This is a genomic window from Rothia sp. HMSC065C12 (assembly GCF_001812085.1).
Classification (GTDB): Bacteria; Actinomycetota; Actinomycetes; order Actinomycetales; family Micrococcaceae; genus Rothia; species Rothia mucilaginosa.
In genome coordinates, this window is the sequence record NZ_KV807678.1 from 35070 (window position 1) to 75993 (window position 40924).

The window sequence follows — 40924 nt, forward strand, 5'->3', positions numbered from 1 at the left end:
AGCTGTACGTGCCCGAGCGCACCGGCGGCAAGCTCTTCGTCGTGGACACCAAGACCTTCAAGGTTGAGAAGACCATCCAGACTCAGGGTGAGGATTCCACCGTTGAGGTTCGCCCCTCCGACGTTGCTGTGGACCACTCGCTGAATGAGATTTACGTTTCTTCTCAGGGTGTGAAGGGCGTCAACTCCGGTATCTCCGTGTACGACCTGACCACCGGCGAATTCAAGAAGTTCGTCAAGTTCGGCACTCAGGCGCTCGCTCTGGAGCACGATGAGGACCGCGACCTGGTGTACGTAACCGACTTCGGTACCGGCAAGGTGGCTGTCTTCGACGGCCGTGCTGACGAGGTCATCGGCGAGGTTGAGATGAACGGCGCAGCCGCGAACGACGTGACCCTGCTCAAGGACGGCTCCGTACTGGTTGTTGACAAGAAGGACCGCGACGAGAAGGTGACCCTGCCCTACGTGCTCAACGGCACCACCGGCGAAATCACCACCGCCAGCGAGTACACCACCCTGCCCACCAAGGATCGCCAGGGTAACGACGTTCCCGCATCGGTTCAGCAGCTGAAGGCTAACTCGATTCTGAAGTTCAAGGTTGGCGTGAAGGACACCGACGCGAGCGCAGCTCCGGTGGGTATCACCCCGACTTCGCTGGATTTCGCGGGTTACCCGACGGTGACCGGTGTGAAGGCTGAGGAATCGAAGCCGGCTGACCCGAAGGCTGAGGACAAGAAGGCTGAGGACAAGAAGGCAGAAGATAAGAAGTCTGAGGACGCTAAGTCCGAGGATAAGAAGTCTGACGCTAAGTCCGAGAACACCGCAGAGGCTAAGGACCAGACCTCCAAGGATCAGGCATCTCAGTCTGATTCGAAGTCTGACTCTAAGACCGGTGCACAGGACTCCAAGTCTGCTCCGGATGCTGTGAAGGCTGATAAGTCCGGTTCGGCTGTGAAGAATGGCGGTTCCGATTCTTCCCTCGGTGGTTCCTCGGTAGCTAAGAGCGACGCAGGCTCCTCGCAGGCTGGCTCTTCGCGTGGCGCTTTGGCGAACACCGGTGCTAATGCTGTGATGCCGCTGGTTGCTTTCGCTTCTGTGGCTCTGATTGCGGGTGCTGCTCTGGTGATGCGCCGCCGCAAGGCATAAGCGTAGCGTTTAGTTTTCGGGCGTAAATGCTCGATGTAACGCGTGAGAAGGCGGGTATTTTCTCTTTCGGATTCTTCGAATCTGGGGGAGGGGTACCCGCCTTTTGTGTGCCCGCTTGGGGTTATTCTGGGTAACTTATACAGTAAATATTTATATATGTGCACACGCTTGTAAAAATATAGGTTTTGAATGTCGAGAAAATGTGTAACCCGTGGTGAATATCGCAGATGCACCTCACCTAAACTTTTACATTAATGTGTAAATATAAAAGCATCACAATACCCCCTGGCAACCAGGGTTTTTGCCCGCAAGAGCAAGGAAAAACCCTGAAATCGCCTCAACCTTCACGTGATACTGAAGGTGAATTTGGGGGTCGCTCATAAAAACACAAAACACACCCACGTCGCTGCTTGTATTTTCCTGGGAAAACACTGAGGATTAGAAGGTAGGTAAATTTATGCGTTACCTGCATTTCTGCTTTTCGTGCCGTCGAATATGTCACCGCATATTCACGGGTGTCTCGTTAGCATTCGCATGCGGCATGTGAGCACTTCCGTTACACATTTGAAGGACACACATTGAACCTCACTCCCTCCTCGGGTAAAGCACTGAAGGGGCTCGCTGTTGGCTCCCTGGCGCTCGCAATCTCCGGCGCAGCCATGATCCCTGCCTCCTTCGCAGCACCGAATACCGCACATCAGACCGCTTCCTCCAGCGCCTCGGTTCCTTCCACCGCATCGCTGAGCCGCGTTGTTGACACCTCCGCGTCCGTCGCGCAGATTACCCAGGGTCTGCCCGGCCAGTACCAGGTTGCATACTCTAAGGCGACCAACAAGATTTGGATGGTCGGCGTGGGCGCCCGCGGCGACCTCGCCTCCACCATTGCTCGTGTCAACGCAGACACTCTTCAGATTGAAGAAGTGGCGGCGCTTCCCTTCGAGCTGGATAAGAACGGCGAATTTGGCTACATTTCCGCGTATGGCATCACTGTTGATGACGTGTCCGGTACCGTGTGGGTTACTAACACCACCGACAACTCCCTGTCTGTGTTCGACCAGAGCACCATGGAGCAGATTTGGACTAACCACGGTATCTCCGAGAGTGACCCGAACTGGATTGAGCACCCCCGCTCTGTGCTGGTGGATCACAACTCCGGTAAGGTGTTCGTGACCGGCCGCTACTATGTGTCCGCAATCGACATGAAGACCTTCGAGGTCACCAAGTTGCAGCTGGAAGGTGCCCCCAACGGTGGTACCCGCTACATCGGCATGAACATGACCGTTGACGGCGACAAGCTGTACGTGCCCGAGCGCACCGGCGGCAAGGTCTTCGTGATCAACACTCATACGTTCAAGACCGAGCAGGTTATTCAGACCCGCGGCGAGAACTCCTCCGTTGAGGTTCGCCCCTCTGACGTCACTATTGACCACTCCGAGAACGAAATTTACGTCTCCTCGCAGGGTGTGGATGGCGTGAACTCCGGTATCTCCGTCTACGATCTGACCACCGGTGCGTTCAAGAAGTTCGTCAAGTTCGGCACCCAGGCGCTGTCCATGGAGAACGACGAGGGTCGCGACCTGGTGTACGTGACCGATTTCGGTACCGGCAAGATCGCTATCTTTGACGCTAAGACCGACCGCGTAATCGGTGAGGTTGAGATGAACGGCGGTAAGGCTAACGACCTGACCGTCACCGAGGACGGCTCCGTCATCGCAGTGGACAAGCAGGATATCGCTAACACCACCGCGGCTGTGCCCTACGTGCTGAACTCGAAGACCGGCGACGGCACCATGACCGACACCTACACCTCCAAGGCGACCGTGGATCGTAACGGCAAGGCTGTTCCTTCCTCGCAGCAGAAGCTGGTTCCGAACTCCATCGTGAAGTTCTACGCCGAGGTTTCCGAGGGTGAGTTCACCTCCACCGCGACCATTAACCCCGCTAAGGTTCCCTTCCAGGGCTACCCGAAGCAGGCTACCGCAGTGCTGATTGACCCCACCCTGAACTTCGCTGAGGGCACCGTCGACATTACCCGCCCCTACACCTTCCACGTCTCCGGCTACGACTTTGAGAAGCCCCCGGCAGAAGGTATTCGCCTGTTCCTCGTCAAGGAAGGCGAATGGTCGATGGGTTACGACAAACTGACCGATAGCGAACTGGCAAACATTCAGAAGGTCTCCACTGTCGTTCCTGCGAGCGCGTTTGTCTACAACGCACGCACCGGCAAGTACTCCTTCGAGGCAACTCTGCGTGTTCCGGCGAACACCATGCAGTACAGCCAGGGCTACATGCTCGGTACCGTCACCGCTGGTTCTGATGTGGCTACCAACCGCAATTACGATTCGGCTGTTTCGCTGATTGTTAACGATGCGAAGGATGCCGGTAATGCAGATAATCGCGACGAGGCTGACGAGCCGGCATTCCCGACCAATGCTTCGGCATCGCCTTCCGCATCTGCTGCAGTAGAAAAGAAGCCGGCAGCTGAGCAGCCTAAGGGCGAACAGTCGAAGGGTGAGCAGTCGAAGGCTGAGGAAGCTAACGACCAGCTGGGAACCACCGCGAAGACCGCGCCGCTGAAGAACTCTTCTTCGGTGAAGTCTGAGGGTCAGTCTAAGGGCTCCGGTTCGGATTCTCAGGTGAGCGCTTCGGCGACCAAGTCTGCGCCTCAGAGCAAGGGCTCGCTGGCTAAGACCGGTGCTCAGAATGTTCTGAGCCTGGCTGCTGTTGGTGCGTTTGCGCTGATTGCTGGCGCCGCTGTGATGGTGCTTCGCCGCCGTAAGGCATAGTTTCTTGCTCTAGTTTGAGCGGATGCGCCCCGTACACTGTGCGGGGCGCATTTTTGTGCCCTGATACTGTCGTGCTTGATTGAGCTGGAGGTAGGCGCGGCGGGTGCTTGAGGCAGCCTGCTTGAGGTAGTCGGGGGAATGCCTGGTGTAGCTGGAAAAGAGTCTGTGCCGGGGGTCTTGCACTAAGTGTAAAATATGTGATTCAATTCACCACTTTTCGATTTGGTTGTTTCTGGGAACCTCTGTATAGTTATATGTGTTGCCAGGGAGACCTGGTAAAAGAGATGTAAATCTCATGGCCCCATCGTATAGCGGCCTAGTACTCCGCCCTCTCACGGCGGCAACACCGGTTCAAATCCGGTTGGGGTCACACTAGGAAATAAACCCTCAGTCTTCTGGCTGAGGGTTTATTTGTTTATCGGGCAAAACTGAGCCCAGATTCTATGGTGCCGCCGTGAGCCTCTCACGGCGCCGCTCCTTACGTCGCGGCACTCCGGGGCATGATGGATTTCCTCGCACGCTCGGCATCATGCCCCGCCACTTCTTACGGCGTGGCATTCGGACGCATAATGAAATCCCTCGCGCGCTCGGCATTATGCGCCCTCATCACCGTACCCATCCGGTTGGGGTCACACTAGGAAAAAGCCTTGATTTTTCGGAATCAAGGCTTTTTTGTTTATATCTGTCTTTATTCAAGAAAGAATAAAAGCGAAAAGCCACATGTGTTTCGAAAAGCAACCATAATGGTGGCTTCTCGAAACACATGTGGCTTCTCAGCGGTATAAAGGGGATCTGAATCTACTGTGCCGATGCCTCAGCAGAAGCAGTGGTAGCCTCCGCAGAGGCAGAACCCTCAGCCGAAGCGCTCGGGCTCAGCGACGGAACCGGCGAAGCAGAAGCAGTACCCGGAGCGCGACGCACCATACGCCAAGTGCCGTCCTGGTAATGCGCCACAATCTGACCAGCCACCGGCTTACCGGGGTACTTGAACACCTCAGTCAGAGGCTGCACACGATCATTGGTCTTGCTGTACACGCCAGCACCCTCAGCACCATCAATCACCATATCGGTTGCCCAAGTGTAGTAGCCGGTGCGGGTATCCTTGGTCGGGCGGTCAGCAGTCAACGACAGAACCATCGGACGCTCCGAACCAATAACCCAGCCGGTCTCCGAAGCGTACATGCTCTGGAAGAACTCAGCCACAGTCGAGTAATCGCCGGTGTGGTCAATGTTCGTGAAGCGTGCACCGTCACCGGTCAGCAGCAGGTAGTTCAGGGTAGCCTGCCAGTACGCAATGAACGCGTGCAGACCCTCAACACTGTTCTCACGCAGCTTCGCCGGCTCCACGGGAATCGCGACGTTCACTGCCTTGTGCTCCTTGGTGCCGGGCTCAAAAGTGCCGGTGGAGGAGTAGTCGGCAAGAACGACCTCACCCTTCATGCTGGGGCCGGGTTCAATGGTGGTGGTTGCCTCCGCGGTGGGGGAGACGGATGCGGTAGCGCTCGCGGATGCCGAAGACTCGGGTGCGGATGCGCTCGCGGTTGCTGAAGATTCGGAGGACTTTGAGGAACATGCGGCAAGAAGTGCAGCGGTGCCCAGGCCCAGTGCGGTCAGGGCGGTGCGGCGGGTATACATGGTAGACATGGGGCTCTTTCTGAGGTGAATAAAGTATGTGCCGGTATTGAACTAATTCCAGAATATCGCAGGGGAGCGGCCAGCCCAATGTTGTGTGCGCCTTCAATGCCGTAAAAGCGGCGGTAGATGACGAAAAACACGGGGCACAGAGATTTTCGCACGACTACGATATGACCGGGGTTCTAAATGGAGGTGCCGGAGCTGCTCGCGCTTGAGCTGGGTGAGCTCGTTGTAAGTTTGGCTGGTTCATTCCGAACCGTCCAGGCACCATCCTGATACTCCAAGATAAAGAAGAACTCATAATCACCGGGGCCGCTACTCAATGAGGCCATGGTGAGTTCCCTGCCATCTGTGTAGTGAATCTTTGCTTCCTTGTTATACCGGCCAACACCCAGCCAGCGGTACTGTTGTTCGTCAACCTTCTGCGGAGCGTCCTCGGTCAGCTCTGCTGAGAACGGCGCATCAGTACCGTACACCCAGCCAGTGTTCTTCTCATAAAATTCGACGAAAGGTTCGGCCTTGTAGATATCATTTCGGTTTATATCCACAGCCTTAAACGGCTCAATGTCGCCGGTAATCATAAGGTAATTGAAAGAAGCCAACCAGTAGTTTATGGCAGCGTACATGCCCTCCGTCGTTTTGGCTTTCATCTCTGCAGGAGGGGCAGGCTTGGGTGGATTCTCCGCCTTTTTCGAGCTGGTTGCGGGAATGTAGGTGCCGCGTGATTCGTAGCCGTTGAACTTCAAGTCGCCCTTGTAGGAGCGCTGTGTATCGGGCGTGCTCTGGTTGCTGAGCGGGCGAATATCGCTTGCGCAGGCGGTCAAGGAGGCGAGCGCGGCGGTGGCGGCGATGCCAAGGGCGGCGCGTCGGGTCACGAAGGTAGACATAAGGTACCCTTCAATAGATTATCGGTGTATCTATTTCAGAGTACCTTAGTGTATTTGGATATGTTTATGATTTCTTGGGGATCAAACCTGGGAAAATGCTACAAAAACTGCGTTAGCTAACGAAAAGTGCTGTTTGTTAGGTGTACGTGGTGTCGGTGTCTATGCCACTGCATCCTAAACGTTGAGGCCAGAATTGCTTCCGCCCGAGGAGTCGGGGGTAGCTGTCGAAGAGCTTTTCGTCTCAATGGTGACCATCCACGTATTGTTCCGATAATTCAACACAAAAGTGACCTCATCATTAGCAGAGCTGCCGCTCGTATCTGCAATGTGAATATCCCTGTCCTCCGGTACGTAATGGAGAACGGCGGCCTTATGGTTACGGCCAATACCCTTCCAACGGTACTGCTCATCGTCAACCTTCTGTGGAGTCTCATCGATCAGCTCAGCCAAGAGCGGCGTATCGGTGCCGTACATCCACCCCTCATCCTTCGCGTACAAGTCTACGTATATCTTCATCTTCTGTACGTAGATACCGTCTAGGTCCACGTCCTTGAACGGGGCAGCGTCGCCGGTAACCGTCAGATAGTTCAGGGCTGCGAGCCAGTAGCCCAGCGCCGCATACATGCCCGAGATCGTCTTCGACTTTATGTTCTCAGGAGGAACGGGCATGGGCGGGTTCTCCGCCTTCTTCGTGGTGCTTGCGGGGCGGTAGGTTCCGGTGGACTTGTAGCTATTGAACTTCAACTCGCCCTTGTAGGGGCGCATCGGGTCAACTATGCTCGGGTCCTCCAGCGGGCGAATATCACTTGCGCAGGCAGTCAGGGAAGCGAGCGCGGCAGCGGTAGCAACGCCCAGGGCGGTGCGGCGAGTAACGAAAGTAGGCATGAGAACCCCTAAACGGTTTGTCAGTGTATTTTTAAGCGTACCCGAAGGAACTGACGCATGTTCAAAGTCCGCTCATGAACGCTTAAGGGAACATCGCCACCGCACGTAGGTAAAGAGGAAGCCCCCGCATGCAATCTCAACTGCATACGGGAGCTTCCCTCACTTTTAGAACCAGCCGCTTAGAGGCGGGTTTTAGGCGCTAGCGCTGCTCTTCTCGGAAGAGGATGCATCAGCATCCTCATCACTGAGCATGTACCACGCGCCGTCCTTGTAGTCCGCCGCGAAGTTGGTTGCCTCGCTCTTAGTGGATCCATCGACTAGGGGAGCGGGGTCCTGACCCTCAATGTGGATCTTCGCGTTGGGGTCATAGATGATGCGTCCGAGCCAATCGTAGCGGTTGGGTCCGCCCGCGACCTTCTTCGGGGCGTCGGTCAGAAGCTGAACGGTAACCGGCGCATCCGTGTCGTATACCCAGCCCCTGCCGGAAGAGTAGATGATAACAGCATTGCTGCCCTCGTTCGCATAGTGGGAGTACGGGTCCGCCTTCTTGAGCGGCTCGTAATCGCCCGTCATAAACATGTAATTGAAGCTCGCCAGCCAGTAGCTGAGGAACTGGTACATGCCTTCAACGGTTGCCTCGTTCATCTTCTCCGGAACAACAGGCTTCGGCACGTTCTGTGCCTTCTTTTCAGCCGTGGCAGGAACGTACTCGCCGTTCTTCTCGTACTTGTCGAGCTTCACCGTGCCCTTATACGACTTCTTGCCGGAATCAGCGGCAGACGCTGAAGCGGATGCGCTCGCAGATTCAGAAGCACTTGCCGAAGGCGAAGCCTCACCGGAAGGAGAAGAAGAGCTATCAGCCAGCGGGCGGATATCGCTAGCGCAGGCAGTCAGCGCTACAGCCGCACCGGCACCGGTAGCAGCCGCTAGTGCGGCACGTCGAGAAAGAAAAGTTGCCATGAAAAATCCTTAAGTAGTGCGTAGGGTCATGGGCCTAAGCCATAAATCTTATGCGCCTGTAAGCGAGGTGAATCCCCGCCCCTAAGACGGACTCAGCAAAGATGCTCTAGGCATTCTTAGCGTTAGCCTCATCGGATGCTTTGGTGCTCGGGCTCGCAGAGCCTTGTCCATGTACCTTGGTGGGGTAAGTGAACCACTTGCCGTCCTGATACGACAATTTCAGGTCGGAAAGCTCAGGCTCCATGGAAGTGTTCTGGTACATAGGCCTGTTTCCCTTACCCTCAACATGCATCATCGCCTTAGAGTCCTTGGATAGCGTGATACGCCAGTAGTAGAGGGAGTCGCTACCCGATACCTTCTCAGGTTGCGGGGTCATAATCTCAGCCTGAAGCGCATGCTCCGAACCGTAAAACCACCCCTCATTGGACTCATAAAAAGTCACGTAATCATGGAAAGACTTCACATCCCTGCCGGAGGGGTCAGCCTGCTTCAACGGCTCATCGTCACCGGTGAGCACCAGATAGTTGACGCTGGCAAGCCAAAAACTAAAGGCAGAGTATGCGCCATCAATGGTTTTCTCATGCATATTCGCCGGAGGGAGGGGCTTGGGCACATTCTGCGCCTTGTGCGTCTCATCCGCGGGGACGTACTCGCCCTTCTTCTCATAGTTATCGAACTTTACCGGCCCCAGATAAGACTTCTCAGAAGAACCATCCGCAGAGGATGAGCTAGCAGAAGCGGAGGGGCTAGCAGAGGCGCTAGAATTTGCTGAAGAGGAAGCCTCTCCAGAAGCAGACGGGGAGCTATCAGCCAACGGACGAATATCGCTGGAGCAGGCACTCAGCATCGTAATAGCGCCCGCACCGGCAGCTAGTAGGGCAGCACGCCGAGAAAGGAAAGTCGTCATCAGAAATCCTTAAGTGGTGAGTATCAGAAGGAGCGGAATTTAACTGTTATTGTCCAAGAGCATGCGCCACATGCCCTCTTTGTACTCCATGATGAACTTCGTCGTGCGAGGAATCGTCTTTTCCTCCTCAACGATAGTCGCATCAGGCTCACCCTCAATGTGGTACTTAGCGGCAGGATCATAAGCAACAGTCACAAGCCATTCATAACGGTCCTGCTTATTAGCAACCGGCTGAAGCTCATTCTCCGCAATCTCAATCTTGTACGGCTGATCCGAACCGTAAATCCAACCCAGACCCGACTCGTAGAGCTTAATCATGGTCCTAGAGTTCCTCAAAAAAGCCTTCGCAGGATCCGCCTTCATCAGCGGCTCAACATCGCCGGTCAGAATCAGATAATTCTGGGAAGCAAGCCAATAACCCATCAGAACGTAAGCACCCTCGGGGCTGTTCTCCTTCATCTTCTCCGGGATAAGAGGCTTCGGCACGTTCTGCGCCGGCGCCTCCGCACTCGCCGGAATGTAGGTGCCGCTCCGCTCGTAGTTATTGAACTTAATCGGGCCCACGTATGAGCCGGGCGTGTGATCATCGGTAGGAGAAGGTGACGCCGAGGCGCTCACAGAAGAGGAAGCCGCGCCAGAAGTAGCGCCAGAAGCAGCATTAGAAGCCGAACCAGAGGAACCGCCGGAACCCTGCGACAGCGGACGAATATCAGTAGCGCACGCAGTCAGCGCTGCAAGAATACCGGTCGCACCCACGCCCAGGAGAGTACGTCGAGTGAAGAAGGTAGTCATCGGAAGCCCTTCGTTGGAACCAATACAGAACAGATAAAAACACCATGCGCCAGAGCAGGCGTAGACGCCCTGTAAAGACCTATCAGTACGTCAATGTATACACCTTTAAGGTTACCCGAGAGCCACCAAATAGCCCCGTGACCACTTCGAATGTTCAGAAAATTAAGACCCCACACCCAGCGTTTTACCAGGTGCGGGGTCTTCCATCATGAGAAGTCAGCATGCGAGGGAACCTTCAGCAATACGGCAACTATGCGGCGCTAGACAACTCCCACTTGCCGTCCTTGTAATCCAGTCGGAACCTCGCCACCTTCTTCTTCGACTCATCAGCGCTCGTCGCCTTCTCCGGCTGACCATTGTAATGCCGCATCATCTTGGGATCCATATAGGAATAGCCCTCCCAAATAAAGCGAGTATTATTGCTACCCGGCACCTCACGGGGCGCATCCGTCAGCAGCTCAACAATATACGGAGTTTCCGTACCGTACACCCAACCCAAACCCGACGCATACAGCTTAATCGTGCTGGGATACTTCTCCCAGCCGTAACCATCATGGTAAACGATCTCAATTGGACCAGGGTTACCCGTCATCATGAGGTAATTCAAGCTCGCCAGCCAGAAACTCAAGAAAGCATACGCACCATCAACGCTGTGCTCCTTCATATTCGCCGGAGGAACAGGCTTCGGCATATTCTGAGCCATCTGCGTAGCGCTCGCCGGAACGTACTCACCGGTCTTCTCATAGCTATCAAACTTCATTGGACCCTTATAGGACTTACCCGAAGACGGAAGGCCCGAGGCTACAGAAGCACTCGCAGACGCCGAAGCAGAAGGAGACGCCGATGCGCCAGCAGACGCCGATGCAGACGCAGATTCGGAGGTGGTCGCCGCCTCCGACGGAGAAGCCGAGCCGGTACTGCCAGCCAGCGGGCGAATATCGCTAGCGCACGCAGTCAACGCAGAAAGTGCACCCGCAACAGCAACACCCAGAGCGGTACGTCGAGTGAAGAAAGTAGTCATCGGAAGTCCTTCGTCGGATCCTTCACCCACAAAGCCGTCAGCACGAGGCTCAAACCTGCAGGTAAAGACCATATGTAGTACGTCAATGTATATACGTTAAGCGTACCCGAGGCACTCTCAGCCGACCCCGAACACCCGCAGGGTTTCCCCCTGAGTGTTCCCTGGGTTTTTGGCAAAAGAAACCCCCACCCACGGTGCATGACCGCAGGCGGGGGAGAAGCCTATCTTAAACCGTTAGGCCTGAACCGTTAAGGTGAGGTCTAGACAGAAGAAGAGTTAGAAGAAGAACCGGAAGCCGCCGAAGAAGAGCCCTCATTGCCGGTAAGCATAAACCACTTACCGTCCTTATACTCCACAGCAGCCTTCATCAGCTTGCCGTTCGGGCTAGAAGCCGTCTTAAAAGGTAGGTCAGACTTACCCTCACGATGAATCTTCGCATCTGCGCTGTAGTTCATGTAGCCCGGCCAGTAGTAACGGGTGCCGCTACCGGAAGGCTTCTGCGGTGCACTACTAATCAACTCCATAGTAACCGGGGTGTCCGTACCGTACATCCAGCCCAGATCACTCTCGTACATCAACGTAAATTCCTGCAGGCTCTTCGCATACACATCTGCAGGGTCAGCCTTCTTCATCGGCTCAGCATCACCGGTCATCAGCACATAGTTGAAGCTCGCCAGCCAGTAGCCAATGAACGCATACATGCCATCAACACTCTGTTCGTTCATGTTCGCCGGAACGAGAGGTTTGGGCACATTCTGTGCCTTCTTCTCAGCCGTGGCAGGAACGTACTCACCCTTCTTCTCGAAGTTATCGAACTTCACAAGGCCCTTATAGGACTTGTCAGAAGAGGAAGACGAAGCCGATGCCGAAGCGCTCGCGGATGCGCTTTCGGACGCACTCGCCGAGGCCTCACCGGAGGGGGAACTATCAGCCAGCGGACGGATATCGCTAGCGCACGCAGTCAATGCCGCCAGTACGCCGGCACTGGTAGCACCCAACGCCACGCGACGGCTCACACCAGCAGAGACGGGGGAAGGGCTCATCATTATCAGCCTTTCAAAAGAAGTCAGCAAAGGAAATTGAGTGAATTGACACCTCCATCATACCGGCAAACACGCAGATACCCGGCAGTAGCCGTCATCGAGTGCCGATGACAAAGCAACCTAATACCGCTGCAAAGCAATCTAAATGCCGCAGCAAAGCATCACCGAGTTCCGGCATAAAGAAACCCCCGCCCACGGTGCATTACCGGGGGGGGGGAGAGAGAGAAGCCTATCTTAAGCCGTTAGACCTTACCCATAGGATAGGTGCTTAGACAGAAGAAGAACTCGAAGAAGAATCGGAAGCCGCCGAAGAAGAGCTCTCATCGCCGGTGAGCATAATCCACTTACCGTCCTTGTACTCCACACCAACCTTCGTCAGTTCCCGCGAGCTATCCTCCATAAAGGGTTCATCAGGGCCCTGACCTTCAGCGTGAATCTTCATGTCTGCGCTGTAACTCATGTATCCCAACCAGTCATAGCGAATTCGGCTACCGGAAATTTTCTGCGGTGAATCAGAAAGCAACTCAAGAGTAATAGGAGTATCCGCACCGTAGAGCCAGCCCGCATTATTTTCATAGGCAACCGTCAAATTCCGGTAATTCTCCAGTGCATCCGCAGATTCAACCTTCTGCAGCGGCTCAGTATCGCCGGTCATTAGCAGATAGTTGGAACTCGCCAACCAATAACCAACGAACGCGTAAATACCGTCAACGTTCTGCTCGTTCATGTTCGCCGGAACGAGGGGCTTGGGCACGTTCTGCGCCTTATGAGTGGCGGTCGCCGGAACGTACTCGCCGTTCTTCTCGAAGTTATCAAACTTCACGAGGCCCTTATAATGCTTGCCGGAAGAAGCAGAAGGCGAAGCGCTAGCTGAGGCACTAGCTGAAGCGCTCGCGGATGCACTAGCAGAACCGGAAGTAGAGTTAGACGCCGAGCCATCAGCCAGTGGGCGAATATCGCTAGCACAAGCGGTCAACGCGGCAAGTGCACCAGCGGCGGTCGCACCCAGCGCCACGCGGCGGCTCACACGGGTAGATATGGGGGAAGGGCTCGTCATTATCAGCCTTTCAAAAGAAGTCAACAAAGGAAATAGAGTGAGTTGACACCCATATCATACCGTAAACACGCATATAGATATCAAATGTTACTACTTATATCCTTTTGCGAAGAAAGGTCTAAAAAGCTGCAATTAGCGCACTAGGAAGCCGAAGTGCTCGCAGAACCCGAGCTCTTACCAGCATCCTTATCCTTCTGGGTACTCATAAACCAAGCACCCTCCTTATACTCCACAACAATCCTCATCGCCTGACCCTGAGAATCTTCTGCCCTAGCCAGCGACTTATCGCGGTTATCACCCTCCGTCAGATGCCTCTTCGCATTCTGATCAACCAGGGAACGAGCACGCCAGAAATAACGAATACGGTCGCCCTCAACCTGCGTGGGAGTATCCGTCAACAGGTACACAGACATCGGCTCACTCGTATCGTAAATCCAGCCGCGACCCGTCTCATAGAGCTTAACCATCGGCTCAAGCTCCTTATAGTATTCGCTACTCGGATCCGTCTTCTTCAACGGCTCAATATCACCCGTCAACGCCAAATAATTAAAGCTAGAAATCCAATAGCCAATCAGCGCATAAATACCGTCAATGCTCAGCTCCTGCACCTTCTCCGGCATAATCGGTTTGGGCACATTCTGCGCCTTCTTCTCAGCCGTGGCAGGCACATACTCGCCGTTCTTCTCAAAGTTATCGAACGTGACCTTACCCTGATACGACTTATTCGCAGACGGCAACGTCGACGAAGCAGAGGGGCTCGCGCTCGCTGACTCAGAGGTGGCAGCATCAACCGGCGGATGCACCGTACGCGCACACGCAGACAACACAGCGGCAAGACCAACACCGCCCGCACCCAACACGGCGCGGCGGCTCAAGGCGACGGGCTTAGAAGAGGGGCTAGTCATCAGCAGTCTTTCGGTGAGGTCAACGGATGTGGGGAGTGAGTCGACACCCCCATCATACCGGGCGCACCTTATAGCAACCGTAAAGCACCGGCGAATAACAAATAGTCGGGCGCATATGAAGACACCCCATAGCTGCCACACAACAAAAGACAGCTACGGGGTGAACAACGTAATACGCCTCGGCTGAACCGGGCCCACCGGCTAGCAGAGTAGTTAACGGAGCAGATGCGCAAAATTACGGCGCGCGTGAGCCACCTTCGGGCTTACCACAAACGCACAATAGCCCTGCGCCGGGTTCAACGCGTAATAGTTCTGGTGATATTCCTCAGCCTCATAGAACACGCCCAGGGGCTTAATCTCCGTAACGATGGGGGAGGGGTACAGCTGCTGAGCACGCGCCACCGCACGCTCAAACGCCTCACGCTGCTGCTCATCCGCGTAGAAAAGAACCGAACGGTACTGCGAACCGGTATCCGCGCCCTGACGATCCCAGCTGGTCGGGTCGTGGCTCGTAAAGAAAATATCCAACACCGTATCCAGGTCAATCACCTGCGGGTCAAAGCTGAGCTTCAGCGCCTCCTGATGGCCGGTCGCACCCGAGCACACCGAACGATAATCAGGGTCGGGAGTCTCGCCACCCGTGTAGCCGCAGACGCTCGCCTCAACCCCGCGGAACTGGCGGTATACCGCATCCAGGCACCAGAAACAGCCGCCGGCAAGAACAATATCAGTCATGATTCCTCCTTGAACTGTAAAACCATGCTACCTGAAGAACACTGCAGGGCTGCATAATATTCCTGAGTTACCGCCGCGCCACCTGCCACAATAGAGGTATGACTGAAAAACTAGAAACCCCCACCCTCGCAGAAGTCGTTGACGCCTTCCACACGCTCTTCCCGCCGCAGCTCGCCGCCGGATGGGACGCCTCCGGCCTCGTCGCCGGTCGCGCCGCCGCCAAAGTGAACACCGTGCTCTTCGCAGTAGACGCCCTCACCGCCACCGCCGAAGAAGCTGTAGCCGAAGGCGCGCAGCTACTCATCACCCACCACCCGCTGCTGCTTCGCGGCGCAAAGTTCATCCCCGACAGCGACTACAAGGGCAACGTTCTGCACACCCTCATCGAAGGCGGATGCGGCCTGCTCGGCGCACACACCAACGCAGATGCCGCCGTCGAAGGCGTAAACGAAGCACTCTGTGACGCTATCGGCCTCATCGACCGCGAACCGCTCACCGAAGCGCAGACCCAGGTACTCGACGAGCAGGAACACGCGGTGGGCACCGGCCGCCTCGGCACTCTGCCCGAAGAAATCACCCTCAAGGAGCTTGCAGAACGCCTCGCTGCGGCACTACCCGCAACCGCCGGTGGCCTGCGCATCGCCGGACGCGCCGACCAGCCGATCCGCCGCGTCGCCCTCTGCGGTGGTGCCGGTGACTCCCTCTTCGACGCTGTGCGCGCCACTGACGCGCAGGTGTACATTACCGCCGACCTGCGCCACCACCCCGCCAGCGAATTCCGCGAAACCGCACGAGTTGACGGTAGCAACATCGCCCTGATTGATTGCTCCCATGCAGCTAGCGAATCCCTCTGGCTGCAGTCGGCGGCAAACCGCCTGCGCGCCCTGCTCGCTGAGCGCGGCTTCGCTATCGAAACGAAGCTGTCCGCACTGAACACCGACCCGTGGGACTTCACCGTCTCCACCGGCGTGGCAACCGGTCAGGACGCGCACTCGGCAAGCACCGCCGCAGCCCCCGCATGGGAACTCTAGGGCGAGAATTCTAGGGGAGAGAACTCTAGAAGAATCCGCGCAGATTCCCTCAATGCGTAAGAGCCCGGGCACCCCGTCCGTTGTGACGAGGTGCCCGGGCTAGAACCGGCTCGGTCTACTTAGTTAGCAATGCGATACAGGCCGGTAGTGGTAGGGTGCATAACACGATGCCAGTAATAGAACGTTATCCAGTCCAATTCAATGCGGGTCACAGCATGATTCGGTTCAAACATGCCGGTCTCGGGAGTAATAACATTCTGCTGGGTAGCCCACAGAATCTCACGGTAGAACGCGGAATCCGGCGTAACATCCGGGAAGGACGAAACACCCGATACTTCCGGTGAACCAGACGCACGGTAAATCATTGCGGCAACGGTTGCATTCGTGAGACCGTCCTCCGCGTGGAACTTTCCGTCAGGTCCGCCGAAAGTAACGCCCTTTTCACGAGCCCAAATGTAGGCGGCGTAGTTCGGATTGTCCGTCTTCACATCCGGCCACGGAGAGACTTCAGGAAGGTCCACCTTGGGGCTGCCCTTCATCTCATAAAGGGCGGAAGCCAGCTCACCGCGGGTGGCAGGCTGCTTCTGTTCCTCGTCGTTCAGCGATGTCGAAAAGTACATACGTTCCTCTACGGGTACGTAAGCATTCGTGAACCGCTGGACACCCTCAAACTTCAAATCCTGGTGCGCCAAAAGAACGCCGCGGTGCTCCGGGGCAAAACCCACCATCGGCGTGATGAGAGTCTTATCCGTCTTGCTGGGGTAACCGTAGTCGCTCCACGCCTCAATGACGTACTGCTTGGACGGATCCAGCGTGTTCGCGGGAATCTTGAGATTGACGAAAGCGAAGCCTCCCTCCAGGCCCGTCTCGTATTCATCATCACCGTGGGCGTAACGCTTCATCTCGCTCATAACCAGGACGGGGGAACCCGTGCCCTTCTCGCGAATGACGTACATCATGCCCTCAACGCCGGGGATGTCAGTCCCTACGAAGCCCTGACCCTGAATCAGCAGCTCCTGATCCTTCGTGGTGTCCTTCAAAGCGTCGTATTTCAACTTAGGTGCGAAGGTGTCGAAGTGATAATCATTGGTGCTCAGACCGTGATGCGTCACAACGTTCTTGCGAGCCCAGATATCCTGAACGGTCGACTGCGGCTGGCCCTCGGGCTCGGCGAGGATGCCAACCTCGTAACGCACCTTGTCCAGAGTCATATCCGGGAAATACTCCGTGAGAGTGTAGTAACTCGGCAAAGTATTAGCCTCAACATTCAGAGGGGCGACAAAGGTGCCGTCATCGTCAATGGTGAAGTCCTTGCCCTCTTCAAACCGCAGAAGAGTGTCGGTAATCTGCAGAGCGTTATAGGGGACGTTCTCCTCGGGCGCGATGTAGATGACAACCTTGCCGTGCTGCTCCCGCCACTCCTTGGTGAAGCCGGTGCCCAGAACCGTAATTTTACTGTCCTCACCGGTGTACAGGCCGTCGCCCTCTTGCTTGAAGACGTCACGGCCGTCCTGGTAGTAGTAATCCTCATAGACAACGGTGAAAGACGGCTCATCCGCGACATCCTGAGTTGCAGGGGCGGGGGTATTGGCAGTCGGTGCGTTAGCAACGGGCGCGTTTGCGGTGGGCGCTGCGTCCTGGGCTAACGCCGGGGTCAGCGGCAGGACCATCACGCCCGCCAGTGCGAGTGCGCTACAATTCCGAGCCGCGCGGAGGAATGAAGACTTAGAGTTCGGAAGTGAGGACATAAGACATCCTTAAAGTTGTTTCTCGCAGGGCTCTGCGGGCTCAGCAGTGGGTAGGGAGCTCACCGTTGAATCCGCACACACCCTATGAGAAAAGTGGTTGAAAGCCCCGTCGGTTTCGGGGATATTCTCACCCTATCAAAGCGTTGAACGATTGTCAGGAAACACTCAAGGAGTACTTTAAGGTTTCGAGAAATCTCACACAGCGGTAGCTGTTAAAAGCTGAACCCCGTGCTCCCGAACAGAAAACCATTCGGGAGCACGGGGAACCAGAGAGTTATCCGACGCGCCGCACGCGCCCTCAAGGTAAAACCCGAGGGGATGCGGGCGGTCTAAACGACCTTACTTAGCGCGAGCCTGGAACGCCTCAATCAGAGTCTCCAACTCACCATGAGTCACCATGTACTGAGCATCGAAAGCGCCGTTAGCGTTCAGCACCACCTTGTTCTGCTGAGCCCACAGAATCTCACGGTAGAACGCCGAACCGGGAGCCACATCACTGTACGGGGAGTCGCCCTTAACCGCAGGCGAACCAGCCGCACGGTAGGTGAACGCCGCAACGGTAGCGTTCGAAATGCCTGCATCAGCATGGAACTTGCCGTCCGACCAGCCGAAGGTAATACCCTTCTGACGAGCCCACACGTACGCGGGGAAGTTCGGGTCGGTGGTCTTCACATCCGGCCAGGGAGAAGTTTCAGGCAGCTTCACCTCGGGGGTGCCCGCCTGAATGTACAGGGCAGCTGCGAGCTCACCGCGGGTAGCGAGGGTCTCCAGCTTCTCGTCGGAAGGATCAGGGTTCTGGTTATCGTCCTCATTGGGGTCCTGAGCGTTGGGCAGGTTAGCATCCCTATAACCGTTCGTGCCGTTCAGGTCCAGGTCCTGCCATGCGAGTAGGGTACCGCGGCCCTTGGTGGACCTGCCCACGACCGGTGCGATCAGCTTGCCGTTATTGCCGTAACCGTCATTAGCCCAGACCTCAATCACGTACTTCTTCGAAGCATTCAGAGTGTTTGCCGGAAGATTCACGGTACCGTTCAGGTTGCCATCACGGTACGCCGAAGACTGGGTGGGGTGGTCAAACTCGATAATGTCGCTGGTTGCCAGAACCGGGGTGTTCGAGCCCTTCTCACGAACCACGAGCTGAACGCCCCTAACGGAGTGAATATCGCCGTTAAACCCCTGGCCACCAACGTTCAGATCCTGTGATTTTGCGGGGTCAGTCACAGCGTTGTAACCCAGGCGCGGTGCGAACGGCGCCGGCTTCTCGCCCATAGTATTCAGCACCTGGGTGCTCACCACGTTCTTGCTGGTCCACAGCTCCTGAGCGGTCAGCGGCTTCTGATCCTTCTGTTCAGCAACCACGCGAATTTCGTAGAGGACATCGTACTTGGTGCCGCCGGTCGGGTCGTGGAAGTTGTCATCATCGATGAAGTAGTAGGCAGCAAGCTTGTACGCCTCAACCTTCAGGTCAGCCTCAAAAGTGCCGTCATCGGCAATGGTGAAGTCCTGACCCTCCACGAAGCGCAGCATCTTCGAAGTCGGAATCTCGTAGCCAGAGGGCGCGTAGTTCGCGGGGGCAATATACAGCGCCACGGTGCCGTGCTGAGCACGCCACTCCTTGGTGTAACCCGCACCCTTCACATGAACGGTACCGCCCTCAGTCGTGACGAGGACGGGGTTCACACCGTCGTACTTGTAACCGTCAGGGATGGAAACCTCAAGGGTCGGGGTAGCCGCAGCGTCCTGGTCGGCTACCTGCGGGGTAGCGGCAGCAACAGCGGCATCAGCGGCAGGAGCTGCATTCTGAGCCAGTGCCGGGGCCAACGGCAGAACCATAGCACCAGCCAACGCCAGCGCGCTGCAACCCTGAGCGGCGCGGAGGAAAGAATATTTAGAATTCGGAAGCGAGGACATAAGACATCCTTAAAGTTGTTTCTCGCAGGGCTCTGCGGGCTCAACGGCGGGTAGGGAATTCGCCGTTGAATCTGCACACACCCTATGAGAAAAGTGGTTGAAAGCCCCGTCGGTTGCGGGGACATTTTCACCCTATCAAACCCTCAGGTAGATGTCAGAGAACACTCAAGGGAAGCTTGAAAGTTTTGAGGCGTTTCACAGGTTAATCAGCCGGTAAAAGCTGAACCCCGTGCACCCGGTGAGAAGAAGACTCTCAGGATGCACGGGGTTATGACTCAGACTAGAACCAGCCCACCATAGTCAGTGCGGTTCTGAAAAATGAACATCATCTGCTCCAGCTCACCACGATTTACCATCGTGGTCGCCTCAAAAATACCCCTCTGCGGGTTAATGACACCATGCTGAGCAGACCACAAAATCTCACGGTAGAAGGCGGAACTCGGATTCACATCCGTAAACGAAGAAACACCGGAAACAGCTGGGGAACCTGCTGCACGGTAGGTGAACGCCGCAACAGTAGCGCGTGAAATACCTGCATCCGCATGGAACTTACCATCAGACCAGCCGAAGCTGATGCCCTTCTCACGAACCCAAATGTACGCAGCGTAGTTCGGGTCGTCTGTCTTTACATCCGGCCACGGGGAGACTGCAGGGAGGTTCACCTTGGGGGCGCCAGCTTGAAGGTACAGTGCCGCAGCTAGCTCACCGCGAGTAGCGCGCTGCTGCTGTTCCTCATCGCTAAGCTTTGAGAAGAGGTGCTTATACTTGGGCTTGGGTAAAGATACATTCGTGAATTCCTTAAGACCTTCAAACTTCAGGTCCTGACGGCCCATAAGGACACCGCGGTGCTCCGGCGCTAAACCCACCAGCGGTGTAATCAGAGTCTTATCCGTCTGGCTGACATAGCCATAGTCGCTCCATGCTTCAAGGACGTACTGCTTAGACGGATCCAGAGTGTTCGCGGGAATTTTGATGGTTTTGTAAACAGCATTTCCCCACAGCTGAAGTGTGCCATTGCCACGATCGTAGTAGCGCTCCATCTCGCTCATGAGCAGGACGGGGGTGCCGGTGCCCTTCTCTCGAATCGTGTACATGACACCCTCACGGCCGGGGAGTTCATTCGCGCTGAAACCCTCACCCTCAATCATCACCTCCTGATCTTTCGCGGTGTCCTTCAGGGCATCGTACCTCCAATGGGTCCCGATAATTTTAGGATGGCGACGGGCATATATCGGCTGGTGGATAGCTACATTCTTACGAGCCCAAATATCCTCAATGGTCGGCCACGGCTGATCCTCGCCCACGGTAAGGATGCCAATCTCATAACGCACCTCTTCCCAGCGGAAATTCGGGGCATCATAACGGATGGGGTCGTAGAAAGTAGCCAAGTCGCCATATTTGATAGTCAGGGTGGCCTCAAAAGTGCCGTCATCGGCAATAGGGAAACGCCAACCTTCTTTAAAGAAAAGCACCGACGTTGAAGGCTCAGTGTTGCCGGGACGATCTTTTGTGGCGGCAATGTAAAGGACTGCCTTGCCGTGCTGCTCACGCCATTCCTTGGTGAGGCCGGTGCCCCTCACCGTAATTTCGTTGTACTTATCGGTGTACAAAGCCGCACCCTCCCCATAATCAATGGTGAAAGACGGGCCATCCGTGACGTCCTGAGAAACCGGGGAAGCGGTATTGGCAACCGGCGCGTTAGCGACAGAATTGTTAGTGACCGGTACTGTATCCTGAGCTAGCACCGGAGTCATCGGCAGAACCATCGCGCCAGCCAACATGAGCGCGCAACAACCCTGCGTTGCACGGCGGAATGAAGACTTAGAACTCGGAAGTGAGGACATAAAGCATCCTTAGGGTACGTCCCATTGGATGTTTGCAATTCCTGCAGGATGATTTCCGGCCGATTCTTCACCGTCGAAGTTGCGCTGACCCAATAAGAAATTCGTTGATTATCCCCGTCGGTTTTGGGGGTAGCCTCAGCATATCAAACCCTTAATGAGAAGTCGTGAGAAATCTCAAGGAATAGTTGAAAGTTTTGAATTCTGTGCCGCAATGATTCCGCGAGCACCCAAAAATAGGTGCAGAAAAAAGCAGAGAAAACGGGCATAGAAAACCCCGTGTTCCCGAATAGAAAAACCATTCGGGAACACGGGGTATTCAGCTTAGAACTAGTCCGTCTTACATAGCGCGGTTCTACCCTGCACCGTTCTACTTGGCGCGGTTCTGGAAGTTGAACAGCATCTGCTCCAATTGACCACGATTCACCAGATCCGTCGCATTAAAAGAGCCGAAATCCGGATTAATGACATACTGCTGAGTGGACCACAGAATCTCACGGTAGAACGCAGAACCCGGCTTCACATCGGTAAAGGAAGACACGCCCGATACAGCCGGGGAACCCGCTGCACGGTAAGTGAACGCTGCAACGGTGGCGTTCGAGATGCTTGCCTCCGCGTGGAACTTGCCATCAGACCAGCCGAAGGTGATGCCCTTCTGACGAGCCCAAATGTAGGCGGGGAAGTTCGGGTCGGTGGTCTTCACATCCGGCCAGGGGGAAGTCTTAGGCAGATTCACCTTGGGACTACCAGCCTGAGCGTACAGAGCCGCAGTCAACTCGCCGCGAGTAGCGCGCTGCTGCTGCTCCTGGTAGGTGAGCTTCGAAATCAGGCTCTTGTACTCTCCCTTAGGTACGGTAGCATCCGCAAAGTCCTGAACACCCTCAAACTTCAGATCCTGACGGCCCATAAGAACACCGCGGTGCTCCGGCGCCAAACCCACAATCGGGGTGATGAGGGGCCTGTCCTTCTTGGTGAGGTCGTAGTCGTAGTCGCTCCACGCCTCAATGACGTACTGCTTAGACGGATCCAGGGTGTTTGCGGGGAGCTTGATGGTGCGGTAAAGAGTGCCTCCCTCCAGGCGGGTTACGCCATCGGGACCTTCATAGTAGGACTTCATATCGCTCATCGCCAGGACGGGGGTGCCGGTGCCCTTCTCGCGAATCACGTACATGGCACCCTCACGGCCGGGCAGCTCCTCACCAACGAAACCCTCACCCTGAATCAGCAGTTCCTGATCCTTCGTGGTGTCCTTCAGGGCATCATACTTCCACTTAGGTGCCATGACTTCAGGATGGTAGGCGCGGGTGTACATCGGGTGGTGGGCGATAACGTTCTTGCGAGCCCAAATATCCTCAATGCTCGACTGGGGCTGGCCCTTAGCCTCGGTCAAAATACCCGTCTCGTAACGCACCTCATCCAGGGTGATACCCGGGAAATAATCAATGGGAGTGTAGAAGCTCTCCAGAGCCTTAGCCTTGATGGTCAGCTTCGCCTCAAAAGTGCCATCATCGGCAATGGTGAAGTCCTTACCCTCTTCAAAACGGAGCATCGACGTGGAAGGCTCAGCGTTACCGGGGCGGTCCTTCGTAGCAGCAATGTAGAAGACAACGGTGCCGTGCTGCTCACGCCATTCCTTGGTGAAACCGGTACCCTTCAGAGTCACGGTGCCACCCTCGCCGGTGTACAGAATGCCGTCATAATCAGCGGAGTACGTCGGCTGTGCCGCGGCGTCCTGAGCTACCGGCTTGGGGGTCACAGCATTTGCCGCCGGTGCATTAGCAACAGGTGCCGCATCCTGGGCGAGTGCCGGAGTCATCGGCAGAACCATAGCTCCAGCCAGCACCAGTGCGCCGCAACCCTGCGCCGCACGGAGGAAAGAAGACTTAGAGTTCGGAAGCGAGGACATACATCATCCTTACGGGTCGTACCCATCGGGATGATGCGGTTTCATAGGGTTTCTGGGGTGAGAAATCTCCGTTGAATCTGCGCCAACCCAATGAGAAAAGTGGTCGAATATCCCCATCGGTTTCGGGGACGTTTTCACCCTATCAAAGGGTTGAACAGATGTCAGGAAACACTCAATGGAGACTTGAAGGTTCTGAGGGTTTTCACAGGTTGACCAGCCACTAAGAACTGAGAACCCAGCACGCTAAACTCAGCAAACTAAACCCCGAAAACAGAACCCCGCGCTCCCGAATAGAAAACCATTCGGGAACACGGGGTTATTCGTGCGACTAGTGTCGACAAGCAGAGCCAGTTTAGCGGGCCAGCTTATCGAGTCTGGAAAGCAGTCAGAACAGTTTCCAGGTGGCCGCGAGTCAGCAACTGCTTAGGAAGGAAATAGTGACCACCGTACACAGTAGGCAAATTCTGGCTCGCCCACAGAATCTCACGGTAGAACGGAGCACCAGGCTTAACATCCGCATAGGGAGAATCGCCCTTCACCGCAGGAGAACCCGCCGCACGGTAAGTGAACGCCGCAACGGTAGCGTTCGAGATACCAGCGTCCGCGTGGAACTTGCCGTCCGACCAGCCGTAGCTGATGCCCTTCTCACGAACCCAAATGTACGCAGCGTAGTTCGGGTCGTCAGTCTTCACATCCGGCCAGGGCGACGTCTCAGGCAGCTTCACCTCGGGCGCGCCAGCCTGAAGGTACAGAGCCACCGCCAGCTCGCCGCGGGTAGCGCGTTCCTTGCGCTGCTCATCGGTCAGACTAGGCTTCTTATCATCAGTGTTGGACGCATCAGAACCCTTAAAATTCAGGTCCTGAGAAGCCAGCAGAGTACCGCGGCTCTCGGGTGCCTTACCCACCACGGGAGCGACAAACTCGCCGTCCTCGTAACCGTTGTTACCCCACACCTCCACGACGTACTTCTTCGCCGGATCCAGAGTGTTCGCCGGGACCTTGACGCTACCGGACAGCTCACCGTTCACGAACTCAAAGGCTCGGTCGTGGTGGTTGTACTCAATAAGGTCACTGGTTGCCAGAACCGGGGTGTTCGAACCCTTCTCACGGATTACATACTGAACACCCTTGGGGGAAGCAATCTCACCGTAGAAGCCGGTACCCGAGAAGTAAATATCCTGATCCGCGGTGGTGTCGCCCAGAGCCTTGTACTCCACCTTGGGAGCAAACTTCTCAGGGCGGTACGCCTGAGTCTGCACCGCAATACGTTGCACCACGTTCTTACCAGCCCACAGGTCCTTAACCGTCAGCTGGGAGTCGCCCTGCTTCTCAGCAACCAGGTCAACCTCGTAACGCACCTCGTAACGCGGGATACCAGGGAAGTAGTTGCGAGGCTCGTAGTAGTTCAGCAGCGCGCCCGGCTTGACGGTCAGCTGAGCATCCAGGGTGCCATCCTCGGCAATGGTGAAGTCCTTACCCTCCTCAAAACGGAGCGGCGTACCATCAGCGGGCAGAAGGCTACCATCGGGAACGCCCTGAGAAGCGGCAATATAAACTGCTACGTTGCCGTGCTTCTCACGCCATTCCTTCGTGAAACCCGAACCCTTCACGTGAACGGCGCCGCCCTCGGAGGTGTACAGCAGCTGAGCCTTGCCGTCGTACAGAACCTCGAACGTCGGGGTAGACTCCTGGGTGGCCTTAGCGCCCGGAACATCCGCAGCCTGCGAACCATCAGAACCATTGAAGTTCAGCGCCTGAGAAGCGAGCAGGGTGCCGCGGCCCTCGGGTGCCTTACCTACGACAGGGGTAATGAACTCGTCGCCCTCGTAGCCGTTGTTGCCCCACACCTCAACGGTGTACTGCTTCGCCGTATCCAGGGTGTTAGCGGGAATCTTAACGTTACCGTTGAGGAGTCCATGCTGGTACTGGGACGAATACTCGGGGTCGTTGTACTCGATAATGTCGCTGATAGCCAGGACGGGGGTGTTCGAGCCCTTCTCACGCACAACAATCTGAACACCCTTCGGGGAGTTAATATCACCCTTAAAACCCCAACCAGAGAAGTTCAGAACCTGATCGTTACCGGTATCCTTCAAAGCGTTGTAGCTCCAATGAGGAGCGAACTCATCAGAAGTAGCAACAGGATTCTCGCGGACGCGATGATCCGGCAGGGAACCAGCAACAGCCGCCGCAGGAGCATCCGCAACAACATTCTGAGCAATCGCAGGAGACATCGGCAGAACCATCGCGCCAGCCAACGCCAATGCACCGCAACCCCGTGCTGCACGGAAGAAGGACGAAGCCTTGAAATTCGGAAGAGCGGACATAATCATTCCTTATCGGTCGAACCCATCGCGCCGATGCAGTTTCTAAAAGGTGGTGAGGAATCTTCGTCGAATCTGCGCCAACCCAATGAGAAATGGTCGAATATCCCCGTCGATTCAGGGGACACTCTCACCCTAGCAAAGGGTTGAACAGATGTCAGGAACACTCAAGAGAGACTTGAAGGTTCTGAGGGTTTTCCCAGGTTGACCAGCCGCTAAGAACCCAGCATGCTGAACTTCGACAAACAGAACCCCGTGCTCCCGAACAGAAAAACCATTCGGGAACACGGGGTTATTCAGAGGGCTATCTTAGCGAACCTAGAAAGCCATCATCAGAACCTCCAGCTCACCGCGAGTCACCGTATGCTTGGGGTCAAACGTGCCGCTGGTGCTCAGTGCAACCCTGTTCTGACCAGCCCACACAATCTCACGGAAGAACGCAGAATCCGGGGTCAGATCAGTGTACGAGTGCCAGTCATGATCAAGGGTAGGGGAACCCGCTGCACGGTAGGTGAATGCCGCAACCGTAGCGTTCGAGATGCTTGCCTCCGCGTGGAACTTACCGTCAGACCAGCCGAAAGTAATACCCTTCTGGCGAGCCCACACATAGGCGGCATAGTTCGGGTCGGTGGTCTTCACATCCGGCCAGGGGGAGACTACCGGGAGGTTCACCTTGGGGCTACCAGCCTGAGCGTACAGAGCCGCCGTCAGCTCGCCGCGGGTAGCGCGTTCCTTACGCTGCTCATCAGTCAGGCTGGGCTGCTTACCCTCATCAGCGTCAGACCCCTTGAAGTTCAGGTCCTGAGAAGCCAACAGCTCACTGCGACCCTCAGGTGCCTTGCCCACCACAGGGCCGGCATTCTCGCCGTTCTTGTAGCCGTTGTTAGTCCAAACCTCCACCACGTACTTTTTCGCCGGATCCAGAGTATTCGCCGGAACCTTCACGACGCCGCGTACCTTGCCGTTCTTGAACTCAGAAATATGGCTAGGGTGGTTATATTCAAAAATGTCGCTCGTCCCCAGAACCGGGGTGTTTGAGCCCTTCTCACGAATCACATACTGAACACCCCTGGAGAAGTTAAACTGGCCGTAGAAGCCGGTACCCAAGAAGTAAATGTTCTGATCAGCGGTAGTATCACCCAGAGCCTTGTACTCCACCTTGGGAGCAAACGGGCTGGGTCGGAACGCCTGAGTGTACAGCGCACTATGAAACAGCACGTTCTTGCCAGCCCGCAGATCATCAAGGGTCAGCGGGGGCTGACCCTGTTTCTCGGTAAACATGCCAATCTCATAATTCACCTCATAACGCTTCTCGTAACTCGGAGCACCGGGGAAGGGGACGCGAGGCTCGTAGTAGTTCTGCAGCTCACCGGGCTTGACCCTCAACTGAGCATTCAGGGTGCCGTTTTCAGCAATGGTGAAATCCTTACCCTCCTCAAAACGGAGCAACACATCCTTAGCGGGTAGGAAATCACCGTCGTCAGGAACACCCCGAGAAGTAGCAATATAAAACACTACTTTGCCGTGCTTATCACGCCACTCCTTGGTGTAGCCCCAACCCTTCACATGGATGGTGCCGCCCTCAGCGGTGTACAGATACGAATCCTCGCCGTCGTACCGGTACCTGAACGTAACCTTCTGCGGGGTCTTACCCGGAATATCCGCAGCTGTCGTGCCGTCAGAGCCTTCGAAATCCAGCTCCTGGGTAGCAAGCAGGGTACCGCGGCCCTCGGGTGCCTGACCCACGACGGGGGTAATAAACTCGTCGCCCTCGTAGCCGTTGTTACCCCACACCTCGATAACATAATCTTTTTCTTTATCCAAGGTGTTTGCCGGAATCTTCGCCGTACCGTGGATGTAGCCGCTCTGGTAAGCGAAAGCCAGATTCTCGTGGTTATATTCAACGATGTCGCTAACCATCAGAACCGGGGAGTTCAAACCTACCTCTCGCACAACAACCTGAACACCCTTCGGGGAGTTAAAATCACCCTCAAACCCCCAACCCCAGAAGTCCAGAACCTGATCCTTATCAGTATTCTTCAACGCGTTGTAGCTCAAGTGAGGATAGAACTCATCAGAAGTATCAGTGGGATTCTCACGGACGCGATCACCCGGCAGAGAACCAGCCGCTGCAGGAATATCTGCAGTAGCATTCTGGGCAAGCGCCGGAGTCACCGGCAGAATAATCGCACCCGCCAGCGCCAGTGCACTGCAGCTGCGAGTTGCATACAGGAGTGAAGACTTAGAGTTCGGAAGAGCGGACATAAACATTCCTTATCGGTCATGTCCATTGCGCCGATGCAGGTTCTAAATAGGAATGAGAAATATCCGTCGAATCTGCGCCAACCCAATGAGAAGTGGTTGAGTGTCCCCATCGGTTCAGGAAACACTCTCACCCTAACAAACCTTCAAGTAGAAATTGGTACGTTACTCAAGAAAAACTTGAACCTTCCGAAATATTTCATTGCGTGCATGATGCCGCGCACGGATAGCACCAAACCCAAGTAGCTCCAACCCCAGACAGCCCCGCGCACAGTCCTCAAAACACGAGAGGCCCCGCACTCCCAACAAGGAGCACAGGGCCGCCAAACACACTAACCAAACGCTAAAGCAAAGCGCCAAAAATACGAAGTGTAAAAACTAGGAAGTGCGGAAATATAGGTACATCATCATCGCAATACGACCACGAGAGGTCTGAGTCGTCGGCTCAAAAGCATTACCCTCAGACACCGTCGACACGCCATGGCGAGACGCCCACACAATCTGACGGTAGAACGGAGTCGCAGACGAAACATCGCTAAACGGGGAAGTACCCGACATCTGAATCTTCTGCGCACCATCAGCACGGTACAGAAGCGCCGCAGCGGAAGCATTCGACAGGTGCGCCTCCGCATGGAACTTACCATCAACCCAGCCGGAGGTAATACGCTCCTGACGCGCCCACAGGTACGCATCATAGTTCGGGTCAGATTCATCAACATCCGCATACGGCGAATGCTCCGGACGAGTCACCGCCGGCGAACCCGCCAGCTTATAGAACATGGTGATCAACTCGCCACGAGTCACCGGATCCTCAGCACCAAACTGGTCCTCAGAAACCGGCTCCATCGTCTGGGTGCGAACAGCCCAACGGATACCCGCATAGTACGCAGAATCCTCAGGGGCATCAGCAAAAATAGTGTTCGCATCCGGCGCGGTCACGGACGGACGCAGAATCTTCGGGCCCTGGGTCGAAGAACTCGACACCAGAGCAGAAGTAGAAGTCGCCGAAGCGGTCGCCGGCGCAGCAGTATCCGCCGAAGAAAGACGCGCCTCCGACGGATCATAAAAAGAGAAAAGAGGTGAGAACGGCAGATACAAAACACCCGCCAGCGCCACAGCGCCAACAGCCAGCTCAATACGGCGGCGCTTACGCTTCTTCGACTCAGCCTGAGAAGAAGCCTCGGGGGTGCCCTCCGGTGCCAGCAGAGGTGCAGAAGAATTATGGGCAGTATCAGTCGACTGCTTAAAATCCTGGGACATAAATCCTCAATGTGGTTGATGTGTCGGTGTGTGATGGGCTCCCTCTAGTTCTACGCACCCAGCCGGATAAGGGCGCGCACCAAGGGGGCGCAACAGTCCTAAGCATAAACCACAGCTTGAAAAATATTAATTTACACTCCACAGAACATTCTTAAAAAAGGGGAGTAGAGCACCCCAAAAATCCGCCCAATAGCGGGTACCGCATGAGGCGCGCCCCACATGCGGTACAGCCCACATTAGCGTGTTAGCCGGCAAAAATACCTCGAAAAACCGCGGAACAGCACCGGGCGACAGTCCCGCACGCGCCCCTACAGATACCTTGCAAGCACCTCATAAACGCCCTGCAGGAGACACAGAAAGCCGGGCCGGCGGGATAAAACCAACGTTTCATCGCCGCCAGCCCGGCATAATCTCTAGAACCTAGAAGCTAAACCCAGTGAACTAGCAAAACCCTAGCGGACCTTGTAGTTCATCAAGAAACCAGCCAGCTCACCACGGCTCACCAGCGCAGACGGGTGGTACTCAGAGCCCGGGAAAACCTGCAGCTTCTGCTGCTTAGCCCAAGTAATCTCACGGTAGAACGCAGAGCCGACCTTTACATCGGTGTACGGCGCCTCAGTCGCAGCAACCGACTTCTTACCATCAAAACGGTACAGGAACGCCGCAACAGTAGCGTTAGACACAGACGCATTCGCGTGGAACTTACCATCAGACCAGCCGAAAGTAATACCCTTCTGACGAGCCCAAATGTACGCAGCGTAGTTCGGGTCATCGGCCTTCACATCCGGGTACGGGCTAGTAGCCGGCAGATCAACCTTCGGGGAACCAGCCATACGGTACAGTGCAACAGTCAGCTCGCCGCGGGTCGCATCATCATTAACGCCGAACCAATCCTTCTCGCGAGAATCAATCAGCTTCTGATCAGCAGCCCACAGAACAGCCTTGTGGTTCGCGTGGGCAACCGGAACATCAGCGAAACGCTCACGAGCCTTCTTGTTCGCAGACTCACCGGTCAGGGTCAGGTAATCAGCCGCGATGCGCTCACGCTGACCATCGGCGTAGTTGATGGTTACAAAAATAGCGTAGTGGCTATCCTCATCCAGCTTGGTGCCGTCAACGTTAACGGTCGTCTCAAACGCGCCGGTCGCCACACGGTCAGCGTTCAGAGTGATGCTATCCAGAGCCTCACCGGTCGGGTTGCCGTCAGCCTCAGCAGCCGAGAACAGCACATTCACGGTAGCACCAGCGGGGACGTCGAAATCCTTACCCTTCACACGGATAGTGGTCGAAGAGCTCAGATCCACCTTGTCAGTGCTCAAAGAAACCGAAGGAGACTCCTTCTTAACGTTCTCACCGTTCACCGGAACAAACGCCTGAGTGCTCAGCGCCTGGCTGTTCGCCTCATCGTTATCTTCCGGAACGTTGAACTCGAAAGTCTGCACAACATAGGAGTTGCCGGACTTCAGGGTGCCCGCCGGGATGTCCAGAACAGTCGAGAAACGGCCGTTGGTGTAACCCATGTACTGACCAAAGAAAGCAGAGTAGGAGGTGAACTTAGCCTCCGACTGAGCCAGTGCGGGGCCGGTCGCCTTACCGGTCGCCGGATCAACCGCACGAACCGCAACAATCAGCGACTCGCTACCGTTGTACGAAATATTCTGGAAACCAGCACCGTTCACAGTGACCTTAGCGTTCTCAGAAGCATTCACCGACGAAGCGCTGTACGACAGGGTCGGGGAATCAACGGCGGGAACATCCGCAACCTTCAGTTCAGTACGAACCTCATCCGCAGGAATCCAGCCGTCTTCAGCGTCATCGCGGTAACCGAGCACAACATCGAAGGACGAGCCATTGGCCTCCAGATAGTTAGCGCCGATAGAAGCGGTCAGGTTCACGGTGCCGTCAGCCGCAAAAGCGGACGCGGGAACATCCTGAACATAGAAGGGGTAATCACGCGGGTGGTGCGGCGGGAAAGCGACGCTTTCACCCTTCGGAACAACGTACAGGCGGAACGACTTGCCTGCAACGAAGTCCTTGGAGAAACCGGAGCCGCTAACCGTCACGTTGCCGCCCTTGAGAATATCAAAAGTGCCGGAGGTAACCTGCAGACGCTGAGCACCCTGAGCCTCGCCCTGTTCAACAGCCGGGGCTGCTACCGGAGTAGCAGGTGCGGCAAACGCGGGGGAGAGAGGCAAGAGCATAGCGCCAGCCAGGGTGATGGCGCAGCTGCTCTTGGCCACATTTTTGGGTAGCGCAAAGCGCATGTGGTTGGGAAGTGAGGACATTGTTATCCAATCAGTTTTTATCGGTGTCACGCATCGAGTGTGGTGCGCATAAACACCGTAGCAAATAGTTAAGACGTGCTGGAACCTGAAAGGTCATCAGTGCGAAAAATGCCTGTGTGTTTTATCGCATGTCTTAAGGTGAAGTATAGCTTTAAAAAGTATGTGCATGACGTGGAAAATATGCCTAAATAGTGTGCTGATAAGCACAAACACTGGTCACTGTACAAAAAAGAAAGCGTAAAAAACCCACCGCATTCGAAAAATTCGCACCTATGCAACCTCTGCAGGTTGAGAATATTCACAATGCGGTGGGTAAGGCAACATAAAAGTCACCCACAATAAAAATGGCACATAAACAGAGCCATAAAGTCGCCTATTTGACGAAAGCCAACCAGAATGGCTAACACCACGGAGAGGCGCTACCTGAGACGACTGCCGCCGTGCTCCATACGGTACAGCATCGTAGCGAGTTCTGTGTGCCCAATAAACGACAGCGCATACGACTCATAGGTAGACTGTTCGCTGACATAACCCCAAATGTGCTGATCAATCGCCCACTGGGACTCCTTATGGAACGAGTAATGCCAGCCAAGAACAGTATTCCACCCGCGTTCAGAAGAACCACCCGGCAGACTACTCTTCTTTGACGCCGAAGAAACAGGACGAGGCTTCGCCGCAGGAACCTTACCCTGCGCCCTCTGATACCTATACAGGAACGCCACCGCCGAAGAATTGTAAACCCTCGCCTCCGGGTGGAAATTACCATCAATCCAACCGAACGTAATGCCCTTCTGGCGAGCCCAAATATATGCGGCGTAGTCCGGGTCGTTGGGCTGAACATCCGGATACGGGCTGGTCTCCGGAAGCTCAACCTTCGGCGAACCCGCCAACATATAGAGAGCCACCGTCAGATCACGGCGCGTCAAATTCTCAGAAGAATAGGACTCTGACTTGGGAAGCTGCTGAGCCTTGTACCACCTCTTCGCAGCCTCACCCTCCTCAAACGCGTTCACCACCAAACCAAGGTCAGTAGAAACAACCTGCTGCACAGAATCCGCGGCACCACCCTGACCGGGAAGAACCTTCTCCACCACCAGCTTATAACCGCCCTGATAATTCAGCGTCTCACCGGAATAGTGAGGGTCGCCTCCGTGTAACCGCTCTGGATACGGTCAGCCGCAATATCCTGCTCCAGCGCCTTCTGGCCGGTCAGATTGCCAGAAGCATCCGTAGCCTGCAGCGAGAAGCGGTAATGGCCCTCAGTGAGGTTCGGCAGATTCACGGCACGCACCTGCAACGTGTTCTTCTCCCAATAGGGGCTCACCTGCGGTGAATCGGAACGATATTGGTCCATCTGCTGCGGCTCAACACGCAGAACCGGGGCGGCATCCTTCACCTCGGTGTTCGAGTTGGGCGAGCGCACCGGAATAAACGGGGCAACATCCGTCAAAAGGCTACCGGGTACCTTCTCCTCATCCGGATCCGGGAAGAGGCCGCTGTAGACACCAATCATGTACGCCTTACCCGGTCGCAGAGTACCCGCAGGAATTGTCACATCCGCAGAGAAATAGTTGTTCAGAAAACTCCAACAATAGTATTCACCGCAATCCGTATAACGAACTGCATGAGTGAAAACAGGCTTGCCCACCATCTTTCCCGTGGCAGGGTCAACCTCATACAGCATCAGATATGCCGGGGCACTCCCCGGCTCAACAAGCTGCTTAGAGAGAATATGGTAGCCCTCAATCGTCAGCTGCGTATCAACCCAGGGATTATCAATCGCCGGCATGCTGTACACGTAAGTAGTACGATCCGGCTCAGGGTCCTGAGTCAGGCTGAGCGGAGTGCGGGCAGTAAGGCGGGGGTCCTCATACTCATCGGCGTTCGGCTCGCGCTCACCCGCCGGATAGTAGGTCAGCACCCCGTCAAGGGCAGGCGAAGGGCTAGCCGGGATGGTCTGCTTCTTGACCTCAAAGGTGAAGGTGAGGCTCCCGTCCGGGTTGTCGTGGACGATACCGTCATCTCGAAGATGATCGACCTTGCCGCGGTGCAGCGGATATTGGGTTGCCTCGCCGGTGCGAGACCACTCGTAATCGGTACCACGGTTCACGAGGCCGAACTGGAAGAGTTTGTACTTCTTACGGAACTCGGGGCTCAACGGGGAAGTCGTCACGGACACCGTGCCGCCCTGAGAAATATTGATAGTGCCGGTGGTGACCTTCAAATCAATCTTGTCAGCATCGCTGGCGCCAGTGGCTGCGGCACCTGTAACTGAGGCGGCGGGGACGGCAGCTACGGGGGTTGCCTGCAACGATGCGGCAGGGGAGTCAGGGCTCGCCGGATTCGCTTGAGTAGTCTCCACCTGTGCGGGTTTCGCCTGCGCCGCATCAGCATGCACAGCAGGGGTGACCGCCAGAGCCGGGGTCAAGCCCAGCAACAGGGAGAGGCTGATCGCCTTCTTGCCCTGAGTCTTTAGAGTGCGGGCATTTTGGGTAGGGGCTTTTAGGCAGGCGTCTTAGCACCCTGAGTTGTGGTCGGTCGGAAGAAAGAAGACACGGTTATCCCATCTAATGTTCTGCACTGTGCTTTTTACATAGTTGCTTTCTGCACAGTGGTTTTCTGCGAGGCGATTGAAGCGAGTGAGGGAAAACGTTGAGTGGAAGGGGAGAAATGAACGGTGAAAGGAACGAAAAGTTGAGTAGAAAAAGGGATGCACCAGGCGCCTTAGCGAAAGTGCTGGCGGGCTGAAAAGCCGGGCAATCAGCCCGAAAATTTCAGCCCGCCATCACCGCTTGTAAAGCAACACAGCATCAGGCTGCGTGGCCGCGGGAGGCGACTCTCAAATAACTACTTCAGGGTAACTACTTGAGACGACTGCCGCCGTGCGCCATACGGTACAGCATGACCGAGAACTCCGAAGAAGAAACAGTATCCGAACTGAAATCCTCAGCGTAGCGGCGATCATAATCCTTATAACCCCAGATGAACTGCTGAGTAGCCCACAACGACTCCCGCCAGAATGCAGTATCCGTACGCTCATAATCGGACCAATGCGAACGCGAAACCCGGACCGGAGAATCACCCGGCACGCTACTGTTCTTGGGCACAGACGAAGACGGCAAACTGCTCGACTCCGGCGCAGGAGCCGGCGCGATCATCCGCTGGTACCTGTACAAGAACGCCAACGTAGAACGTGCCGAAAGGTTTGCCTCCGGGTGGAACTTGCCGTCCGCCCAGCCGAACGTAATGCCCTTCTGACGAGCCCAAATGTACGCGGCGTAGTCCGGGTCGCTCGTCGCCACATCCGCATAAGGACTGGTTGCAGGCAGCTCAACATGAGGCGCACCCGCCATACGGTACAGCGCCACCGTCACATCGCGGCGACTCAAAACGGTCTTACTCTCGTCCAGAAGAGCCTGCTGCTTAACCCATTCAAGAGCCGCCTTCTGCTCCTCCGTAGTATTCGCCAAGAGATCAAGATTCTCAGAAGCCACCGGCTCGACCGCATCCGCGGTGCCATCCTTGCCAGGGATTACCTTCTCCAGAACAACCCTGTAAGACCCCTCATAATTCAGAGCGCTACCGGGAATATTCAGCTTCTCCTCCGCGGCACCATCGTGGATGCGCTCAACGGGAATAACCTGTTCCAGGGCCTTCTCACCGGTCAGCTTGCCAAAATCATCCGTTGCCTGAACCGAGAAACGGTAATAGCCCTCGGTAAGTTTCGGAAGACCCGAGACACGGGCGGTGAGAGTATTCATCTCCTGATACGGGTTGATGCGCTTATACGGAATGTACAAATCCGGACGAGCTACAGGCTGGTCAGGATTCGGCTGGTTATCGCTCGGCTGCCCCGAACGCACCGGAAGGAACTGCGCAACACTGGTCAGCAAGCTGCCGTTATAGTCCTCCTCGCCCGGGTGAGGAAGATTAGAACCGTAGATGCCAATCACATAGAGCCTGCCCGGCTTCAATGTACCCGCCGGAATTGTCATCTTCGTGCCGAAATAGTTATTGCGAAAACCCGTACAGTGATGCAAGCAGTTGCCCGTCAACGGAACAACATGGGAGAAAACAGGGTGTCCCATAATCTTTCCCGTAGCCGGGTCTGCCTCATACAGAGTGACGTACGCCTGGCTGTCGTACCCGCCTACGATGTTCGGGGGAAGAATATGGTAGCCCTCAACCGTCAGAGTCGTATCTTGCCACGGCTTATCAACCGCTGAAATGCTGTAGCGGTACGTCGGCTGCTCAGGCTCAGGGTCGCGCACCGTGGGCAAGGGAATTCGTGCCGTGCTACGAGGATCATCATACGGATAGTCGTGTGGGTCAGGCTTATCGGACGGGTAGTAGGTCAGCACCACATCGAAGAGGGTACCTTCTGGAACCATCATCCACTGCTTCGGGATATCAAGAGTGAACGTGATGCTCCCGTCAGGATTATCGTGTGCCTTACCCTCAGCACGGAGGCTGGCAACCTTGCTGCCGTACTGCGCCTCAGGAAGGGGATCACCGTAATGTGACTGAAGGTAATTCTTGCCGCGCTCCACAATGCCGAACTCATACAGCGTGTACTTTGCGCGGAACTCGGCACTCAGCGGCGCGGTGGTCACAGAGACAGTACCACCCTCAGAAATATTGAGGGTGCCCGAGGTGAGCTTCATGCCAACCGGGTTGTCAGGTTTCTTATCCTCTGCAGGGGTGGGAGGGGTCAACGGGGTAGGGGAATCCGCCAGCCGAACAGGTGCAGCAACCGTAAAATTATGGTTCTCTGAACCGTAGTAAGGATTATCTGAGAAATAGACCCTCAGCTCCGCTTCGGAACCCAAATACACGCCCTGTAGCTCTTTAATATCCTCCGCATTAATTTCAAGTTCTACGGTTTGAGTGCCGTCGGGGTTACGGACCACAATTTTGTCACGTTCATAGTAATGGTCACTATTAACGCTGAGGTTGGCAATAGTTTTTTGAGCGGTTTTACTATAAACACTAATCGATCCAATATAGTATCCCAAATCAACTTCCGGGGAAATATTAGAAATAGTGACTTTATATTTCCCCTCATGGTACGGGTCAACTGTCTGAGGAGACAATGAAACATTCGGAAGAGTATTGCGGTACGTATTGCTCTGGTAAGGCATTTTTATGGGGCTCTTGCCCACAGGAACGAAGGGGAAGGCACGCCTCATAGCAATCGGGCCTGAAGGAGAATCTCCCTGTACCGACAGATAATAACCCTTGCCTGATTTCAAAAGACCGGCAGGAATCGTAATTTTATGCTGAAAATGACCGTTAGGAATTAAGCCATGAAAAACACGCTTAAAGTACGGAGAATCTGAAGGGTCAAAAGCCCCCAGCTCCTTGAGATATTTATGGGTAACATTTGCAGCCGGGTCGTATTCAACGAGAGTAAAACTTAGCTTATTCATCCCGTCAAAACCCGAACCCGTCATATTGATTTCAATCGGTTTTCCGGAATTAATCTGCTCCTCAGAAATGGAATCCACATCATAGGTAATAGAAGGCAGAACAGAAGCCGGAAAATCATTTGTTACAGGGAGCACCGTACGAATACGGTCCTCAGTATTCCACTGATAGGGGTGTGCGTCATCTAGCGGGCGGTAGGTCAAAATAACTTCGTACTCCATGCCCGCAGGGATGTCGTTGGAGGATACTTCCAAGTCGGCGCTGAAAGTCCCGTCTGCGGCAGGCGTCGGAACGTCAAAACGCGGTCCCTGGTATGTTGGCTCTTGGTGAGGACCCACGTAGGTAGAGGAACCCTTAGGCGCAATAATGAGGCTATGTAGCTCATTGTGTGCCAAGAATTCGGGAGTGAAGCCGGTGCCCTCAACATGCACCGTGCCTCCAGCATAAATTCTTAGTGCTCCGCTAGTGACGCGCAGAGTCGGTAGCGAACTGGTCTGCTCGCCTTGAGCCGCAGGAATCTGCTGTTTGTCTGCTTGCTCCTGAACCAAAGCTGCAGCGGGGGAGGCGGGGGTCGCCTGTTTCGGGTCTGCTTGAGCGGGTGCAGCCTGTGCTGGTTGCGCCTGTTGCTCAGGTGCCGCCTGGGTCGGTGTTGCGAGTGCCGCCGGGGTGATACCGGCAAGCGGGCTCAAACCCAGCAGCAGTGACAGGCTGAGCACACGGGCGCTCGCCGGGTGGCGCGGGGCGCCTCGTGGTGTGAAGAATGAAGACATCATAATCCCATCTACAAAAAACTGTACGGTGAGTGAAGCGAGCGAGTAGATGAAGTGAGTGAAGAAGTTGAACGGATAGAGTCTGAAAAGCCAGACTAGGGGAGAAGACACCCCGTAAAGCCTGGTGCTGGGCAAAAGAACTCGCAGAAAGCAGGGAAGAAAAACCGGGGTGGCACCGGCGGGCTGAAAAGTCGAACTACGCCGAACATTCCAGCCCACCGGTCACTCCTCACCACAACCGGGCGCTACCTGAGGTGGCTGCCGCCGTGCTCCATGCGGTACAGCATCAACGCCAAGTCATAGACGGACGTTGTCTCCATGAAAAAGCGTTCGTGTTCCCAATCCCCGGTGTAGCCCCAAATGCGTTGCTGAACAGCCCACCGAGATTCACGCCAGAAAGCGCTACCCTCCTCCAAATCCAGAACCCATGGGTTAGCGCTCACCTCAGATTCATCCGACCCCGGCAGGCTACCGTTACGAGACTGCGGTGCGGCAGTCGGCAAGCCGGGAGACACCATACCGTGCGAACGCTGATACCTATACAGGAACGCCGCCGTCGAATAATTGTGCATGTTCATCTCCGGGTGGAAATTCCCATCCGCCCAACCGAACGTAATGCCCTTCTGACGAGCCCAAATATACGCGGCGTAATCCGGATCATCCGGAGCGATATCTCCATAAGGACTCGTCGCCGGAAGCTCCACCTTCGGCGAACCCGCAAGACGGTACAGCGCCACCGTCACATCGCGGCGCGTCATATCGCGTCCCTCACTCAAAGAAGAAAACTCAGGAAGAACCTGACGGCGCTTAAACCATGCCCAGGCGGCGTTGACCTCCTTATTCTTTGTAAACTGCAGCTGTAGATCCTTCGAAGTAAGCTGCTCAACCGACTCAACCGTACCGTCCTTGCCGGCAGTCACCTTTTCCAAGAAGAGCCTGTACGAGCCGTCATAATTCAGCGGCGCACCGGGGACGTTCAGCTTCTCATCCACCGTGCCGTCATGGATGCTCTCAGCAGCAATCTCCTGCACTAGCGCCTTCTGACCGGTCAGATGTCCCTGCTCATCAACATGTTGTACCGAGAAACGGTAAGAGACCCCAGGCTGCTTCTTCAAGCCGACGGCACGTACCTGAAGGATATTTTCCTCATCATAAGGGCTCACTGTTGTAGCCTTCAGAAACATCTCAGGGCTCGCCGATTCCTTATTAAGCGAACGTACCGGAATGAAATCTGCAACATCATTCAGCAACTCACCGGGGTACTTCTCATCCTCCGGACGGTCTTTACCGTAGAAACCAATCTTATAGACCTTACCCGGCTTAAGCGTGCCCCCAGGAATCGTAATAGACGTCTTAAAATGCTCATTCAGGAAATAAACGCGCTCTCCACTACGGGAAGCCGGGTACGGAATCCGAGTGGTGAATTCGGGTTCGCCTACAATCTTTCCGGTCTTCGGGTCGACTTCATAAAAGGCCAGAAGCGCCGGACCGTCCTTGCCCTCTCGACTACCGCTCGTAGTAATATGGAACCCCTCAAGCGTCAGAGTCGTATCCTTCCACGGGTCATCAATCGCGGGCACACTGAAAATGTACGTCGTCTCAGTCGGCTTAGGGTCCTGCACAACATTAATAGGTGCACGCGCCACAAAACGGAATTCGGACGGCCAAAAATCCTTCCGGTGGCCCTTCTTGTGGTACGTCAGAATGACGTCGAAAAGAGTGCCTTCTTTAGCCTCAATAATGTACGGCCCAATATTGAGGAAGAAGGTGTAGCTCCCGTCTGGGTTTTCTACCATCTGCTTCGGGTTGGGGTCACGGTCAAAGAGGTAGCCAAAGTAGGCATATCCGTCAATGCGGGCATACGCGGCTTTGAAGTACGAAGAACCGCGATCAACCAGAGAAAATTCGTAGAATTCGTAATTCTGGCGGAATTCAGCACTGAGCGGAGGCGTCGTCAGCGTTACGGTGCCGCCTTGAGAAATGTTGAGAGTCTCAGGAGAGACTTTAAACCCTTCCATTTCAGGATGGCGAGAATCATTCACTTCAGGATAGCGAGAATCATCCGCCTCCGGAAGCGAAGACGTGGATTCGTCAGCATCTTCTTGAGCTGCGGCGGGGGAAGCGGGGGTCGCCTGTGCCGGTTGTGCCTGCTGCTCAGGTGCTGCCTGGGTCGGTGTTGCGAGTGCCGCCGGGGTGATACCGGCAAGCGGGCTCAAACCCAGCAGTAGGGAAAGGCTGAGCACACGGGTGCTCGCCGGGTGGCGCGGGGTATCAGAATGGTGCGGGGCACCTCGTGGGGCGAAGAATGAAGACATCATAATCCCATCTACAAAATTTATACGGTGATTGAAGTGAGTGAGTAGATGAAGTGAGTGAAGAAGTTGAGCGGATAGAGCCTGAAAAGCCAGGCTAGGGGAGAAGAAACCCCGTAAAGCCTGGTATCAGGCAAGAGAAGTCGCCGGGGAGGGGAAACCGAGCCGGCACCGGTGGGCTGAAAAGTCGAACTACCTCGAGCATTCCAGCCCACCAGTTACCTCACTCACCACGACCGGGCGCTACTTGAGGTGGCTGCCGCCGTGCTCCATGCGGTACAGCATCAACGCAAAATCACCAGAGGAAATGGAAGAATTATCAAAGCCCTCATAAGGGTATTCCCCGTCAAAGCGGTAACCCCACATGCGGTGATCAACAGCCCACTGAGCCTCACGCCAGAAAGCGCTACCCTGACGAACCTTATGCTGCCAACCGCCAGCACTCCGAGGCGCATCCTGGTTACCCGGCAGCGACGAGTTACCGGGCAACGAGGCAGAGGTCGGTGCCTTCGGCGTGACCTGACCCATCGCCTTCTGATACCTGTACAGGAAAGCCACCGTCGACGGGGTCGAAAGGGGCGCATCCGGGTGGAACTTGCCGTCCGCCCAACCGAAGGTAATACCCTTCTGACGAGCCCAAATGAACGCGGCGTAGTCCGGGTCGCTCGTTGCCACATCCGCATACGGGCTAAAAGCAGGTAGCTCAACCTTTGGGGAACCAGCCAATCGGTACAGCGCCACCGTCACATCGCGGCGCGTCAGATTGCTATTCCAGGACATCGGCGAAGGACCAGGCAGAATCTCACGATCAGCAAACCAGCGTTCAGCAGCCTGCAACTCACCCTCACGCGTCAGCTTCAGAGGAATATCCTCGACAGCAAGCTGCTCCACCGACTCGCTGGCACCATCCTTACCGGGGGTGACCCTCTCCATAAACAGACGGTACGCACCCGAATAGCTCAGCTGCTGATCAATCGTCAGATTCAGCTCCACCCTGCCGTCCTTGATGAGGTCAGCCGGGATTGCCTGCTGGAACACCGTCTGACCGGTCAAATGACCCTGCTCATCAACATGCTGCACCGAGAGGCG

The 40924-nt window shown here is 55.5% G+C and carries 27 protein-coding genes and 1 tRNA gene; 4 read left to right on the forward strand and 24 right to left on the reverse strand.

Annotated elements, in window-relative coordinates:
• The 3 genes from HMPREF2836_RS04460 to HMPREF2836_RS04470 all read left to right on the forward strand — a co-directional run.
• Nucleotides 1-1145, forward strand: a 1145-nt coding sequence (locus tag HMPREF2836_RS04460; RefSeq protein ID WP_141752117.1) for a YncE family protein, incomplete at its 5' end; no start/stop codon positions are given.
• A 578-nt stretch (nt 1146-1723) separates the two neighbouring features.
• Nucleotides 1724-3931, forward strand: a complete 2208-nt coding sequence (locus HMPREF2836_RS04465) for an LPXTG cell wall anchor domain-containing protein (protein ID WP_070629569.1) — start codon at nt 1724-1726, stop codon at nt 3929-3931.
• A gap of 297 nt (nt 3932-4228) precedes the next feature.
• Nucleotides 4229-4301: transfer RNA gene (locus HMPREF2836_RS04470), tRNA-Glu, on the forward strand.
• 428 nt (nt 4302-4729) lie between these two features.
• On the opposite strand, the gene HMPREF2836_RS04475 is transcribed toward HMPREF2836_RS04470, so the two are convergent.
• The 11 genes from HMPREF2836_RS04475 to msrA form a co-directional block, all read right to left on the reverse strand.
• A complete protein-coding gene (locus tag HMPREF2836_RS04475) occupies nt 4730-5575 on the reverse strand; it encodes a DUF6318 family protein (RefSeq protein ID WP_070629570.1) in 846 nt (281 codons plus the stop codon).
• Nucleotides 5576-5748: 173 nt separating this feature from the next.
• Nucleotides 5749-6453 carry a DUF6318 family protein gene (locus tag HMPREF2836_RS04480; protein WP_070629571.1) on the reverse strand — a complete coding sequence of 235 codons (705 nt, stop codon included), beginning with the start codon at nt 6451-6453 and terminating at the stop codon, nt 5749-5751.
• 174 nt (nt 6454-6627) lie between these two features.
• Nucleotides 6628-7338, reverse strand: a complete 711-nt coding sequence (locus HMPREF2836_RS04485) for a DUF6318 family protein (RefSeq protein ID WP_070629572.1) — start codon at nt 7336-7338, stop codon at nt 6628-6630.
• Between the two features lie 192 nt (nt 7339-7530).
• Complete coding sequence (locus HMPREF2836_RS04490; protein ID WP_005507528.1) at nt 7531-8298, reverse strand: DUF6318 family protein; 768 nt, start codon at nt 8296-8298, stop codon at nt 7531-7533.
• 106 nt (nt 8299-8404) lie between these two features.
• On the reverse strand, nt 8405-9205 hold the full coding sequence (locus HMPREF2836_RS04495) for a DUF6318 family protein (RefSeq protein ID WP_005506301.1): 801 nt from the start codon (nt 9203-9205) through the stop codon (nt 8405-8407).
• A gap of 39 nt (nt 9206-9244) precedes the next feature.
• Nucleotides 9245-9997: a DUF6318 family protein gene (locus HMPREF2836_RS04500; RefSeq protein ID WP_070629573.1), complete on the reverse strand. Its 753-nt coding sequence runs from the start codon at nt 9995-9997 to the stop codon at nt 9245-9247.
• A gap of 250 nt (nt 9998-10247) precedes the next feature.
• Complete coding sequence (locus tag HMPREF2836_RS04505) at nt 10248-11018, reverse strand: DUF6318 family protein (protein ID WP_070629574.1); 771 nt, start codon at nt 11016-11018, stop codon at nt 10248-10250.
• 260 nt (nt 11019-11278) lie between these two features.
• On the reverse strand, nt 11279-12064 hold the full coding sequence (locus HMPREF2836_RS04510; protein WP_070629575.1) for a DUF6318 family protein: 786 nt from the start codon (nt 12062-12064) through the stop codon (nt 11279-11281).
• 265 nt (nt 12065-12329) lie between these two features.
• The gene (locus tag HMPREF2836_RS04515) at nt 12330-13118 is read right to left on the reverse strand and encodes a DUF6318 family protein (protein ID WP_083309164.1); all 789 of its coding nucleotides are present in this window, start codon (nt 13116-13118) and stop codon (nt 12330-12332) included.
• 140 nt (nt 13119-13258) lie between these two features.
• Nucleotides 13259-14023: a DUF6318 family protein gene (locus HMPREF2836_RS04520; protein WP_070616697.1), complete on the reverse strand. Its 765-nt coding sequence runs from the start codon at nt 14021-14023 to the stop codon at nt 13259-13261.
• 213 nt (nt 14024-14236) lie between these two features.
• Complete coding sequence (msrA, locus tag HMPREF2836_RS04525) at nt 14237-14758, reverse strand: peptide-methionine (S)-S-oxide reductase MsrA (RefSeq protein ID WP_070629576.1); 522 nt, start codon at nt 14756-14758, stop codon at nt 14237-14239.
• A gap of 98 nt (nt 14759-14856) precedes the next feature.
• Between msrA and HMPREF2836_RS04530 the strand changes: the two genes are divergently transcribed.
• Nucleotides 14857-15789 (forward strand): Nif3-like dinuclear metal center hexameric protein, encoded by a 933-nt coding sequence (locus HMPREF2836_RS04530; protein WP_070629577.1) that lies wholly within the window; start codon nt 14857-14859, stop codon nt 15787-15789.
• Nucleotides 15790-15908: 119 nt separating this feature from the next.
• Here HMPREF2836_RS04530 and HMPREF2836_RS04535 read toward each other — a convergent pair whose 3' ends face one another.
• From HMPREF2836_RS04535 to HMPREF2836_RS04595, 13 genes are all read right to left on the reverse strand, one after another.
• On the reverse strand, nt 15909-17537 hold the full coding sequence (locus tag HMPREF2836_RS04535) for an S-layer homology domain-containing protein (protein ID WP_070629578.1): 1629 nt from the start codon (nt 17535-17537) through the stop codon (nt 15909-15911).
• A gap of 339 nt (nt 17538-17876) precedes the next feature.
• Nucleotides 17877-19448, reverse strand: coding sequence for a gluconolactonase (locus HMPREF2836_RS04540; RefSeq protein WP_070629579.1), 1572 nt, complete (start codon nt 19446-19448; stop codon nt 17877-17879).
• 275 nt (nt 19449-19723) lie between these two features.
• A complete protein-coding gene (locus tag HMPREF2836_RS04545) occupies nt 19724-21292 on the reverse strand; it encodes an S-layer homology domain-containing protein (protein WP_070629580.1) in 1569 nt (522 codons plus the stop codon).
• A 367-nt stretch (nt 21293-21659) separates the two neighbouring features.
• Nucleotides 21660-23195 carry an S-layer homology domain-containing protein gene (locus HMPREF2836_RS04550; protein WP_070629581.1) on the reverse strand — a complete coding sequence of 512 codons (1536 nt, stop codon included), beginning with the start codon at nt 23193-23195 and terminating at the stop codon, nt 21660-21662.
• A 365-nt stretch (nt 23196-23560) separates the two neighbouring features.
• Nucleotides 23561-25522 carry a gluconolactonase gene (locus HMPREF2836_RS04555; protein ID WP_070629582.1) on the reverse strand — a complete coding sequence of 654 codons (1962 nt, stop codon included), beginning with the start codon at nt 25520-25522 and terminating at the stop codon, nt 23561-23563.
• Nucleotides 25523-25837: 315 nt separating this feature from the next.
• Nucleotides 25838-27784 (reverse strand): gluconolactonase, encoded by a 1947-nt coding sequence (locus HMPREF2836_RS04560; protein ID WP_070629584.1) that lies wholly within the window; start codon nt 27782-27784, stop codon nt 25838-25840.
• Nucleotides 27785-28159: 375 nt separating this feature from the next.
• Nucleotides 28160-29041, reverse strand: a complete 882-nt coding sequence (locus HMPREF2836_RS04570) for an S-layer homology domain-containing protein (RefSeq protein WP_070629587.1) — start codon at nt 29039-29041, stop codon at nt 28160-28162.
• A 452-nt stretch (nt 29042-29493) separates the two neighbouring features.
• Entirely contained in the window at nt 29494-31326 is a 1833-nt protein-coding gene (locus HMPREF2836_RS04575; RefSeq protein ID WP_070629590.1) for an S-layer homology domain-containing protein, read from the reverse strand.
• Nucleotides 31327-31745: 419 nt separating this feature from the next.
• The gene (locus HMPREF2836_RS09415; RefSeq protein WP_246822821.1) at nt 31746-32417 is read right to left on the reverse strand and encodes an S-layer homology domain-containing protein; all 672 of its coding nucleotides are present in this window, start codon (nt 32415-32417) and stop codon (nt 31746-31748) included.
• 26 nt (nt 32418-32443) lie between these two features.
• Nucleotides 32444-33688 (reverse strand): hypothetical protein, encoded by a 1245-nt coding sequence (locus HMPREF2836_RS09420; RefSeq protein WP_246822822.1) that lies wholly within the window; start codon nt 33686-33688, stop codon nt 32444-32446.
• Nucleotides 33689-34187: 499 nt separating this feature from the next.
• On the reverse strand, nt 34188-37742 hold the full coding sequence (locus tag HMPREF2836_RS04585) for an S-layer homology domain-containing protein (protein WP_246822823.1): 3555 nt from the start codon (nt 37740-37742) through the stop codon (nt 34188-34190).
• Between the two features lie 26 nt (nt 37743-37768).
• Nucleotides 37769-39841, reverse strand: coding sequence for a superoxide dismutase (locus HMPREF2836_RS04590; protein ID WP_083309165.1), 2073 nt, complete (start codon nt 39839-39841; stop codon nt 37769-37771).
• A gap of 237 nt (nt 39842-40078) precedes the next feature.
• Nucleotides 40079-40924, reverse strand: an 846-nt coding sequence (locus tag HMPREF2836_RS04595; protein ID WP_141752118.1) for an S-layer homology domain-containing protein, incomplete at its 5' end; no start/stop codon positions are given.

Coding starts and splice junctions, on each gene's coding strand:
- HMPREF2836_RS04575 (WP_070629590.1), bottom strand. CDS start 31,326: ATGTCCTCACTTCCCAACCACATGCGCTTTGCGCTACCCAAAAATGTG.
- HMPREF2836_RS04485 (WP_070629572.1), bottom strand. CDS start 7,338: ATGCCTACTTTCGTTACTCGCCGCACCGCCCTGGGCGTTGCTACCGCT.
- HMPREF2836_RS04560 (WP_070629584.1), bottom strand. CDS start 27,784: ATGTCCGCTCTTCCGAACTCTAAGTCTTCACTCCTGTATGCAACTCGC.
- HMPREF2836_RS04590 (WP_083309165.1), bottom strand. CDS start 39,841: ATGATGTCTTCATTCTTCGCCCCACGAGGTGCCCCGCACCATTCTGAT.
- HMPREF2836_RS04540 (WP_070629579.1), bottom strand. CDS start 19,448: ATGTCCTCGCTTCCGAATTCTAAATATTCTTTCCTCCGCGCCGCTCAG.
- HMPREF2836_RS04530 (WP_070629577.1), top strand. CDS start 14,857: ATGACTGAAAAACTAGAAACCCCCACCCTCGCAGAAGTCGTTGACGCC.
- HMPREF2836_RS04505 (WP_070629574.1), bottom strand. CDS start 11,018: ATGACTACTTTCTTCACTCGACGTACCGCTCTGGGTGTTGCTGTTGCG.
- HMPREF2836_RS04480 (WP_070629571.1), bottom strand. CDS start 6,453: ATGTCTACCTTCGTGACCCGACGCGCCGCCCTTGGCATCGCCGCCACC.
- HMPREF2836_RS04475 (WP_070629570.1), bottom strand. CDS start 5,575: ATGTCTACCATGTATACCCGCCGCACCGCCCTGACCGCACTGGGCCTG.
- HMPREF2836_RS04550 (WP_070629581.1), bottom strand. CDS start 23,195: ATGTCCTCGCTTCCGAACTCTAAGTCTTCTTTCCTCCGTGCGGCGCAG.
- HMPREF2836_RS04495 (WP_005506301.1), bottom strand. CDS start 9,205: ATGACGACTTTCCTTTCTCGGCGTGCTGCCCTACTAGCTGCCGGTGCG.
- HMPREF2836_RS04520 (WP_070616697.1), bottom strand. CDS start 14,023: ATGACTAGCCCCTCTTCTAAGCCCGTCGCCTTGAGCCGCCGCGCCGTG.
- HMPREF2836_RS04510 (WP_070629575.1), bottom strand. CDS start 12,064: ATGATGAGCCCTTCCCCCGTCTCTGCTGGTGTGAGCCGTCGCGTGGCG.
- HMPREF2836_RS04545 (WP_070629580.1), bottom strand. CDS start 21,292: ATGTCCTCACTTCCGAGTTCTAAGTCTTCATTCCGCCGTGCAACGCAG.
- HMPREF2836_RS04515 (WP_083309164.1), bottom strand. CDS start 13,118: ATGACGAGCCCTTCCCCCATATCTACCCGTGTGAGCCGCCGCGTGGCG.
- HMPREF2836_RS04500 (WP_070629573.1), bottom strand. CDS start 9,997: ATGACTACCTTCTTCACTCGACGTACTCTCCTGGGCGTGGGTGCGACC.
- HMPREF2836_RS04570 (WP_070629587.1), bottom strand. CDS start 29,041: ATGTCCCAGGATTTTAAGCAGTCGACTGATACTGCCCATAATTCTTCT.
- HMPREF2836_RS04555 (WP_070629582.1), bottom strand. CDS start 25,522: ATGTCCGCTCTTCCGAATTTCAAGGCTTCGTCCTTCTTCCGTGCAGCA.
- HMPREF2836_RS04535 (WP_070629578.1), bottom strand. CDS start 17,537: ATGTCCTCACTTCCGAACTCTAAGTCTTCATTCCTCCGCGCGGCTCGG.
- HMPREF2836_RS04490 (WP_005507528.1), bottom strand. CDS start 8,298: ATGGCAACTTTTCTTTCTCGACGTGCCGCACTAGCGGCTGCTACCGGT.
- msrA (WP_070629576.1), bottom strand. CDS start 14,758: ATGACTGATATTGTTCTTGCCGGCGGCTGTTTCTGGTGCCTGGATGCG.